This window comes from Niallia tiangongensis, assembly GCF_044704065.1.
GTDB classification, from domain to species: Bacteria; Bacillota; Bacilli; order Bacillales; family Cytobacillaceae; genus Niallia; species Niallia tiangongensis.
On the sequence record NZ_CP162613.1, the window covers coordinates 803,528 to 861,198 of the forward strand.

The 57,671-nt window shown below is 35.4% G+C and carries 43 protein-coding genes, 3 pseudogenes and 1 riboswitch (2 of these 47 running past the window's edge); of the genes and pseudogenes, 37 read left to right on the forward strand and 9 right to left on the reverse strand.

The window, feature by feature from the left end:
- Positions 1–481, reverse strand: partial view of an ABC-F family ATP-binding cassette domain-containing protein gene (locus AB3U99_RS04020; RefSeq protein WP_400245654.1) — the 5' end (the start) only. The gene continues 1,073 nt to the left of window position 1, outside the view; only the first 481 of its 1,554 coding nucleotides appear in the window; it begins with the start codon at positions 479–481; its stop codon lies off the left edge, out of view.
- 1,598 nt (positions 482–2,079) lie between these two features.
- On the opposite strand from AB3U99_RS04020, the gene AB3U99_RS04025 reads away from it, so the two are divergent.
- From AB3U99_RS04025 to AB3U99_RS04065, 9 genes and pseudogenes are all read left to right on the forward strand, one after another.
- A complete protein-coding gene (locus tag AB3U99_RS04025; RefSeq protein WP_400245656.1) occupies positions 2,080–7,674 on the forward strand; it encodes a 5'-nucleotidase C-terminal domain-containing protein in 5,595 nt (1,864 codons plus the stop codon).
- A 913-nt stretch (positions 7,675–8,587) separates the two neighbouring features.
- Positions 8,588–8,761 (forward strand): annotated as a pseudogene (locus AB3U99_RS04030) (RNA-guided endonuclease TnpB family protein); the annotation flags it as partial.
- Between the two features lie 394 nt (positions 8,762–9,155).
- Positions 9,156–10,415, forward strand: a complete 1,260-nt coding sequence (locus tag AB3U99_RS04035) for an ATP-binding protein (protein WP_400245657.1) — start codon at positions 9,156–9,158, stop codon at positions 10,413–10,415.
- 965 nt (positions 10,416–11,380) lie between these two features.
- Entirely contained in the window at positions 11,381–11,896 is a 516-nt protein-coding gene (locus AB3U99_RS04040) for a hypothetical protein (protein ID WP_400245659.1), read from the forward strand.
- Positions 11,897–12,102: 206 nt separating this feature from the next.
- A complete protein-coding gene (locus AB3U99_RS04045) occupies positions 12,103–12,609 on the forward strand; it encodes a CBO0543 family protein (protein ID WP_400245660.1) in 507 nt (168 codons plus the stop codon).
- 232 nt (positions 12,610–12,841) lie between these two features.
- Positions 12,842–13,906 carry a diguanylate cyclase domain-containing protein gene (locus AB3U99_RS04050; protein ID WP_400245662.1) on the forward strand — a complete coding sequence of 355 codons (1,065 nt, stop codon included), beginning with the start codon at positions 12,842–12,844 and terminating at the stop codon, positions 13,904–13,906.
- A 124-nt stretch (positions 13,907–14,030) separates the two neighbouring features.
- Positions 14,031–15,257, forward strand: coding sequence for an ATP-binding protein (locus AB3U99_RS04055; protein WP_400245664.1), 1,227 nt, complete (start codon positions 14,031–14,033; stop codon positions 15,255–15,257).
- Between the two features lie 88 nt (positions 15,258–15,345).
- Positions 15,346–15,840, forward strand: coding sequence for a DUF1456 family protein (locus tag AB3U99_RS04060; RefSeq protein ID WP_400245666.1), 495 nt, complete (start codon positions 15,346–15,348; stop codon positions 15,838–15,840).
- Between the two features lie 29 nt (positions 15,841–15,869).
- Positions 15,870–16,577: a M48 family metallopeptidase gene (locus AB3U99_RS04065; protein ID WP_400245668.1), complete on the forward strand. Its 708-nt coding sequence runs from the start codon at positions 15,870–15,872 to the stop codon at positions 16,575–16,577.
- A 487-nt stretch (positions 16,578–17,064) separates the two neighbouring features.
- On the opposite strand, the gene AB3U99_RS04070 is transcribed toward AB3U99_RS04065, so the two are convergent.
- Both AB3U99_RS04070 and AB3U99_RS04075 read right to left on the reverse strand, forming a co-directional pair.
- Positions 17,065–18,678 (reverse strand): ABC transporter permease, encoded by a 1,614-nt coding sequence (locus tag AB3U99_RS04070; RefSeq protein WP_400245670.1) that lies wholly within the window; start codon positions 18,676–18,678, stop codon positions 17,065–17,067.
- Positions 18,679–18,708: 30 nt separating this feature from the next.
- The gene (locus AB3U99_RS04075) at positions 18,709–19,584 is read right to left on the reverse strand and encodes an ATP-binding cassette domain-containing protein (RefSeq protein ID WP_400245672.1); all 876 of its coding nucleotides are present in this window, start codon (positions 19,582–19,584) and stop codon (positions 18,709–18,711) included.
- Between the two features lie 299 nt (positions 19,585–19,883).
- Between AB3U99_RS04075 and AB3U99_RS04080 the strand changes: the two genes are divergently transcribed.
- The gene (locus AB3U99_RS04080; protein WP_400245674.1) at positions 19,884–20,480 is read left to right on the forward strand and encodes a TetR/AcrR family transcriptional regulator; all 597 of its coding nucleotides are present in this window, start codon (positions 19,884–19,886) and stop codon (positions 20,478–20,480) included.
- 128 nt (positions 20,481–20,608) lie between these two features.
- Here AB3U99_RS04080 and AB3U99_RS04085 read toward each other — a convergent pair whose 3' ends face one another.
- Together AB3U99_RS04085 and AB3U99_RS04090 are read right to left on the reverse strand one after the other, a co-directional pair.
- Positions 20,609–21,184, reverse strand: a complete 576-nt coding sequence (locus AB3U99_RS04085; protein ID WP_400245676.1) for a DUF6944 family repetitive protein — start codon at positions 21,182–21,184, stop codon at positions 20,609–20,611.
- Positions 21,185–21,920: 736 nt separating this feature from the next.
- On the reverse strand, positions 21,921–22,160 hold the full coding sequence (locus AB3U99_RS04090; RefSeq protein WP_400245678.1) for a hypothetical protein: 240 nt from the start codon (positions 22,158–22,160) through the stop codon (positions 21,921–21,923).
- 268 nt (positions 22,161–22,428) lie between these two features.
- On the opposite strand from AB3U99_RS04090, the gene AB3U99_RS04095 reads away from it, so the two are divergent.
- The 21 genes and pseudogenes from AB3U99_RS04095 (at position 22,429) to AB3U99_RS04195 (ending at position 47,386) form a co-directional block, all read left to right on the forward strand.
- Positions 22,429–23,379 (forward strand): ABC transporter ATP-binding protein, encoded by a 951-nt coding sequence (locus AB3U99_RS04095; RefSeq protein ID WP_400245680.1) that lies wholly within the window; start codon positions 22,429–22,431, stop codon positions 23,377–23,379.
- A gap of 3 nt (positions 23,380–23,382) precedes the next feature.
- Positions 23,383–24,897: an osmoprotectant update ABC transporter permease/substrate-binding subunit OpuFB gene (gene opuFB, locus AB3U99_RS04100; protein WP_400245682.1), complete on the forward strand. Its 1,515-nt coding sequence runs from the start codon at positions 23,383–23,385 to the stop codon at positions 24,895–24,897.
- Positions 24,898–24,960: 63 nt separating this feature from the next.
- Positions 24,961–25,092, forward strand: coding sequence for a DUF1572 family protein (locus AB3U99_RS04105; RefSeq protein WP_400245684.1), 132 nt, complete (start codon positions 24,961–24,963; stop codon positions 25,090–25,092).
- A 408-nt stretch (positions 25,093–25,500) separates the two neighbouring features.
- Complete coding sequence (locus AB3U99_RS04110; protein WP_400245686.1) at positions 25,501–26,334, forward strand: phosphate ABC transporter substrate-binding protein; 834 nt, start codon at positions 25,501–25,503, stop codon at positions 26,332–26,334.
- Between the two features lie 37 nt (positions 26,335–26,371).
- Positions 26,372–27,286, forward strand: coding sequence for a phosphate ABC transporter permease subunit PstC (pstC, locus tag AB3U99_RS04115; protein WP_400245688.1), 915 nt, complete (start codon positions 26,372–26,374; stop codon positions 27,284–27,286).
- 1 nt (position 27,287) lies between these two features.
- The gene (gene pstA / locus AB3U99_RS04120) at positions 27,288–28,112 is read left to right on the forward strand and encodes a phosphate ABC transporter permease PstA (RefSeq protein WP_400245690.1); all 825 of its coding nucleotides are present in this window, start codon (positions 27,288–27,290) and stop codon (positions 28,110–28,112) included.
- 18 nt (positions 28,113–28,130) lie between these two features.
- Positions 28,131–28,964 carry a phosphate ABC transporter ATP-binding protein PstB gene (gene pstB / locus AB3U99_RS04125; protein ID WP_400245691.1) on the forward strand — a complete coding sequence of 278 codons (834 nt, stop codon included), beginning with the start codon at positions 28,131–28,133 and terminating at the stop codon, positions 28,962–28,964.
- 12 nt (positions 28,965–28,976) lie between these two features.
- Positions 28,977–29,636: a phosphate signaling complex protein PhoU gene (gene phoU / locus AB3U99_RS04130; protein ID WP_400245693.1), complete on the forward strand. Its 660-nt coding sequence runs from the start codon at positions 28,977–28,979 to the stop codon at positions 29,634–29,636.
- 578 nt (positions 29,637–30,214) lie between these two features.
- Positions 30,215–31,345 (forward strand): M20 family metallopeptidase, encoded by a 1,131-nt coding sequence (locus tag AB3U99_RS04135; protein ID WP_400245695.1) that lies wholly within the window; start codon positions 30,215–30,217, stop codon positions 31,343–31,345.
- A 102-nt stretch (positions 31,346–31,447) separates the two neighbouring features.
- Positions 31,448–31,866 (forward strand): annotated as a pseudogene (locus AB3U99_RS04140) (VOC family protein).
- 401 nt (positions 31,867–32,267) lie between these two features.
- A complete protein-coding gene (locus AB3U99_RS04145; protein WP_400245697.1) occupies positions 32,268–33,308 on the forward strand; it encodes a substrate-binding domain-containing protein in 1,041 nt (346 codons plus the stop codon).
- On the forward strand, positions 33,309–35,069 hold the full coding sequence (locus AB3U99_RS04150) for a sensor histidine kinase (RefSeq protein WP_400245699.1): 1,761 nt from the start codon (positions 33,309–33,311) through the stop codon (positions 35,067–35,069).
- Positions 35,070–35,080: 11 nt separating this feature from the next.
- Entirely contained in the window at positions 35,081–36,703 is a 1,623-nt protein-coding gene (locus AB3U99_RS04155; RefSeq protein WP_400245701.1) for a response regulator, read from the forward strand.
- A gap of 356 nt (positions 36,704–37,059) precedes the next feature.
- Positions 37,060–38,157 carry a D-xylose ABC transporter substrate-binding protein gene (gene xylF / locus AB3U99_RS04160; RefSeq protein ID WP_400245703.1) on the forward strand — a complete coding sequence of 366 codons (1,098 nt, stop codon included), beginning with the start codon at positions 37,060–37,062 and terminating at the stop codon, positions 38,155–38,157.
- Between the two features lie 75 nt (positions 38,158–38,232).
- Positions 38,233–39,774 (forward strand): xylose ABC transporter ATP-binding protein, encoded by a 1,542-nt coding sequence (locus AB3U99_RS04165; protein ID WP_400245705.1) that lies wholly within the window; start codon positions 38,233–38,235, stop codon positions 39,772–39,774.
- The gene (locus tag AB3U99_RS04170) at positions 39,749–40,909 is read left to right on the forward strand and encodes a sugar ABC transporter permease (RefSeq protein ID WP_400245707.1); all 1,161 of its coding nucleotides are present in this window, start codon (positions 39,749–39,751) and stop codon (positions 40,907–40,909) included. The genes AB3U99_RS04165 and AB3U99_RS04170 overlap by 26 nt, the downstream gene beginning before the upstream one ends.
- Before the next feature lie 226 nt (positions 40,910–41,135).
- Positions 41,136–42,119: a ketoacyl-ACP synthase III gene (locus AB3U99_RS04175; protein ID WP_400245709.1), complete on the forward strand. Its 984-nt coding sequence runs from the start codon at positions 41,136–41,138 to the stop codon at positions 42,117–42,119.
- A 153-nt stretch (positions 42,120–42,272) separates the two neighbouring features.
- Positions 42,273–42,358: riboswitch (cyclic di-GMP riboswitch) on the forward strand.
- A 159-nt stretch (positions 42,359–42,517) separates the two neighbouring features.
- Positions 42,518–42,715, forward strand: a complete 198-nt coding sequence (locus tag AB3U99_RS04180) for a hypothetical protein (RefSeq protein WP_400245711.1) — start codon at positions 42,518–42,520, stop codon at positions 42,713–42,715.
- Positions 42,690–43,775: a cache domain-containing protein gene (locus AB3U99_RS04185; protein WP_400245713.1), complete on the forward strand. Its 1,086-nt coding sequence runs from the start codon at positions 42,690–42,692 to the stop codon at positions 43,773–43,775. Before AB3U99_RS04180 ends, AB3U99_RS04185 begins: the two co-directional genes overlap by 26 nt.
- 1,217 nt (positions 43,776–44,992) lie before the next feature.
- A complete protein-coding gene (locus tag AB3U99_RS04190; RefSeq protein WP_400245715.1) occupies positions 44,993–46,213 on the forward strand; it encodes an MFS transporter in 1,221 nt (406 codons plus the stop codon).
- 129 nt (positions 46,214–46,342) lie between these two features.
- The gene (locus AB3U99_RS04195) at positions 46,343–47,386 is read left to right on the forward strand and encodes an ArsR/SmtB family transcription factor (protein ID WP_400245717.1); all 1,044 of its coding nucleotides are present in this window, start codon (positions 46,343–46,345) and stop codon (positions 47,384–47,386) included.
- Between the two features lie 277 nt (positions 47,387–47,663).
- Here the strand turns inward: AB3U99_RS04195 and fabF are convergent.
- Positions 47,664–48,897 (reverse strand): annotated as a pseudogene (gene fabF / locus AB3U99_RS04200) (beta-ketoacyl-ACP synthase II).
- A gap of 106 nt (positions 48,898–49,003) precedes the next feature.
- Between fabF and AB3U99_RS04205 the strand changes: the two are divergent.
- The 5 genes from AB3U99_RS04205 to AB3U99_RS04225 all read left to right on the forward strand — a co-directional run bounded on the left by AB3U99_RS04205 (position 49,004) and on the right by AB3U99_RS04225 (position 54,362).
- Positions 49,004–49,837, forward strand: a complete 834-nt coding sequence (locus AB3U99_RS04205; protein WP_400245719.1) for a helix-turn-helix transcriptional regulator — start codon at positions 49,004–49,006, stop codon at positions 49,835–49,837.
- 168 nt (positions 49,838–50,005) lie between these two features.
- Complete coding sequence (locus AB3U99_RS04210; RefSeq protein ID WP_400245721.1) at positions 50,006–52,138, forward strand: BglG family transcription antiterminator; 2,133 nt, start codon at positions 50,006–50,008, stop codon at positions 52,136–52,138.
- A 16-nt stretch (positions 52,139–52,154) separates the two neighbouring features.
- Positions 52,155–52,442, forward strand: coding sequence for a PTS sugar transporter subunit IIB (locus AB3U99_RS04215; protein ID WP_031536059.1), 288 nt, complete (start codon positions 52,155–52,157; stop codon positions 52,440–52,442).
- 14 nt (positions 52,443–52,456) lie between these two features.
- Complete coding sequence (locus AB3U99_RS04220; protein WP_400245723.1) at positions 52,457–52,912, forward strand: PTS sugar transporter subunit IIA; 456 nt, start codon at positions 52,457–52,459, stop codon at positions 52,910–52,912.
- Positions 52,913–52,991: 79 nt separating this feature from the next.
- Complete coding sequence (locus AB3U99_RS04225; protein ID WP_400245725.1) at positions 52,992–54,362, forward strand: PTS galactitol transporter subunit IIC; 1,371 nt, start codon at positions 52,992–52,994, stop codon at positions 54,360–54,362.
- A 499-nt stretch (positions 54,363–54,861) separates the two neighbouring features.
- Here the strand turns inward: AB3U99_RS04225 and AB3U99_RS04230 are convergent, their stop codons facing one another.
- Complete coding sequence (locus AB3U99_RS04230) at positions 54,862–55,725, reverse strand: SDR family oxidoreductase (RefSeq protein ID WP_400245727.1); 864 nt, start codon at positions 55,723–55,725, stop codon at positions 54,862–54,864.
- A gap of 173 nt (positions 55,726–55,898) precedes the next feature.
- Between AB3U99_RS04230 and AB3U99_RS04235 the strand changes: the two genes are divergently transcribed.
- Entirely contained in the window at positions 55,899–56,246 is a 348-nt protein-coding gene (locus AB3U99_RS04235; protein WP_400245729.1) for a winged helix-turn-helix transcriptional regulator, read from the forward strand.
- 29 nt (positions 56,247–56,275) lie between these two features.
- Here AB3U99_RS04235 and AB3U99_RS04240 read toward each other — a convergent pair whose 3' ends face one another.
- Together AB3U99_RS04240 and AB3U99_RS04245 are read right to left on the reverse strand one after the other, a co-directional pair.
- Positions 56,276–57,004 carry an amino acid ABC transporter ATP-binding protein gene (locus tag AB3U99_RS04240; RefSeq protein WP_400245731.1) on the reverse strand — a complete coding sequence of 243 codons (729 nt, stop codon included), beginning with the start codon at positions 57,002–57,004 and terminating at the stop codon, positions 56,276–56,278.
- Positions 56,991–57,671, reverse strand: partial view of an amino acid ABC transporter substrate-binding protein/permease gene (locus AB3U99_RS04245; RefSeq protein ID WP_400245733.1) — the 3' end only. Its footprint extends 768 nt past the window's final position; the window shows 681 of its 1,449 coding nt (coding positions 769–1,449); its start codon lies beyond the right edge, outside the window — the gene reads right to left on this strand; it ends in the stop codon at positions 56,991–56,993. The genes AB3U99_RS04240 and AB3U99_RS04245 overlap by 14 nt, the downstream gene beginning before the upstream one ends.

Genomic DNA, 57,671 nt, shown 5'->3' on the forward strand with positions numbered 1-57,671 from the left:
CAGCTACATCTCGATCGAGTCCAACATCGTCTAATCCTAGACCACGAGCAACTTCCTCTACTTTTGAATTAATTTGATAGAAGTCATTACTATCTAACGTTTCTTGTAGCTCACCAACTTCTGCAAGTAATGCATCGATATCAGCATTTTCATCACCCATTTTTGCATAAAGTTCATTAATCTCTGATTCAGCATCAAAAAGATATTGAAAAGCAGTACTCAAAGCTTCACGCATGGTTGTCCCTTTTTGAAGTACAGCGTGCTGATCTAAATAACCAACACGAACTTTTCGTGACCACTCCACTTTCCCCTCGTCGGGTTGCAGCTTTCCGGTAACAATATTCATGAAAGTAGACTTACCCTCACCATTTGCTCCAACTAATCCAACGTGTTCCCCTTTTAAAAGTCGAAAAGACACATCATTAAAAATCGCACGATCACCAAAACCGTGACTTAAGTTTTGTACGTTTAATACGCTCATTATTTTAACCCCTTCTTTTATATCACATGTGGATATCATACTAAATTTAGTCTAGATTTTCTAACTTGAATTTTATTATTTGTGCAAAATGCAATTTAATTTTGGGGCTAACTTGAAGTTTGCCCCTTCTTAATTAAATGAGATTATTGAATGATATTTATTTGGGCGTCTCACTATAGGATAAAAGTCTATTATACAATATGATAGGCGGTTTTCCCATATGGGAATAGTTGAATAAAAAATGAAATAATTGGTTGGTTTTTAAATCGAACTTTTAGTGTGTAAAGTCTATAGGCAGCTCATTTTTAGTTGAAGAATAGGATAAGAATTAACGATTAAAATAAATTAGATCAACCACGGTAGTTACTTCTACTATGGAGCATATGGTGCTGATGCTTTTGTGGTCAATGATATTACTAGTAATGTTCATACCATCTATAATTCTCTTGATACATCAAGTGAAATGCACTTTAGAGAATATAAGGATGATAAACATATAAAGAAATATTTTAGAACATTAAACTATGTTCAAGGTCAAAATGCGAACATAAATATCTTTATTGTCAATAACCTTGATGCTAAAAATACCGCGGAGAAAATGATTGTAGATTTGACCTAGCTTCGACAGTTATTTTATTTGCTTAATTAGAGGAGTTGTAAATATATCTCTAAGGGCTATATCTATACCTCTAGTTGTTTATTGGAAGGCTGTATTATTATTCGTTGTTAATTTTCTTGTAGATAGGAGGATTCATAGGCGGAGAATTTCCGGTTAATGTATATAGAGGGAGCTTAAGTAGCAGATATAAGCAGAGATATTCCGATTAACTGCTCTAAATAAGACAAAAACCAAGGATTTGGATACTATAGACGGAAAAACCGCCTTTATTTTTAAGGAAATAGGAGTATTTTGCCATTTAATCAGAATTATACTATTTATTTTTTAGACACAATAAAATCAACATTCCGTTATAACAGAGCCTTTTCAAAAAAAAGCTCACCTTCTGATAAAAATTAGTTATCGCACAATATATATTGGAAGAAGGGTCTTTATGACTAGAAAATTATACTATGAATCAATTAATTTTAAGTACGGAAAGAGTTTTGAATTATACCAAACCTATCCATATTATGACAAAATGTATTGAAATTATTAAATTTTTTGTAAATTCTTAATTTTATTGTAAATGTGCTTGTTAACAGATTTATATCATTATACAATGATTCCGGGTAGGTTTGTTATATTTTGATAGTAAAAATACAAACTAGTATATCCGTTTCAAATGTATAGGTGTATAGTCCTATAACTGTTTTTGTGCTACAACAATATTGTCTTACAAAGGATGTGACAAAGAAAATAGCTAATTTTGTAGATTTACAGTGGATTGTGTAAAAGTCATGTGTGGGAAGCTACATATATAAAACCTACTAATCTATTAGGATAATTTCTAACAGAAAAATTCCTTAGTGGTTGTCATCTCATTATGGAATATAAGCGTTTTTTTTTCAGCACTGGTGTATGTTAGTATCAAACAAGATATTATCATTTCGAGATGTCCGAAACATGAAGCTAATCTAATAATAAGAGGAGAAAAAACATGAAAAGAAGAAATAAGAGGAATCTTAGTATTATCACGATAATTGCTATACTTTTTAGTTTATTCTCACCAGTAGCTAATCTGAATGTAAAGGCCGAAACGGTTGTTGCTGCTGATTTGATTATCTCTGAATATATAGAGGGATCGAGTTTTAATAAGGCTATTGAGTTATATAATGGAACAGGATCTGACCTTGATTTAAGTCAGTATAGTCTAGGTATTCATACAAATGGGGCAGAGGGAGTTTCACAAAAACTTACTCTATCTGGCACATTAAAAAATGGTGAAACTTATGTACTCTATCATGGTCAAGCCGATGAAAAAATAAAAGAAAAAGGCAATCTTGCAAATTCATCAGTAATTAACTTTAATGGTAATGATCCTCTTGTTCTATTAAAAGGAGATACGATCATTGATTCAATTGGTCAAGTTGGCTCATCAGCTGATTTTGCCAAAGATGTCACTCTTATTAGAAATAGCGATGTTCTAACAGGAGACAAAAATATTACAGATACTTTTGATAGAAATATAGAATGGACTAGCAAAGGGATTAATTTCTTTGATGATCTGGGAACGCACACTGTAGGCACAGTCGTTCCTGAAGAGCCTACAGAACCAGTTACTGCAATTTCTATCGCAGATGCTCGTCAGCTTGGTGCGGGTAATACGGTTACTATAGAAGGAGTTGCGACAACGAATTCAGGACTTTGGGGAAGCGAAACTTTCTATTTGCAAGATACAACTGCTGGGATGTTTGTATATGCTAGCCCTAAATCCGTTAAGCCAGGAGAGAAAGTAAAAATTACTGGCGTATTGAAAACATATAAAAACGAACTGGAAATTGAACCAGCAAGCCTTGACATCGTTTCCTCAGAGAATGAACTACCTGTGGCACAGTCTGTTACTGAAGTAACTGCATCCACACAAGGCGAATTACTTAAATTACAAAATGTTACAATCTCTGAAATGACGAAAGATAGCTATGGAACAGCTACATTCCAAGCTGTATTTGAAAGTGGAGAAAAGGTGCGAGTTATTCACGATAATCGTACAGGCTCTACTTACGATGAATTAATTAAGCATTACAAAGAAGGAGATAAAGTTCATCTTACAGGAATCGGATCTGTTGATGAAACTGGATTCCATCTGAAAACTACTGGTCTTGATAGCTATGATTTAGTGAACAAGCCAGCCGTTTATACAACACAAACACAAGGTGGTGTAGTGCCAGCTGGTACAAAGGTCGAATTAAAATCAGGTCTTGAGAATGCGGATATCTATTACACAATAGATGGCTCCGCGCCAACTGAAACAAGCACAAAATATACTCAAGCAATCGCTTTAGAAACAGGAGAAACTACTATTAAAGCAATTGCTATTGCTAATGGTACTGTAAGTGATGTATTTAGCTTTACCTTTAAAATTCTAAATACTGAAAATATTCGAATCCACGATATTCAAGGAAAAGGACATATATCCGAATATAATGGAGCTTCCGTTACTAACATTACTGGTGTTGTAACCTACGTAATTGGTACAAGCAGTTTTGTTATGCAGGATGTTGATGGTGAAGATACAGATAAGGCAACATCCGAAGCAATCGAAGTATACAAATCATCTCATGGTGTTTCTGTTGGTGATAAAGTATCTGTTAATGGAACAGTTACAGAATATGGGGGTGGAGCTAACCTTTCCAAAACACAAATTACTGGAACGACAGTTACCAAAAATGGTACAGCTGAACTACCTGATCCACTAGTTATTGGGAAAGATATTTTCCCGCCAAATAAAGTAATTGACAATGATGAAATGAAATCTTTTGATTCAGAAGAAGATGGAATCGACTTTTGGGAATCTGTTGAATATATGCGCGTTTCATTCCCAGATGCTCTTGTAGTTGGACCACCATATTCTAATGATGTGCCAATTATTGTGGAAAGCACGACAAATAATACATTAAATAATCAGGGTGGACTAAATATCGCAAAAGACGATTATAACCCTGAAAAAATCTTTTTGGATAATGTAGGCAGTAACTTCCAACCGGGTGATAAGTTTAATGGCGATGTAGTAGGTGTCGTTACTTATTCAAGTAATGGCTATCAACTATCAGTCAATAAGAACGAATTACCTACTTTAACAAAATCAAACTTAACACAAGAAGTTACTCATATTGTGCCAGCAGAAGATAGATTAACTGTTGCTTCTTACAATGTTGAAAACTTCTCAAATAACAAATCAAACACTCCAGATGCCAAAGTAGCAAAAATTGCAAAGTCATTTGTAGACAATATGAAGTCTCCTGATATCATTACTTTAATAGAGGTTCAAGATAATGATGGAGAAACTAATTCTGGAAATACAGATGCATCAGAAAGCTATCAACGTTTAATAAATGCAATCGTTGCTGCAGGTGGTCCAACATATAAATGGACAGACGTAGCTCCTATAAATAATGCAAACGGTGGAGCTCCTGGCGGAAATATCCGTGTTGGCTATCTTTACAACCCTGAACGTGTGACGTTGGTTGAAGGAACGAAGGGGACAGCAACTGATGCAAATGGATGGACGGAAACGGGTAACCTGACATTGAACCCAGGTGTTGTTAACCCTGAAGTATTTAATAACACACGTAAACCACTTGCTGCAGAATTTGAATTCAAGGGTCAACGTGTTGTCGTGATTGGAAATCACTTGAATTCTAAAGGTGGAGATCAATCCTTATGGGGAGCTAATCAGCCACCAATATTGTCTTCGGAAGCGGAGCGCCTAAAACTGGCACAAGAAGTAAATAACTTCATTAAGGCGGGTCTTGCAAAAAATCCTGACTTGAATGTGGTTGTAACTGGAGACATGAATGATTTCGAATTCACACCAGTTCTTGAAACACTAAAAGGTGATATCTTAACAAATATGGTGGAAAAGGTTCCTGCTGAAGATCGCTTCTCTTATTTCTTCCAAGGAAACAACCAAGTATTAGACCATATTTTAGTGACCAATAAATTAGCAAATATAACAACAGCTGATATGATTCATATTAACGCAAACTTTACAGAAGCAACTGGACAAGCATCTGACCATGATCCAGTATTGATTCAACTTGATTTACCTAAATTACCAGAAGTACCTGATTTAACACTCATCCATACCAATGACATTCACTCTGCTTTGGATAACATGCCGAAGACTGTTACTGCTGTAAAAGAAATACGAGCAGCAAATCCAAATGCACTTCTCCTTCATGCAGGAGATCAATTTACAGGTACATTATATTTTAATGAATTCCAAGGTAAAGCAGATTTAGCGATGCTGAACTTGCTTGGCGTTGATGCAATGACCTTTGGAAACCATGAATTTGATTTAGGTTCTTCAGCAGAAGGCCATCAAGCGTTGGTTGATTTTATTAAGGGAGCAGACTTCCCGTTTGTAAGTGCAAATGTTGATTTCTCGAATGATGCTAAATTTGATGGACTTCAGAACGAATCGATCGAATCGAATGTTGAAAATGGTAAGATTTACAATGGAATTGTGAAAGAAGTAAACGGGGAGAAAGTTGGTATCTTCGGTTTAACGACTGAAGAAACAACTGATATTTCTAGCCCAGGATCCATTGCATTCGAAAACTATCTGAAAGAAGCTGAAAAAGCAGTAGAAGCTTTTGAAGAAGCAGGTGTCAACCGAATTGTCGCATTGACTCATATCGGATATGACGATAACGCAGCAATTGATAATGATCAAATCCTTGCTGAAAAAGTCGAAGGGATTGACGTGATTGTTGGCGGACATAGCCATACAACATTAGACAAACCAGTTATTGTGGAAAAGGATTCAACACCTACTATAATTGTTCAAACTGGTAACTCTAATGGAAATCTTGGCGTTTTAAATGTAAACTTTGATGAAAATGGTGTAGTTGAGACTTATGATGGTCACTTAGTAGCTATTGGTGCTCAAACAGAGGATGAAGAAGCATTAGCAGTATTAGCACCATTTAAAGCACAGGTTAATGAAGTGGCTCAAACAGAAATTGGCGTGTCTACACCGATTGCATTGGAAAGCCCACGTACGAACGGTGATGATACAAATCCTAGTGTCCGTAAAAATGAAACAATATTAGGTAACTTGATTACAGATGGAATGCTTGAGAAGTCAAGAACATTCACTGGTAAAAATGTTATCATGTCATTGCAAAATGGTGGTGGTATCCGTGCATCAATCGGAGAAGGACCAATCACAGTTGGAGAAATAATCACTGTACTACCGTTTAACAACACCTTAGCAACCATGGATGTAACGGGTGCGGAGCTAAAAGAAGCATTTGAAATTTCTCTAGGTCAATACCCAACAGAAAATGGTGGCTTCTTACATGTATCAGGTGGGAAAGTAGTATATGATCGTACAAAACCAGCTGGAGAGCGAATTGTATCTGTTTCGTATTTAAATGAAAATAGTAAATATGTAGAAGTTCAAGATGATGTGATGTATACAGTTGCAACAAACGCTTTTACTGCTAAAGGTGGCGACGGCTATGGCGTTTTTGCCGATGCATATGCAGAAGGCCGTGTAACTGACCTAGGACTATCTGATTGGGAAAACTTCCGTGATCATTTAGTAAGCCTTGGGAACGAAGGCATTCCTACTGAAATTGAAGGAAGAATTATTGATGTGAGTCAAATTCCAGAAGAAGAACCAGGAGAAGAACCAGGTCAAGAACCAGGAGAAGAACCAGGAGAAGAACCAGGTCAAGAACCAGGAGAAGAACCAGGAGAAGAACCAGGTCAAGAACCAGGAGAAGAACCAGGAGAAGAACCAGGAGAAGAACCAGGAGAAGAACCAGGAGAAGAACCAGGAGAAGAACCAGGAGAAGAACCAGGTCAAGAACCAGGAGAAAATCCAGGAGAAAACCCTGGTAATTCAAATCAAGTAATAGAAATTAAACCTAACGTAATTAAGGATGGTAACAAATATAAAATTAGTGATTCTGCACTTGCAAATCTTGCAGATAATGGTGTAGTTGTTATCAATGTTGATAACAACATCAATGCAACATTTACACTAACTAAAGATCAAATCCAAGCTTTACAAGATGCAGGTGCATCAATCGTGATAAGTAACGGAAATGTAGAGATACAATTCCCAGCTTCAATTCTGCCTTTATCTGAAAATGTGGATATAAAAGTGAAGAAAATGGAAGCGAAAGGTTCACTTTTAGCTTATGACTTCACAATTGAGGCTGATGGGAAAACATACCATGAATTCGATGAAAAAGTTAAACTTACATTCAAAGTTGATTCAAAACAAGTCAAAAATCCTAAAAATGTAAAAGTTTATTATTGGAATGAAAAGGGAGAAATTTGGGAATTAGTTGGTGGAGAATACAAGAATGGTGCAGTGTCAGTTTATACAGATCACTTCAGTACGTATGGTGTATTTGAAGCTAAACCAGATTCTTCTAAGGCTCCAACTCAAGCTAATGAGCTTCCTAATACGGCGACAAACAGCTTTAACATTTTACTTGCAGGAGTTATGTTAATAGTAGTTGGAATTGGTTTATACTTTGTTAAGAGAAGAAATGCTAAACAAATTATTAAGTAATTAATAGAGAGTTTTTGATATTCCTAACATTAACCTATATAGTATAAGAGTTAAAAAGTCAAAAAACACTCTATCCTGAGTAAATGAAAAAACACGTGCAAATAGTCTATTCCAGTGAATAACTAAAAGCCCTTAAAAATTGCTTATGAATAGCATTTTTAAGGGTTTTTTTAGGCTTTAATTAAGAAATAGTGGTTCTATACTAATGGTGGGGTAAGCTTCAATTTAAAGAAAAAAAATACACGTAACCTCCAAATATCTTATACTTAAGTTACCTAGACAAAAGACAAGATAGGAGTTACGTATATATGCATCGGTTGGCAGCGAATCAAGCTTCACTCACTGAAGAAACTTATTATATTCTACAAAGAATCAATGAATCTTTCCGTTCAGATTTTAACGCTCTAGTCCTTGTTGAGTATGCTAAGATGAAATCCGAAAATAATGATATAAGTATTGGCCTGTTATTATCAAAGGGAACAAAGGCTCCGCTGTCCCACGTATTCGATATCTATCTGTCACATAGCTCATTCGACAAGGACGAAATTGCTGGTATTGTTACTTTGTTGGAAAACGTTGGGTATAGTAAATCGAGAAACTGCTGCGACCATTAGGAGAAGATTACAAAACTCTAGGACCTTGTATTATCCATGAATGTACGTCTGTTACCATGGATGCCTTGGAAACTGGGCTATTTCGATGGACTAAAAAAAGCAAATCGTATTTCCCCCAATACAACGTGTATCGGTTCTTGGGAGAAGATATAAAGGACAAGAATATCTAGATCTATATGACTAGATCTATATGATTACATAGATAGTAAGTGAGAATCAAAACGATTTGAAGAAGAACAATCAGGAGTTCTAATGATTGCTTAAAGAAACAAGTACAAACACTCCTAGATGTTGGAAAAACTTGCGGTTTGTATCGTAGTAAAACTGGACAATGTATTCACGCAGATATTAATGGCGCGTTGAATACTTTGCGAAAATCAGAAGTGGTGAAAAGGGACGAAAATATCAAAATTAAGGTGCCAATTACATTAGAAGTACAAAAACGTAAGGCTGTTGCTTCACGCATAGCTTAGTAGGTGTGTCAACCATCCATGTGTACTCGGCTTGTCGGGGCTTGTAGTACACGCCAGTGCAATTCTTGAGTGGTAGCGTCTTCTGCAAGGAAGAACTGCACTTTTTCAAAAGGGTGGTGCAAGTGGAAAAGCAATCATTCGTTGCTAGTACCAACCAAAAATCTACTTGGGGTGTCAACAAAGGGTGCATGGATTCTAGAGCGTCAAACTGCCTAGAAATATTGCAAAAAGACCTAGAGTTCAAACTCATGCCCCTACTGAAACGAGTCATCTCAGTGGGGGGAGTTGACTAATATAAAGGTATGTACGAAACAGAATGAAACATAGTGAACAGGACTATACTAGATTAGTCCTTATATTGTTGCAGTAAAAGTGAATAGGAAAGGGAAAGATTATGAGTATAATAAAGGATTTTTTGCTACAACTATCGCTTATGGTAGTACCCATATTTATTAACTTTACATTTGTTTTGGAAAAGGTGAAGAGTCATAAAAATAGAAACATTCTCATGTCTATCTTATGGGGAATATCCATATTATTTTGCATGTCATTTCCAGTGAGTCTTGGTCAAAATGTACGGCTAGATTTAAGAATTGTTCCTCTGATATTGGGGAGCTTATACGGAGGATTTTGGTCTTCTATTTTTCTTTCAGCACTTATAATTGCTTATCGCCTTTATTCCGGTTTTGGAATAGGATTTTATAATACTGTTCTTGTTTTATTATTATCCATACCTGTTATATTGATTTTTCAAAAATATTTTGCAAGGTCGGAAAAACGTAAAAGAGTAAAAATTGCGGTTGGTCTTTGCCTTTACTACTGTTTTATTGGATTTATTATCTTTATTATTCTAAGAGGATTTTCTATAGATTATACAAAAGTACAGATTTTTCAACTTATCTTTGGTGCAATAGCTACTTGGTTCTTCATAGTGTTATATGAAACAATTATTGAGATTAATCAGATTCGAACAGAGTTGCAAAATGCGGAGAAGCTAAAAGTGATAAGTGAATTAACAAGTGTATTTGCGCATGAAATTAGAAATCCGATGCAAGTTGCACGGGGGTTTCTACAACTTCTAAACGATCCTGATTTGCCTAAAGGAAAAAAGGAATATATACAAATATCATTAGAAGAATTAGATCGTGCTAATGAAATTATTAATGATTTTTTAGCATTTGGAAAGCCTGTCAACAACATTAGTGAAAGAATCGATGTTGGTTATCAATTACACCGTGTTGTAAAAATTATACAAGGTTATAGTCTGAATCATAATGTTCAGATTAAAACAGAAATTCTTGAAGATGGTTGGATACACGCTAATGCTCAAAAATTAAATCAGTCTTTGATTAATATCGTGAAAAATGCGATAGAGTCTATGCCGAATGGTGGAATGGTTTGGATTTCCTCTACTTCTACGGATGATGGATTTATAAGGATTAGCATTAAGGATCAAGGAATTGGGATGACAAAAGAGCAAATGGACAGGCTTGGATATCCATTTTATTCATTAAAGGAAAGTGGGACAGGATTAGGGATGATGGTAAGCTATCAAATTATTCGATCTTTCAAAGGGAAAATACAAGTGAAAAGTGAAAAAGATATAGGGACAGAATTTATTATTTTTTTACCCAAAATAAATGGAAGCAGCTAATGATTAGATGGATTGAAGAAGATGGTTTTACACGCTTCATAGGTATTTAAGGAGACAAAATTAATTATTAGTTGTTCGCTTATGTAGATTTTAAAATGAGATAAGGGGTAGTAGAGTGCCAAATCTCAGACGAAACACACCGATAAATCAGCTATTGGGTGGCTAAATAAGTAACTAGCGTTAACAATGAATAATCATCAAAGTTAGGTAGTAAGAAAGGGCGAATTATAAATACCCAGGATAAGGTTGTGGTTATCACGATAAAAATTAAAATGTCATAAAAACCCGATCAGAGGTGGGTAACATATACATATTCTTAGTAAGTCCAATGGCAATTTCCTGAAAAATAACATAGACAGCCTAACAGCAAGAGTAGTGTAGATGTTTTATTTTGATTTTTTTTTGCTTAGTGTATGCTTTAAGAATAATAGTTACAGCAATGATCTAGCTATTGTAAACATATTATTACTAACAGCTGAGAGTAAAACAGAATGCCCCTCTAAAAAATATAAACTACTATAGTTGGTGTTATTACCCGTAGCCAGGCGCATAGAGTGTTCGTAGCGCAATGGAACGAATTAGTTTTTACACTTGACTATATTTAAAATCCTAAATATTCAGGATGAAAAAGTAGCCTTTATTTAAGAACTAAATTAGAGAGTGTTCGTCTTTACAGCTTGGCTATTTAGTTTTGTCCCAGCCTCTTTGTTCTAGTTCCTTTGTCGGCTAACTACCTTGTTTTTTGGCTTTCGTCCTTACCTGTCGATAAGTAGTGTATTTTCCTTATTTTGTATTTAATTAGATAATGCTATTATACTAACTAATACAAAAGTCTCAATTGGCTAAACGAAAATGATAACACTATTGTAAATACATTTTTTTACAGTGCGCATCCTATAATTAATTATAGGATGCGTACTTTTGGGGGAATAATAGTTTTAATGAATGTTTAAAGGGTGGATAGAATGAAAATAATGAAATATTCAAAGACATTATTGTCTTTGACCATGATAATACCTTGGGTTACTGTGCTATTATTAGGTAAAAAAAAACTTAAACATTATTTTCCAGCAGGTGTATTTATTGCTTTAATGGTGAGGTTAGTCAATGTCATTGCCAAAAAGCGAAAATGGTGGTGGTGGTATGAAACACTTCATCCTAGATTATCGGGAGTAATTCCTTTTATGCTTGGTCCATTTTTTGTTGGTTCGATATGGATATTAAAATGGACATATGGCAAGTTCTTTAGATATTTTGCATTGAATATGCTATTTGATGGAATGTTTACATATGGTGCAGTACCTATCTTAACAAAATTCGGTGTAGCGTCTTTAATACGAATGAAAAAAAATCAATTAATGTATGTTTTTATGTTTTTAACTTTAATCTTATATGCTTTTCAGTTTTTATATGAAAATATCCATCTTAATAAATGGAGTCTTATAAAAAGGAGAAAAAAATTATTTGATATGCATGACTAAGAATGAAGGGAAGGAATGAACGGAATGAACGGGAGAAATCTCTAATTCGTTTTTTCCTATTTTTAATTCTATAGTGCTGTATAGTAAATAAGGGTTTGTGAATATATGTGAATCGGACAAAATAATAAACAAAAAGGATATTAATACAGATACAGGAAAAAATAGGAAGAGAATATTTATATATGGACGCTTAAGGAGAAGCCAATATGCATTTACTTGTGAACATTGTTATCCTCTTGCTTAATTGGAAGTATCGAACTGTCCATAAATGGCGAGAATATCACACTACCATGTTATTTATTAGTTTATGCGACCTCCTATATCATTGTATTTGCAGTGATTTCAAATTGTGGAATTATCAACCGGATTGGCCGTTATTTTCACAACTAATAACTAATTTAACATTTTCACTAATATTTTTACCTGCAACAGCATTGTTATTTTTGTCTAAATATCCAATCGAAAAATCAATTTTAGCAAAATTTTTTTTTATTTTAAAGTGGATTGTCGTTTATATGATAGGTGAATATATATTTGTTTTAACACACAATATGACACATTCCAATGGTTGGACATTGTGGTGGTCCTTACTATTTTATTTTCTGATGTTTCCAATGCTTCTTTTGCATCATACTAAACCCAAGCTTACGTATGTAGTAAGTGCTGCTGTGATTATTTTTTTTATTTTTATATTTAAGATACCGATAGAGTAGGTTTGGAAGGGGGGCAGGAACAAGCTTAGATGCAGTAGTTAAATCACTATTTTTCCTGCATATATATTAAGTTTTACTTATCCTGTTTTTGGTAAAACAATGGATAGAACCAATCTTCTGTTTCAGAAGAAGATTGGAGATTCTACTAATAGAAATTTTTGATATCTTTCGCTTTCCTTTACTAAGGTCTCTAGTATAAGCTTGAACAAGGTCTACTTTTAGGAGAATAAATATGAATTTTTTTGTAAAAAAAATAAAAGGACTTTTTTTTATATTAGTAGCTTTAGCAATTATGGAAATGATTGTTGGATTTACTGCTTCAAAAGAAACTTGGGAAATGATTGTCACTATTGCAGTTCAAATTCTCCAATTTCTTTTGTTCATCTTACTTATGGTCCTTCTTAGAAAGATCATTCGTCAGTCAGCAGACAAAGAAAAGCAGTATCGAAAATTACTGGATCTTTCACCTGAAGCTATTTACGTTCATCGAAAAGGAATCCTTGTCTATTCAAACGATGCAGGTGCAAAATTGTTTGGATTTAAGGAACCTTTTGAATTGATAAACTTGCCTTGGAAAGAAATTTTGAATGCTAAATCTTATGAAAGCTTAAAATCATCAAGTGATAAATACGAGGTGGATCAGCAATTTAAAATCCATCATTTTAATTTATATGAGGAAGATGAAAATGTCCGCTACATTGAAGCGAAATCAACCTATATCCTGTTCGATGGGGAACCGGCGAGAGAAGTTATCGCAAGAGATGTAACGGTTCAGGAAAAAGATAGCCAACGGTTAAAGGAATTATCCTATTTAGATACTTTAACCCAGCTCCCAAATCGCAGAAGTCTGCTTGAGGAGCTTGATCAAGTAATCAAAGTATCGGAACAAATGAATAAGAGTTTTGGGATTATGTTTGTTGATTTAGATGGTTTTAAACAAATCAACGATTCTTATGGACATGCTAAGGGAGATTTCTTATTAAAGCAAGTTAGTGAATACCTTAAACTTTGTATAAGGGAAGAAGATGTAGTTGGAAGGTTTGGAGGAGATGAATTTATCATAATCCTCCCCAATGCTGTACAAACAGACTGTATAGTAATAGCCCAAAAAATAATTGACAATATGCCTTTATTTATTTCGGACTTTCAAGATCAAGTGACATTAAGCATTGGAATTTCTCTTTATCCTCAAAATGGAAATGATCTTGATACCATAATGTTGCTAGCAGATAAAGCGATGTATAAAGCAAAGAAACACGGTAAAAATAATTTTCAGTTTTTTGATATCGGCACTTAAATGCTAATGTAAAACCAAGACAACCTATCAAGATGGTGAAAAAATAGTTATATTTACCCCTTTGATTTCAAAAAAATGATATATTTTAAAGTGTGTATAAAGATTAAGAGATTAAGGGGTATCCATGAAGGAGATTAAAAATAACTTTAATATAAAAATTTACTATATTGTCGTTTGGGCTATTATAGCTATTATCATAGGGGGGTTGTTTATTGATAACCCACGATTAAGCGATTGTGGATGGGGGTTTATATTTCAACTTATCTGGGCGTTCAGTTTGTCTATTTGTTTATTACTTTATCCCAAAAAAGAAACAGATATTTTTAGAATAAGTATCATCGTATTAGCATCAATTTACTTCTATTCCCTTTTTCTTTTTTACCCAGATACTGGGTCTAACTTTATTTTACTATGTTTTATACCAGCCCTATCAATCTTATTTTTTAATTCAAAGCTTTTTTATTTTACCTTGTTCTTAAATGGGGGATTAATTTTATTTTTATTTGGTTACATTATGTTTACGAATCAAGAGCCTCAATATAGTTATTTAGAACAGGATTTAATCGGAAATGTTTTAAACTTTATTGCGAGCCAAATTATCATCTATTTTATTTTTTATTTAACGAATGGGCGAATGAAAAAGCAGCAATTATATTATGAACAAATTCAGCAGTCTGAGCGTCTAAAGACATCTGGGCAACTTGCAGCTGCTGTGGCCCATGAGATTCGAAATCCTCTAACCGTTGTGAAAGGATTCTTGCAGTTATATGAAAAGGATAATTCATTTTCCTCTGATCAAAAACGTCATTTTACTCTAATGGTTGATGAATTAAATATGGCTGAACAGGTAATTTCACAATTCTTAACGATGGCAAAGCCAGAGCAAGAACAAGCTGCAGAGATAGTAGATGTTAAGGATATTCTCCAGAGTGTTACAGATTTGCTCCATTCCTATGGACTATTACATGATAATCGGATTGAATTAAAGGTAACAGATGATTGTACAATTTCTGCTAACATCATAGAATTAAAACAATTACTCATAAATATCATAAAAAATGCGATTGAGGCTTCTAATTATGGTGATTTAGTAATGGTAACGGCTGAAAAGGAAAAGAATTTTGTTGTAATAAAAGTAATCGATCATGGAAAAGGAATGTCGGAGGAAGAAGTGGCATCACTTGGTACCCCTTTTTATTCTTTAAAAAGCAAAGGAACAGGTTTAGGCTTGATGATTTGCTTTAATATCGTCGAAAAATATAATGGCAAGATCGAATTTGCAAGCTCAAAAAATCAAGGAACAGCTACTACAATTCGCTTTCCGTATTATGATAAAAACAAAGCTATTTAGATAAAGTAAATGTCCTAGAGTGTTGTCTTTGCAATAAGAAAAAAGTTAAACTGAAAAATATGTAGTTTTGTAAATTGGAGGTCAAACAATGGAAAATAATGATATATTAATTCGTTTAAGATACGCATTAGAAATAAAAAATAGTGAAATGGCAGAAATATTTAAGCTTGGTGGGAAAGAGATATCCGTACCTGAGGTAGTAAAAATACTTAAAAAGTCAGATGAAGAAGCAGAGAATGATGATCAAATGAAATTGACGAATAGTATGTTAGATTCATTTTTAAATGGCTTTATTATTTATAAAAGAGGAAAGCAAGAGCTGAAACCAGGCCAACCAACTATACCTGAATCGTCAATAAAAAACAATACGAGTGTAAATAATATCCTCTTAAAGAAAGTCAAAATCGCGCTGGCACTAACGACAGAGGATATGATAGATATATTCAAAAAAGCGGGATTAAATGTATCAAAAGGGGAACTAGGTGCATTTTTACGAAAAGAAGGGCATAAAAATTATAAAGTATGCTTAGATAATTTCGCTAGAAACTTCTTAAAAGGATTAGCGATTAAATATAGGGGATAAGAGCAGTAAAGGATTTGTCAGGTGATGATATGATACATACCTATTTAGGGGAAACCATACGTTTTGATGTAAAGTATAAAAATCGTACCTCCATTGGGATTACGATAGATGGCTATGGAAATATAGAAATTTTAGCACCAAAAAAGACGCCTGATGAACGGATAATTCAAGTGTTAGAGGGAAACTGGGATTCCATCCATAGTAAAGTACAAGAAATGAAGAAAAGAATGGATGGGCCACAGGAAAAGGTATATGAGAATAATGAAAGATTTCTTTATTTAGGTAATTCCTATCCTATTCAAATTATCCAGGATATCACTATTACGCAAGAGAGAGTTGCGTTTTTAGAAGAAATCCTGCATATCTATGTAAAGCAACTTGATAGGGAAAAAATAAAACAATTATTGAAAAGATATTATTATCAGCGGACTAAGGCTTTAGTAGAAGAGAGAATTTCCTTCTATCAAAGTAACTTTAAAACAAAGCCTCGATCGATACGTATTACAGATAGCAAAACCAATTGGGGAACCTGTGATTCCAATTTCCAATTAACCTTCAATTGGAGGTTAGCAATGGCTCCTCTTGAGGTAATTGATTATGTCGTTGTTCATGAAATGTGTCACATGGTTCACCTTAATCATGACCGCTCCTTTTGGCGGCTTGTTGGAAAACTGATGCCTGATTATAAAGAGAAAGAGAATTGGCTGGCTTTGTCTAGTTGGAAGATGACGGTTTAAAGCAAATTAGTAGTTGCAGGTAAAAATATTCTTTTATATTAAATGAGTTCTCAGTACACTTAAAGAAGTGGCGTCCAGTAGACCTGAATCGGCTATTGGACGCCATTCTTATATGTTGAAACAAAGAAGTATCATTTTTGATACAGATTAGATCTTTATAAAAATGATACCTCAGCCTATTTACTTGAAATCATTGGAAAAGGGCAAAGGGAACCTTCCGATGGTTAGTTGAACTTTTCGGATCTTAACGGGCAGTTATCCCACACCTAGCTTCTTCGATTTTCAGCAGTTTGAGGTGGGGGTCTAACTGCCCGTTAAGAGTGGGATAAACGGATAAACCTTCCTTATTTTTAAGGGAATATGGACATTTCCCAATTTAAACGGAAGTATACCGTTTATTTTTCAAACACAGTAAAATCAATATTCAGTTATAACAGAGCCTAATGATAAATATAATACAATTCATATTTGCGATAAAGCCTGTAAGTTATGCTCCTTCTATCATATCTCGTCTCTTATAACCAACGTAACCAATTATCAGTAATGCTATACTAATCACAGTTATCGTAATGAATATTGGTGCTTCAAAGTCCTCCATTGGCATTTGTGGAAACCAGCTTTGAATCGCTGTTTTGGAAAAACCGTCTGATAAGTCCAAGATACCTCCAAAGTAATTTAGGATAAAAGAGTAACCAAGATACGCATAAACAACTTTTCCTAGTTTCGGTGCCCAACCGAGCGCTAACGCGGCAAGGCCTGTAATGAATAACACCGATGGAAATAAGTTGAGGCCTGCGGCAAGAAAATCACCGAAATCCATTGTTGTACTTTCTCCCATTGCTGAGATAGCTGTGCCACCAAGACCACCAGCCGCTAGTAAGGTTCCGATAAAACCAGCAAAAATCGCTAAACCAACACTGGTCCAATACAATTGGCCACGAGTCACTTTAGTAGCGTGAAGTTGACTTAAGTGTAAGCGGCTTTCCTCAGCGAATAGTTTATTGACAATCGCAATCGGTAAAATAGAAACCAAACCAATCATTACAAACATAATCGTACCGGTAAAGGATTCTTCAAGAGAAAATCCAGATTGTGTAAACATTTGCTTTACCATATCGCTACCTTCAAGAAAGGATTGCATGTCTCCATAAATGGATCCATATGCTGCTCCCATAATTATAAAAGCAAGTAGCCAGCTAATCATACTCCCTTTGTTAATCTTAATGAATAATCCTGGGACGGATAATAAGGATTTTTTTGCGTTTTCCCTCCCTGCTCTTTCAGGCAGGTAGCCAGCTCCCATGTCACGACCGCCTTCAAGAACAAAGGCTATAACTGTCACGATAAAACTAAAAATCAAGGCAAAGATAATAGGTATCCAGTTATTTTCCGTAAATGGATACGTTAAATAGGTCCATCCCATTGGGTTAATCATTGATAAATCAACATTGGACACATCTGTACCGGAACGAATAATATAAAGTATTCCTATAATACCCAGTGATGCCCCTGTTGCACTTGAGGAGGTTGGCATAATTTGCGCCATAACGAGTGCAATCCCAGCGCCGATGATACCAGCCATTCCAATGGATGCTCCAAATAAGAACGAACCTTCAGTTGTAATCGTATCAGCACCAAAGCTCGCCATGACCCCGCCAATTATAAGTGCAAGTAATACATTAATGACAACTGTTTCTATCATAGCGGCAAGAGAGTTTGCTTGACGTCCGATTTGAAAGGAGCGGACTAGCTCCATTAGACCGAGATCTTCTTCCTTACGTGTATGGCCTACTACATGTAAAGCAGAAATAATCATCGCAAACAATCCGCAAAATAATAACATATTATGCGTATATACTGCTCCGATTGTATAATCCTCTCCTGTTTCAATCGGAGTTGGTCCAATCATGGATGTCATTGCAGGACTTTGTAATGTTTCATACATTCCAATCAAGCTTTGCCCTTTGTAAAGCTCCTCAAAAGCTGGAACAAATCCTGCCGAAAACAAGCCAATCCCAATAATCCAAAAAAATATTTTCTTCCAATCACGTTTTAGAAATTGTAAAAACAGGGTATCCCAACGTGCAAATTTTTCCTTCATCGTTCTTTCACCTCCATATCATAGCTAGCCTTAATAGTGACGCATGAATAAATCTTCAAGTGTTGGCGGAACTGCTTCAAATTTAATAACGCCTAATTTAGTTGCTTCCATTAAAATATCTTGGATGTGCTGATTATCCGCAGAGAACGTTGCTTGATTACCTTTTTGTGTAAAATCATGTACACCATTTACAGAGGCTATTTTTGCCACATCATCTTGAGTTGCTAGGGATATCGTAGAACGTGTCAAGTGGCGTAATTCATTAAGCGTACCTGATTCTACGATTTTTCCTTGACGGATGATTACAACTTTATCAGCCAAGCGTTCCACTTCACTTAAAATATGGGAGGATAGAAGGATAGCTTTTCCTTGGTTTTTGATTTTTTCCACTTCTTCTTGGAATACCGCTTCCATTAATGGATCCAGACCAGAAGTAGGCTCATCAAAAATATATAGATCAGAATCGACAGATAAAGCTGCAATCAAACCCACTTTTTGACGATTCCCTTTTGAATATCCTTTTGCTTTCTTTCTTGTATCCAATTCAAAGCGTTTAACTAAATAATCCCGTTTTTGCTTGTCTCCGCCGCCATGTAACTTAAGGAATAAATCAATAATTTCCCCACCTGTTAGACTGCCCCAAAGTGCGACATCTCCAGGAACATACGAAATACGTTTATGAATTTCTAGGCTGTCTTTCCAAACATCTTTCCCAAAGATTCTGGCAATACCGGCATCACGCTTAATAATTCCCAATAATGTACGAATCGTAGTCGATTTACCAGCACCATTCGGACCAATAAAGCCGACCACTTCTCCAGCATTTACCGTAAAGGTCACATCACTTAATGCTTGAAACTTACCGAATTTTTTTTGTAAACCTTGTAATTTCACAATCTCTGTCATAACGATGACACTCCTTCTGTAAAAATTTTGTTATCATGTCATAACGTGCTTTCCGGTCTAAGAAGAAGTTTAAAACCATATGTTTATTTTTGGTTTAAAATTCATTTGTTACAAACCTCTTTTTAAACTAAAGTTCATTTATAAGTTCAATATTATTGGTTTTATAAAATATAGTCAATAGTAAAATACTATTTTGAATTTGATAGTTCATATTTTTTTATATATAATATATTAGGAAGGAAGATGCTAATCTTGAGTAAAAATTTTTGAATAAATAGGATAGAAAGTAGGCATTAGAATTGAATGGTTTTCAAAAAAGGACTGAGGAAAAGAAAGTACAAATTTTAGAAGCGGCTTTTGAGCTGATGAATACAGGTAGAGGAAATGTAACAATGGAGGAGATTGCCAAACATGCTAATGTTGGGAAAGCCACTATTTTTAAGTATTTTGGCAATAAAGAGAACCTCATTCATGAAGTTTTCAAGTACAATTTAGATACAATGAAAGAAGCAGCAATGCTAATTATGGCTGAAAATAAAAGTTTTGAAGAAACGCTGATTACCTTGAGCAAAAATAAAATTGCCTTATTAGAGAAAATTAATAAGGATTTTTATCTGAATATGATGAGGTATATCACGGAAAAAAAGGATGATGGATTATCCTTACTGATGAAGCAGTATACCCAAGAAACGTTTAGTATGATGTTAGATTTATTCCATCGTGGTCGCAAGGAAGGGAAGGTTGATCTAAAATATTCGGATGAATTTCTATTACTTTATTTCCAAGTCGTTGTTGAAGGTATTTCAAGTCCGGTAGTTTATGAAAAAATCGCACCTTATACAGAAGAATGGACGGAAATGCTGATAAAAGGGATTGCTCCAAATAAAAGGGAATAGCTATTTTGTCAACGGGATATTTATGGTTGATATATTGACTACATTTTAATAAAACATTTTGAGTTGAATTTTTAGAAAAGAGGAAGATTTTTTCTTTTTCTACTTACAAAGGCGAATCCAAGGCTTCACTATTCATTTATATTTAATGCAATCTCTTCTAATTCTTCTTTTACTTGGCCGATAAGTGAAATGGCAGCTCCGGTCGCTTGAATCCAACTGCCGATTGACCCGAGATTTTGCTGGTTACTTATGCCTTTTAATTGTTCTGTTCTGTTAATTGCTTGCAAAGAATTCCCAATCCCTTGTAACAAACCGCCAATTATATTTTCAATTCTTCCGTCTGCTGTGCTATCAAAAAATTCATCTGTAAGTCCAGTAAAACTTCCTAGAGCTTGCAGCCAGCTACCTGTAATAATTAATTTTTGCTCGGCTGGGGTATTACTTATTTTATAAAGCACTAAGCCGGTTATAACTGTTGAATTTCCGATAGCTTGAATTTCATCTCCCAGTTTTTCTAATGAAATAGTCCCTTGTCCGTCAGCTGATAATGCGCTCCCTGTTCCTTGTAATACATTACCAATTAAAAGAAGCTGATAATTCGTTTCTTTAGACAAATGGAAGAAGGGGGTACTTCCAATCGCTGCTTGGATAGTACCGATCGTATTGATAGCAGATCCGAATATTTCTTTAAAATGTCCATTCATCCATTATCGACCGCCCATTCATTTTACACTAAATAACATATTCAAAAATGATCTGAATGGGATAAAAAAGACAATCTATGAAGATAGTTTATATTTTATCCACTCTTTAACTTCAGTAAGACTCTTACCTCTTGCTTAGGAGAAATCGAGGAAGATAGGTGGGAAATCAACTGTCCGTAAAGGTCCGGGTGGTTCAATTAACCATCAGTGGGGGATGAAGGAAAAACACGACTGATGGAAGTTTCACTTGATAAGCAGAAAAGAGGATGGGACAAAACAAAATAGCCAACCTGTAAAGACGAACAATCTTTAATTTAGCTCTTAAAAAAAGGCTACTTTTTCATGCTAGTTATTTATAATTTTAAATATAGTCAGTGTAAAAACTAATTCATTTTTAAAGATTGTTTTTCTATAAACTATTATGGGACTAGAAACAATTAATTAATTGGAAAAACGGAGCAGCCTGAATACACGTAGACTATGGGAGCTGCAAGAAAATCCGAGACCCTGCAGGAACGTGAGCTGTGAAGCGGCTCGGCGCTCGCCCCATGGAAAGCGAAGTGTATTCAGGCTGTGGATAATAACACCATCTTTACTGAAACAGCCTTTTATAAACCAATATAAACCCGACCAATCATATGGAACTATCGTATGGTTGTTCGGGTTTATCTATGGCTGGAATACTTATGTCCCAGCCTCTTTTTGCGAGCGCTAATTTAAAGGAAAGACAACATTCTTATTTACTGCCGAAACTCCCAGAAAACTGCTTGACAATTGCTTGGATTTCCTCTAGTTTTTCTGGTTTAATGAGACTAATTATTTTAGGAAGAAATTCTGCAATATCACTTTGAGAAAAAGTGCCTTCATCTTGTTTTCGGAAGTTTTCGGTCAATATGGCTTTCGCTTCTTCCTCCTTTCCTTCTTGTACTCTTTGTAAAATAAAAGCTAAGAATTTTTCCTGTCCCTGCTTGTCCATTTTTTTCCTCCTAATAGTATGGATAATCTTTGATTTTTATAATCATAAGAGGTGTTCTCTAAAATAGTATTTTTATTTTGTAGGGATAGCATTCCATCCAAGCTATTCTTTTTTTTGAAAAGCTATGCCATGTTATGATTAATTTTAAATATGGGCAGACATGGTTATAGAATAAGATTCATATCTTCTAGTTAAGGAAATGTTAGGAGAGGTGCTTGACTCGAAACATGAAGAGTCCTATCAATTTAAATAAGGAGAACCAAATGCAATGATTAAATTTGAAAATGTATCAAAAAGATACAGCGATGGAACAGCTGCGGTTAATTCCATTGAATTTGAAATTATGGAAGGGGAGTTTTTTGTAATTATCGGACCAAGTGGCTGTGGGAAAACAACGACTTTAAAAATGATCAATCGTTTAATTCCTCTTTCAGATGGAACGATTTTTATTAACGGGAAAAAAATAAGCGAGTATGACATTCATGAATTACGTTGGAATATTGGCTATGTACTGCAACAAATTGCCTTGTTCCCACATATGACGATTGAGGAAAATATTGCGATAGTGCCCGAATTAAAACAGTGGGAAAGAACAAAAATCAAACAGCGAACCAATGAGCTTTTAGATTTGGTTGGTCTAGATCACAAAACATATGCTAATCGAAAGCCAAATGAGCTATCAGGAGGACAGCAACAAAGAGTAGGGGTTATTCGTGCCCTTGCCGCTGATCCGGAGATTATTTTAATGGATGAACCATTTAGTGCTTTGGATCCGATTAGCCGCGAAAAGTTACAAGACGATATGCTGGACTTAAAGAAAAATCTCAAAAAAACTACGGTATTTGTCACACATGACATACGAGAGGCTTTAAAACTAGCGGATCGAATTTGCATTATGGAAGAAGGGAAGGTTGTTCAGATTGGAACACCCCATGAGCTTATTACTAATCCAGTCAATGACTTTGTAAAAGATTTTGTCGGAAATAGATATGATAGTTGGAGTAATGATTTTCAGTTGGAGGACCTACTAGAACCAATTGTTGAAATAGAAGACCAACAAGTAAAGGCGTCTATGACCATATCGATGCAAGAACTAGTAGATATGCTAGTGGAGCATGAACAAGTAATGATTGAACGAGATGGAACACCAATTGGTTATATTAATCGTAGGTCGATGATGAAATATGTATCTTCTACGCTACTTCAGAAAGGGGTGTAAGGAATGAAGGAGCTAACACAAGTATTTCAGGACAGAAAGGCTGAATTAGCCAGTGCGTTGTTGGAGCATATTCAATTATCCTTTATCGCCCTTTTCTTTGCAGTAATTATTGCTATTCCGCTAGGTATTTATATTACTAGACATAAAAAGGTTGCAGAAGGGATAGTCGGTATCACATCGGTTATTCAAACGATCCCTTCTTTGGCGCTACTGGGTATGTTGATTCCCTTATTCGGGATTGGCAGAGTGCCAGCAATCATTGCTTTAGTAGCTTATGCACTGCTGCCAATTTTAAGAAATACATATACTGGAATTAAAGAAGTGGATTCGTCTTTAATAGAAGCAGCTCGAGCAATGGGGATGAATACACGAAGAAGACTATTCAAAATAGAAATCCCCCTTGCAATGCCAATTATCATGGCAGGAATTCGGACAGCCATGGTCTTAATTGTAGGGACAGCAACACTTGCAGCTTTAATTGGAGCAGGAGGACTGGGTGATATTATTTTACTAGGAATAGATCGCAATAATACAAATCTTATTCTCCTAGGAGCAATTCCAGCAGCATTGCTTGCCCTTCTGTTTGATTATTTATTGAAAAAATTTGAACAGCTATCCTATAAAAAAGCTTTTATTTCTGTTGGAGTAATTGCAATACTTTCGCTTCTCATCATCATAATGCCATTAATAGGGCAAAAGGATGAAAAAATTATTATTGCCGGAAAACTAGGCTCTGAGCCAGAAATCCTAATTAATATGTACAAAATTCTGATTGAAGATGAAACAGACCTTCAAGTAGAACTGAAGCCAGGTTTAGGAAAAACTTCCTTTGTATTTCAAGCACTTCAAACAGGAAGCATTGATCTTTATCCAGAATTTACAGGAACAGCTATTTCAGAGTTCTTAAAAGAAACGGCTACGAGCACAAATCGGGAAGAAGTCTATCAACAAGCAAGAGATGGAATGCTACAAAAATATCAAATGGCTATGCTGGAGCCGATGCAGTATAACAATACTTATGCACTAGCAGTTTCTAAGGATTTTGCAGACCAATTTAAGCTAGAATCTATCTCGGATTTGAAAGGGATAGAAGAGCAAATACATGCAGGCTTTACATTGGAATTTTCAGATCGGGAAGATGGCTATCAAGGTATTCAACAGCTTTACGATCTTATATTACCTAATCTTGTAACGATGGAGCCTAAATTACGGTATGTGGCAGTTGAATCAGGGGAAATCAATCTAGTGGATGCATACTCCACAGATAGTGAGCTACAGCAATACCAACTAAAGGTGCTAGAAGATGACCGAAATCTATTCCCGCCATACCAAGGCGCTCCTTTACTGAAAGAAGAAACAGCAAAAGCACATCCCGAGATGGTGGTAGCATTAAATCAATTAGCAGGAAAAATAAGCGATGATGATATGAGAAAAATGAATTATCAAGTAAATGTAGAAGGAAAAAGTCCTCGCGAGGTTGCGGAAGCGTATTTGAAGAAAGCGGGGATTGGTGAATAGGTAAGCAGTGTTTTCGTATAGATAAGGGTGTAAAAAAATTAGACACCCTCTTACTATTATCATGTGGGACAAATGGTGTATATCGGTAAGCAGCTAAAAGATAAGGAATGGAAGAGTCTCAATATTCCAAGAGGAAAATCGGAGGAGTACTTGAAACAAATCCATGCTAAGTACAAAGGAAGAGGTATGAATTAATAGGATTGGAGAGAAGGAAATTGTTCATTGTAAACGTTGAGGGTGCGATACGAAAAGAGAATAAGTGGCTAATAGTGGAAAGAAGTTTCCTATATGCTATGAAAATAAGAATACCAAAAGCAATAATAGTAAGTTATACCAGTTTAGATAAATAGAATATAGTGAAAAAAGATAGCGAGTGCATTTTGCTATCTTTTTTTGTGAACAATACAAATCATAGCTTTTAATTACACACCATTTCCTTTGCCTCTAAGGACAAATTTTACAAAAAATAACACAATATATATTGTTTTTAACGTAATTTACAAAACCTTTACATATAGACATTAGAATATTTACATTAGAGATTTATCATACTATTAGACAAGATATGACATAGAAAAGTTGCTATTCTTTTGGAGGTAAATCATGGTCATTATAAAAAAACTTAAAATGATATTCCTGTTACTGTCTATACTCGCTTTATTATCAGCATGTGCAAGTAAATCAGAAACAGAACAATCGACAAATGACGGTAAGCCAATATCGATTTCAGGATCTACTTCCGTTGGCCCCCTTGCTGAGAAATTAGCAGCAAAATATCATGAACACGATAATACAAAAATTGAAATAAATCAAATTGGATCTTCCGCTGGTATTACAAATGCAATAAGTGGTGTCTCAGAGATTGGGATGTCTTCTCGGGATTTAAAGGAAGATGAAAAGCAAAAATTAAAAGAAGTTGTAATTGCTTATGATGGAATTGTAGTAGTCACTCATCCGAGCAATAAAGTGAAAGATTTAACTTTAGAACAAGTAAAGCAAATTTTTACTGGTGAAGTGACGAACTGGAGTCAACTTGGTGGAGACGATATGGAGATTGTCGTTGTTTCTCGTGAGGATGGATCTGGTTCACGTGATGCCTTCCAAGAGATTGTAGGTTATAGCTCAGGCGAATTAATTAGAAACGCTATTATCGCAAGCGGGAATGGAAATATTAAAACAACGGTTGCAAATAATAAACATGCAGTTGGCTTTATTTCCTTTGAATATATTGATGATGCTATCTCGACAATCGATATTGATGGTGTAGAAGCTACGGCTGAAAATGTGTTAGCAAAAAAATATAGTTTATCACGACCGTTTTTGTTTGTTTATAAAGAAGGAGATTTAACTGCGAATGGACAGAAATTCATCGATTATATTCTAAGTGATGAAGGACAAAAGATTGCAGCAGAAGCAGGGGTAATCCCAATAAAGTAAAACAAAATCTTTAGAAGTAATCTTGGAGGAAAACAAAGTGTCTATTCAAACGACTGATAAGCAAGCCTCAGAGATGGGCAAGGCAAATAAGAGGAAATATATGTTTGAGAAGGTGTCAGCAAGAGTATTCTTGCTTTGTGCCCTTCTTTCCGTAATTAGCTTGTTATTAATTATTGGATTTGTATTTTATAAAGGGGCTCATCCTTTTATCGCTGAAGGATTTAGTTTTTTCGACTTTCTTTTTGGAGTAGACTGGGTGCCAAGTGAAGGGAAATTTGGGATTTGGCCAATGATTGTTGCATCCCTTTATGCGACAATTGGAGCACTAGTTATTGGCGTTCCAATTGGCTTGTTTACGGCAATCTTTCTCGCTGAAATAGCTTCAAAGCGGATAGCTAAAATTGTTTCACCAGCCATTCAGCTTTTAGCAGGTATTCCTTCCGTTTTATATGGTGTTTTTGGTCTAGCAATTATTGTTCCGTTTTTACAAAATACATTAGGCTTAGTAAAAGGTCAAAGCTTATTAGCTGTTATTTTAGTGTTAGCAATCATGATGCTGCCAACGATTGTTACAGTAGCAGAGACGGCGATTCGAGCTGTACCAAGAACATACCGCGAAGGATCTCTTGCTCTTGGTGTATCGGAAATCGGCACTATTTTTAAAGTCGTTGTTCCAGCAGCTAAATCCGGTATTATGACAGCTATTGTATTAGGATTAGGTCGAGCAATCGGAGAAACAATGGCGGTAATTCTAGTTGCTGGTAATAGTTTGATTGTCCCAACAAGCTTAACAGATAGTATTCGTCCATTAACAACAAACATTGCCCTTGAAATGGGCTATGCAGCAGGTACACATCAAGAAATGCTATTTGCAACCGGGATTGTATTATTCTCATTTATTCTAATCTTAAATTTTGTTTTAGCAAAAATTAGTACGAAGGGTGGCAAATAAGATGAGACAAATGAAAGATAACTTGTTACGTGGACTTCTTTGGTTTTCTGCCTTCTTATCCGTTGCCGTCCTCGTCATGATTGTTGGATATATTTTTTATAAAGGTGCGCACTTAATTAGCTTCGAGTTTATTTTTGGCGATTATTCCCCAACAGGTGGTGGCGGAATTTGGCCAATGATTGTAACAACTATCTATACGATCGTCATTTCTTTAATTATTGCAACACCGATTGGAATATTAGCAGCTGTTTATTTACAAGAGTATGCGAAGCAAGGACGATTGGTAAAAGTAATTCGATTTGCAACAGAAAGTTTAACAGGGATTCCCTCGATTATTTACGGTTTATTCGGGGCAGTATTCTTTGTAACAACCTTAAAATTAGGAATGTCTATTTTAGCGGCTTCCTTAACATTAACGATTATTGTCTTACCTGTTATCATTCGAACAACAGAGGAATCCTTAAAGACCGTTCCTCCAACCTATCGAGAAGGATCATTAGCCCTTGGGACAACAAGATTACAAACATTATATAAAGTTATTTTACCTAGTGCGATGCCAGGAATCTTATCAGGAATTATCCTTTCCATCGGTAGAATTGTTGGGGAGTCTGCCGCTATTTTCTTAACTGCAGGAACAGTTGCTGCAATGCCAGAGGGCTTGCTGTCATCTGCTCGTACTTTAACGGTTCATTCTTTTTTAGTGACACAAGAGTCTGGAGATATTGAACTCGCTGCTGCAGTAGGTATTGTTTTAATCGTAATAATCCTTGCTATCAACCTTATCGCCACATATATATCCAAAAAGTTGAACAAAGCAGACTACTAATTAATAAGGGGTATGTTTATGACTACAACAGTAACGGAAAAAAGTCAAAAGAAAACAGGAAAAGCATTTTTACAGGTAGGTCAAGAGGATACTACACCTGGAACATCAAAAATTAGTGTGAGGGATTTAAATTTATTTTACGGAGAAAAACAAGCATTGTTTGGAGTATCTCTTGATATTGAGGAAAAAAAGGTAACAGCTTTAATTGGACCTTCAGGCTGTGGGAAATCAACCTTCTTAAGAACATTGAATCGAATGAACGATTTAATTGACGGCGTAAAAATTGCTGGAGATATTGTCATTGATGGGGATAATATCTATTCTTCAAATGATGTAATTAAGCTCCGTACAAGAGTGGGCATGGTTTTTCAAAAGCCTAATTTATTCCCGATGAGTATTTTTGACAATGTAGCATATGGACCAAGAATGCAAGGTATTAAAAATAAGAAAGAATTAAATAAAATTGTCGAAGAGAGCTTGCGTGGTGCAGCGATTTGGGATGAAGTCAAAGACCGTTTGAAAACTTCTGCACTTGGTTTATCTGGTGGACAACAGCAGCGTGTATGTATTGCACGTGCGATTGCGATGAAACCAGATGTTATTTTAATGGATGAACCTACTTCTGCCTTAGATCCAATTTCCACATTGAAGGTAGAAGAGCTGATTACAAAAATGAAAAAAGATTATACAATTGTTATTGTGACACACAATATGCAACAAGCAGCAAGAATTTCAGACAAAACTGCCTTTTTCTTAAATGGTGAAGTAGTAGAGTATGATGAAACGAATAAGATTTTTTCTACACCAAGAGATCAGCGCACAGAAGATTATGTAACAGGTCGCTTTGGATAATAGGAGGAACTAATGGTCATTCGAGAGAATTTTGAGAAGAAGCTAGAAGAGTTAAAGGGTAAAATTAAAGAAATGGGTGAAATGTCGATTGCTTCTTTGGAAGAGGCATTTGATGCTTTAAAAGCGCAAGATGTGGAAATTGCTTTAAAGGTAATGGAAGAGGATAACGACATTGATAATCTAGAATCTGAAATTAATCATTTTGCGATTTGGCTAATGGCGAAAGAACAGCCAGTTGCAAGAGATTTACGTGTCGTAATTGGCGTTATTAAAATTTCCTCTGAAATTGAACGGGTAGCAGACTTTGCAGTAAACATTGCAAAAGCAACAATTAAGATTGGAAAAGCAACATCTCGTTTAGAGTTAACACATCTAGAAAAAATGAAGGAAATATCAGTTGAAATGCTGAAAAAAGCGATCCAATCCTTTATAGAAGAAGATATTGTCCTTGCGAAAGAAATCAGTAAGTTAGAAGATGAAGTAGATGATTATTATTTAGAAACATATAAGAAACTGACAGCATACTTAAGTGAGCATCCAGAAGAAACGAATCAGCTTGTCCAATTATTATTTATCAATCGCTATTTGGAAAGAACTGCTGACCATATTACAAATATGGCGGAAAGCACAGGGTATTTGATTAAAGGAAAAATATATGATTTCAATTCTTAACAAGTAAACGGCAAAAAGAGGCTGGGACAAAACTAAATAGCCAACCTGTAAAGACGAACAATCCTTAATTTAGCTCTTAAAAAAAGGCTACTTTTTCATGCTAGTTATTTATGATTTTAAATATAGTCAGTGTAAAAATTAATTCGTTTTAAAGATTGTTTTTCTATAAACAATTATGGAAATAGAAAAAATTAATGAATTGGAAAGACGGAGCAGCCTGAATACACGTAGACTCCTATGGGAGCTGCGAGAAAGTCCGAGACCCTGCAGGAACTTAAGTGACGAAGCGGCTCGGCGCTCGCCCCATGGAAAGCGAAGTGTATTCAGGCTGCGGATAATAACACCATCTTTACTGAAACATCCTTTTATAAACCGATATAAACCCGAACAATCATATGGAACTATCGTATGGTTGTTCGGGTTTATCTATGGCTGGAATACTTATGTCCCAGCATCCTTTTGTCGTTTTAATTGGTAATAACGATCGCTTTTTGCATTTTGAATTTTTAGATATTTCTGATAAAGTAAGAGGTGTATATAAGATTATTTATAAGTAGCAGATAAAGGGAGGTAGAGGAATGCAGGGGTATTTTGAAAAAGAAAAGGAAAATATGCTTCACTTGCTTGAGAGAATAGTAAATATAGATAGTGGTTCCTATCAGAAAACAGGAGTGGATAAAGTAGGAAACATTTTAATCAAAGAATTTGCACAGCTTGGATTTATTGCGGACGTGCACGAGGTTCCTGATAAAGGGAATAATATCGTATTAAAGCATGAAGAGGCAACGAATCCAAGCATTTTATTAATTGGGCATATTGATACAGTTTTTCCCGCTGGCACAGTTGCAAAACGCCCATTTAAAGTAGAAGGGGATCATGCTAAAGGTCCAGGCGTTTTTGATATGAAGGCAAGTCATGTAATGACACTGTATGCTTTAAAATGCTTAATTTCTCAAAATAATGATGCATATAAAAATGTCTATATTATTATTAATACAGATGAAGAAATAGGTTCTATTGTATCGCGGGAATTGATAGAAGCTACTGCAAAGAAAGTGGAGCATGTGTTCATTATGGAGCCTGCCGATCTAGATGGAAATGTGGTGACTGGCCGTAAAGGTGGCGGCAAATTCTTTTTGAAAATATACGGAAAATCAGCACATTCCGGTGTTGCACCAGAGAAAGGAGCAAGTGCTATTCAAGAGCTTGCATTAAAAATTGTTCAATTACATGAATTAACGAAATGGAAAGGTATTCATGTAAATGTAGGTTTAGTGAGCGGTGGTCAATCTGTTAATACAATTGCCCCCTTTGCAGAAGCTGGAATTGACTTGCGTTTTGAAACACAGGAACAGGGAGAATTTGCTCAAGCAAAAATTTTAGAAATTTGTAGCTTTACGGAAACTCCAAATACTCGTATGGAAATCAGCGGAGGGATTACTCGACCCGCTTGGAAAACGGATGAAAGTCAGCATGAATTACTTTTATTAATGAAAGATGCTGCTTCTGAATTAAATATAGATTTAGGAACTACCTATAGTGGTGGTGGTTCAGATGGCAACTTCACAGGAAATATGGGGGTTCCTACAATAGATGGTTTAGGACCAAGGGGGGGAAATGCACACCAAGACGATGAGTTTATGGTTATTTCTTCACTAAGTGAACGTGGGCAATTATTAGTAAAAGTGTTGGAAAAATTAAACAAATAGAAATAGCAAGATAGTATAGAACAGAAAAAGGTTGCCTTGAAAGAAATTTGGCAAGAATAATTGGAAGCAGATACATATAAAAAATTTGAAGAGGTGTTCTTAATGATATTAGGAGTTCATGCTTATTTAAGAATGAATGGAAATAGCAAAGGAAGCAGTGAAATTTTATGAAAATGCATTAGAGGCAGAAAACCTTGGAGTTCAAACGTATAGAGACTTGCCCGAAAATCCTGAATTTCCACTTTCGGAGGAAGCAAAAGATCGTGTTGTACATGCGCAATTAAGAATAGGTAATACATTTCTTATGTTATCCGACAATACCATACCAAGTTGGTTCACAAGTGGATGTAGCAGTTCTCTTAAATAATCCAGAAAAAACAAAAGAAGTATATGATAAACTTTTAGATGGTGGAGAAGTAGTAATGCCTCTTCAAGAAACACCTTGGAGTCCATCTTACGGACAAGTTAAAGATAAATTTGGCATTGCGTGGCAGATTTCCACAATTGTAGAAGGACAATAAATATATTGTGGCAAGTCCTATAAAGAGGAAAGACGTAAAAAAAGAATATGGAAAAGACCTTCATCTTTTGCCAGTTAGGGGTCTTATCCTTTTAAAGTCACCAATTCAGATGAAATGGTGACTTTAATATTGACAAAAGTAATGAAAAAAATAGAAAATATTGTTAACAGATATGTTATTTCATCGTATTATTGGAATGAGCTAATTCTAAAAAAACCTTCAAATGAAATCATCCTGATCCAATCCAAAGCTGTTTCTTTGATTTTTACTAATGATTATTTTGGTAGCGATTTCATTTTTTCTTCACTTAAGATTTATCACAACGATTTGAATATCCTTTCTGTATTGTTTTTTTCGATTAAAAGCTAGACAAATTTACAATTAGGTTAGGAGAAGAAAGCATGAGAAATAAAGGCTATATGCTGTTAATCATTTTGCTTATATTCGTTAGTGCATGTGAAAATAGACACTCTAATAGTATTCGTATATCCAAAAATAATCCACAAGGAAACCTAGTCTATAAAGAGTCATTACCTAATCAGGATAAGGAAAAGATTATTTCCTTTGTGACAAAATCACTTGATAACCCTGTTTTCATAGAAGCAAAGGAAGAAGCGGAACGAGTAAGCTTACAGTTAGGGATAAAGATGGAATGGTTAGCCCCAATGACAGTTGATAGCAAAGAACAAGAAAATATAGTAGAGAGCTTAATCGAAAGAAAAGTAGATGGCATTGTTATTAGTGTATTAGATACAAAGAAAATGACTCCACTCATCAATAAAGCTGTATCAGAAGGGATTAAAGTGGCAACTTTTGATTCAGATGCTCCTAAAAGCAATCGGGCATTTTATGTAGGTACCGATAATTATGAACTTGGAAAGGTTAGCGGCAAATCATTGGTGAAAATAGTAAATGAAAATAATAAAAATAAACGGCCATTGAAGGTATTGATTATGACTGGGGTCAAAGAAAGTGTCAATATGCAAGAGAGAATCGAAGGCTTTAAAAAGGCAACAGAAGAATTAGATTTAGAGATTGTTGATATAGTAGAATCCTTCGATGACATTAATCGTGCTTCTGAGTTACTTGAGAATTATGTAAAAGAAAATCCTGATTTTGATTTGTTTTTCAGTGCTGGAGCATGGCCTCTATTTTCTCCTCCAGAAGGAATGATATCGTATAAAAAATGGAAAGAAAATGGCGGAATAGCTGTTATTGTGGATACTTTCTATCCGATTGTATTCGCTGCTAATAAAGGATTAGCAGATGCGTTAGTCGGGCAAAACTTTAAAGAGATGGGACGCCTTAGTGTTGAAAATATGTATAAATTAATTAACGGGGAAGAAGTAAAAGAGACCATGATATACACGGGGTTAGAGTTTGGCAATCCTAATAATTACGAAGAGTTGCTAAAAAGAAAAAAGCCATGGGAGATTAAATAGATGGAAAAATGGCTGAAATGGATTGATTTTTATAGCATCCGAACAAAAATGATTGTCTGTTTTTTAGCGCTGAGCCTTATTCCATTATTAATTCTTGGATATCTTTCTTATCAATATTACATAAATGATCTCCAAAATAGTGTCAATGTCTATACAAACGAGGTAATAGAACGCGTGGATAAAAATATAGAGACCTACATTTTGGATATCGAGAATATTCTAGAAATCTATGATGACTATTATACGATTCAGTATTTAAGGTTAAATGAGGCAGGAGACATCGATGGGATACAGAAATATACGGTTCGATTATGGGAAACGATTCAACTAATCAAAAACATGAAATCTGATTTAGTGGATATAAGAATTATCTCATATAAAGGAGAGACAATCAGCGCTCAAGGTGTATATTGGAGTGATGTGAATGACCCTTTTTTTGCGAATATGAGAAATGCTGATGAGGGGGAATTTGTAGTGAAATCACCTTATAACGACATGTTTAATCGTAATGTATTTTCCATCGGCAAGAAAATTCTATCTCCTAGTTTAAGTGAACCAGCTTATTTATGTATCGATATTGATGTGAGTTTATTGAATCGAATTGTAAACGATATCAAACTCGGAGAAAAAGGATATGTCTACTTTACGGATAGATCGGGAGAGGTTAGTTTTTTTCCAGTAGATACAAGTCATCCTAAGTTTATAAAGGAATTAATTACGAATGATAGATTGCTAATGTCAGAGAAAGGATCCTTTGAAGAAACGGTAAAGGGTAATCATTATTTAGTTAACTTTAAGCAATCAGAAATTACTGGCTGGAATATTATAGGGGTTACCTATGCAGATGATGTGAATGCTGATATTAATAAAATTCGCCAGTTAACCCTTGTCATTGCTGTTGGTAGTCTTATTGTTGTTGTGTTAATCAGCGTTTATTTAACGAATATCTTAACCAATCCTATCCGCGATTTGCGGAGAACAATTAAACAATTTGCAGATGATAATTTAGACATGCGGGCACAAGTAAAAACCAAAGATGAAATAGGGCAATTAGCTAGCAGTTTCAATGAGTTAATGAATCGGATTCAATGGCTAGTTCAGAAAACAAGGGATGATCAAGTGAAAATTCGCAAAATAGAGATGAAGGCACTGCAAGAATTAATAAAACCCCATTTTGTCTATAATACATTAGATTCGATTATCGGATTATTAGAGGAAGATCGAATTGAAGAGGCTTTGGATTTAATAGAAGCACTAGGGATGTTTTTTCGAACATCGCTAAGTCATGGAAAGGATGTCATTCTTATAGGGGCTGAAGTAGAACATATTAGAAACTATTTTTCCATACAGAAATTTCGTTTTTTTAATAAATTTGATACAAGGGTGGAAATAGACGAAGCTATCTTGAATTATGAAACAGTCAAACTGATTTTACAGCCATTGGTGGAGAATGCGATTTATCATGGTGTGCGGTTGATGAAGAAGAAAGGGTTAATTGAAATTAAAGGGAAGAAAAAGGACGGTGTGGTTATTCTGGAAGTAGTCGATAATGGGCTTGGCATGACTGCTGAAAAGGTAAAACATATTAATAATGTATTAACAGGAATAGAGAAGATTGAGGATGAAAATGAATATTTTGGTATTAGAAATGTAAATGAGCGAATAAAGCTAACCTATGGAAATGAGTACGGAATTTATTTTGAAAGTAAACAAAACGAAGGAACATCTGTAACAGTTATTTTACCGATTGTAGAAATATGAGGGGGAATACTATGTTTAATTTATTGGTTGTAGAAGATGAAGATATGATTCGTCATAAAATAATCAATAATACGGATTGGTTGAGCCATGGTTTCCAACAAGTATTTGAAGCGGAAAATGGTTCGGAAGCAGTCGAAATATTAGCAAAGTCCCAAATTGATATTCTTATTACCGATATTAAAATGCCTATAATGGATGGCATCCAATTAACGAAACATGTAAAAGAGTTTTATCCGCAAATAAAGGTGATCATTATTTCAGGGCATGCTGATTTCGACTTTGCAAGAAAGTCTATCACCTTAAAGGTTTGTGAGTATATGCTCAAACCCTTTCAATCGAAGAATCTATTAAAACTCGTTTTAAGTGTGAAGAAAGAACTAGTTCGTGATAAGGGGGAACAAGAGAATGTTGAAGAAATGCGAAAACAATTGAGAGAAAACAGACGCTCTTTAAGAGAGAAGCTAATTCAGAATTTACTTACCAATTGCTTTGTAGGAAATCTAGAGAATGACTTGAAATATGTAGAAATGGATCATCTTAAGAATACCCCTTTTTTTGTTGCTGTAATAAATTTGGAACAGTTTCAAGAATGTAAAAGTGCTAAAGAGGAGGAAGAAAAGTATCTTTATAATTTATCCATATATAAACGGCTTTCTTATATGATGGATACGGAATGGGCACTAACTGCAAAAGATGATCGGATTGAAAAGGGGTATATCCTGAATTATAAAATAGATCAAATTGTGTTAATTATATTCCAAGATATTCTGCACGTTAGTCGCCAATTAGAAAAGGTTATTTCAAATGAGGGGAAGGAAAAAGGATTCTTCTTAACAATAGGTATAGGAAATAGTTATAATCAATTGTTAGATTTACACTTATCTTACGAAGAAGCATGTTCAGCAGCTGCATTAAGTAGAATTCATGGACCAGGTGGAGTGTATTTCTTTTATGATATTAGTATGGATCATGCTCATTACAGCAAGCAATTACAAAAGATAGTGGATCATAAAATTTACAGTGACTTAAAATCAGGTGACTTTGAAGAAGTAAAAAAGGATGTAGCTGAACTGCTTGCAGAGCTAAAGAACTCGGGTATTCCTTATGAAGCAGTATCTACAGCCATTAATAATATTTTATTGATGTCCTGTAAAACAATTAATGAATTAGGATATGATGTGAATGAGATATTTGGAGAAGCGGGACTTTCTTTCTATTTCAAACGAGACAATAATTTTACATATAAAGAATTAGAGAATCGCTTATATTCTTTCTATTCGACGATTCATACGTTTATTGAATCGAAACGTGGTAATCGTACAGAAAGGCTAATCGTTGAAATGAAGCATTATATGAATGAAAATTATGCAGATAATATTTCATTAACAAGCCTATCTCGCGAATTTAATATTAGTCCAAGTTATTTAAGTATATTGTTTCGAGAAATCACCTCCGAACATTTCAGTGATTATTTAACGAACTTACGCATACAAAAGGGGAAAGAGCTATTAAAGAATACGGATTTACGGATTAAGGAAATCGCCTCTCAGATTGGATATAGAGATGCATATTATTTTAGCTCGGTATTTAAAAAAGTTACGGGTGTAAATCCAACACAATATCGGGAGGAATGAAAATTTGAATAAAGATTATCATTCTTTCAAATAAAGAAATCGCTCCAATTCAGCTACTATGTTTTGGGTGATTTTTTTGTTTTTAAAAAGATTTATAAGAAAGGTGAATTTCGTAAAATATTAAAGGATTATAAAATATATTCCATTTTCAATGTGTATGAAAAAATATATCCTTTTTATGAAAGCGTTTTTATAATTGGTTTAAAGGAGGGAATGGGAGCAAGTAATGTGCATTCATCAACGCGTTTAAATCAACTTTATGTCGATTTCATACTGGGCAATCAATCTATCTTAACTGAACATGCATTAGGATTTATATCTTATCAATTATTAAATAAATAGGGGGAATTTTTTTTATGAAGAAATGTAAAGGTTTTCTTTCGTTCTTACTTGTTTTATCGCTAATGTTTATTATGGCTGCATGTGGTCAGGATGCAAATGGTACTGCAGCAAATGATAAAGGAAATAAGGATCAAGGGGAAGCAGAGAAAGAACAGATTACCATTGGTCTTTCCGTCTCTGATTTAACACTCGAGCGTTGGCAGCATGACCGTGATTTTTTTGTTGATAAAGCAGAAGAGTTGGGAGCAGATGTTTTAGTACAATCCGCAAATGGTGATGAAGCAAAACAATTATCTCAAATACAAAATATGCTTTCACAAGGTGTTGATGTACTAGTGATTATCGCTATTAATTCAGATGCCTTGTCAACAGTAGTCGATCAAGCAAAGGCGGAAGGTATTCCTGTTTTAGCATATGACCGATTAATTAATGGAACCGATATTGATGCCTACGTTTCCTTCGATAATGTGCGTGTTGGGGAAATGCAAGCAGAATATCTTGTAGAAAAAGCACCTTCTGGAAATTACTTCCTTATGGGAGGGTCGCCAACGGATAATAATGCCAAGATGTTTAGAGAAGGGCAAATGAATATTATTCAACCACTTGTTGATAAAGGGGATATTGAAATCGTTGGCGATCAGTGGGCAAAAGATTGGGATGCGAACGAAGCTTTGAAAATTATGGAAAATGCTTTAACCGCAAATAAAAACGATATCGATGCAGTAGTAGCCTCTAATGACAGTACTGCTGGTGGAGCGATTCAGGCCTTAGAAGCACAGGATCTTGCTGGAAAAGTAGTTATCTCAGGGCAGGATGCTGACTTAGCAGGGGTTCAGCGTATTGCAGAGGGTGTTCAAACAATGACTGTGTATAAACCAATTCAGGCAATTGCAACTAAGAGTGCTGAAGTAGCTGTTCAGTTAGGAAAGGGAGAGAAAGTGTCATCAGACTCCACTGTTAATAATGGAAAAATAGATGTGCCATTTATTAAATTGGACCCAATTAAAGTAGGGAAAGAGAATATTGTGGAAACAGTAATAAAGGATGGATTCCACTCTTATGATGACGTTTATAAAAATGTTCCAGAAAATGAACGTCCAGATCGTCCGTAAAATCTTTAGCTATTTCAATCCAAAAAAGGGAGAGCAGCTCTGCTTTCCCCTGACTAATAGGTGGTGAAACCAATAATGGACACATACGCACTTCAAATGAAAGGGATTATCAAAGAATTCCCAGGTGTTAAGGCATTAGATAACGTGAGTTTCTCCGTTCGAAAGGGAGAAATTCATGCACTTTGCGGAGAAAACGGCGCGGGTAAATCAACATTAATGAAAATTTTAAGTGGGGTTTATCCACATGGAACATACGACGGTCAAATCATCATTAATGGGCAAAATGTACAATTTAAATCCATTAAAGAATCCCAAGAGGCTGGGATTGGCATCATTTATCAAGAGCTTGCTCTCGTTGGCGAAATGTCTGTGGCAGAGAATCTGTTCCTTGGTCATGAGCTCATGAGAAAAAAGGTGATCAATTGGAACGTAATATTTGTGGAGGCACAAAAATGGCTAGATCATATCGGATTGAATATTGACCCACAAATGAAGGTTTCTGATTTAACGGTTGGTAAACAACAATTAGTAGAAATTGCTAAAGCTTTAACGAAAAAGACAAATATACTGATTTTGGATGAACCAACTGCTGCATTAACAGAAAGTGATGTTGAAATTTTAATAAACCTGTTGCAGGACTTACGTTCACAAGGAGTTACGTGCATCTATATTTCTCATAAACTAGGAGAAGTTATGTCACTCGCGGATTCCGTGACAATCTTAAGGGATGGCCAGACAATTAGTACGAATTCAATAGAAGAGTTATCAGAGGATAAAATCGTAACAAAGATGGTGGGGAGAGAATTAACAGAACTGTTTCCATACGAGGAACATGCCATTAGTAAAGAAAGTATTTTAGAAGTTAAAGATTATTCCGCATATGATGAGCAAGGAAATAAACTAATTGATCAAGTGTCCTTTTCGCTTAAAAAAGGAGAAATTTTAGGCTTTTCAGGTTTAATGGGAGCAGGCAGATCGGAATTATTTATTAGTCTCTTTGGCGGGTTTAAGGGCAGAAAAGAAGGAACGGTCATCATTGATGGAAAAGAAACAAACATCCAAAAACCTGCTGATGCGATCAAAGAAGGCTTAGCATATGTTTCAGAGGACCGGAAACGCTACGGACTTGTTTTAGGGATGGACATAACGAAGAATACGACCCTTGCTGCTTTAAATAAAGTTATTAAGTTAAATATTATTGATCAGGCATTAGAAGTAAAAAGGGCGACAGATATAACAGAAAAAATGAAGCTAAAAGCCCCAAGCCTAGAAGCGAAGGTTGGACAACTAAGTGGTGGAAATCAACAAAAAGTAGTTTTAAGTAAATGGCTATTAAATAATCCGAAAATATTAGTTCTTGATGAACCAACAAGAGGAATTGATGTTGGAGCAAAATACGAAATCTATAAGATTATTAATGAGCTTGTCCAACAAGGGGTAGGCATTATTATTATTTCCTCTGAATTACCCGAAGTATTAGGCATGTCGGATAGAGTGCTTGTTATGGCAGAAGGACGGATTTCCGGCGAGTTTTTACGAGGAGAAGCTACACAAGAAAAAATTATGACATGTGCAACAGGAGGGAAGAAAAATGAATATTCAGCATCAAACAGTTGAAGAAAGCAAGAAAAGAGAGCTAAGCTTTAAATTTGATATGCAATCTTACACCCTCATCATTGCCTTAGTATTAATTGCCCTAATATTTGGCTTTTTCACTGGTGGTGAATTTCTCTCTTCCAGAAATATCTCTAACTTATTTACCCAAATGTCTGTTATTTCTGTTCTTGCTATTGGGATGACATTAATTATTGTAGCAGGTCATATTGATTTATCGGTTGGAGCATTAGTAGGATTAACGGGAGGAATCGCTGCTATTCTACAAGTCTGGTATGATTGGAACACCTTGTTAGTGGTGCTTAGTGCTGTGATTGTAGGAGCCCTTTTTGGATTGTGGCAAGGATGGTGGGTTGCTTATCGCGCTGTTCCAGCCTTTATTGTTACATTAGGAGGAATGCTGATTTTTCGGGGGATTTTAATTGGTTTAAGTAAGGGGCAAACTGTTGCTCCAATGAGTGATAGCTTTAAAAAAATTGGAACCAGCTATTTCCCATATATACCGGGATATATTCTTGCATTAGTAAGCATAGCTCTATTAGTCTTTTGGACGATTCAAAACCGTGCGAAGAGAAAAAGTATGGGATTGATGATTCCTACTGCAAAGGTTGATTACGGCAAGGTTGCTATCTATTCTTTCTTTATTCTATTAGCAACCTATATGTTAAATCGTTATTTAGGTATCCCAATTCCGATATTAATTGTTTTAGCATTAGCAGCTATTTTCATCTTTATATCAAATAAAACGCCATTTGGCCGTTATGTCTATGCCATTGGTGGAAATCAAGAGGCAGCTGCACTGTCTGGAATTAATATTAAACGAAATACGCTGTGGGTTTTTATTACCATGGGTGGTCTTGCTGGTGTTGCGGGTGTTCTTTTGACAAGTAGATTAAATGCAGCAACGGTAAGTGCAGGTAATATGTATGAGCTTGATGCAATTGCGGCCTGCGTTATCGGCGGTACTAGTCTTATTGGCGGGAAAGGGAAAATTGTAGGGGCGCTCATTGGTGCTTTAATTATGGCAAGTATTGATAATGGAATGAGTATGATGAATATCCAAACTTTTTGGCAGTATATAGTAAAAGGGCTAATTTTAATTGTTGCCGTTTGGCTTGATATTTCAAGTAAGAAATAAAAGACAATATATTGGTCATAATAGGAATAGAAGGAATCCTCATCTTATTAAAAGGGTGAGGATTTTTTTTATGATGAAATAGGTAAACCAAATGAAGTAGAAAAACATATTCTAAAGGGAGATGAACGAAATCTTTTAAACAAAGGGAATAGTTTGAGTATAAATTAGTACCAGGTAATAGTAATTGGTGTTAATATATAAGAAAATGAATGATGAGGTGATGTGAATGTCAACTTCCAAAGCACGTATTACAGCAATAGGTTCATACGTTCCAGAACGTATTTTAACAAATAATGATTTAGAAAAAATGGTTGATACGAACGATGAATGGATTGTAAAACGAACCGGTATCAAGGAAAGAAGAATAGCTAATGATAAGGAGTTTACCAGTGATCTTAGCTATAAAGCAGTACTCGATTTAATGGAACGATATGATAAAACGGTTGATGATGTAGATTTAATTATTGTTTGCACCATGACTCCTGATTATAAAACGCCAAGTGTTGCTTCCAGTCTGCAAGCTAAGCTAGGGATAAAAAATACGGGAGCAATTGATTTAAATGCTGCCTGTGCAGGATTTGCATATGGTCTGCATGTTGCAAATGGAATGATTACATCAGGATTAAATAGAAAAATCCTTGTTGTAGGAGCAGAAACATTATCAAAAATTACAGATTTCACAGATCGTACGACTTGTATTCTTTTTGGCGATGGAGCAGGGGCATTACTTGTAGAATATGATGAGGATCAACCAAGCTTTATCTCTTCCCATATAGGATCTGAAGGAGAAGGTGGTCAACATTTATATTGTACAAATCTGGCTATTCAAATGAATAGCATTGACTTACTGGGGAATGGCTGTATTGTCCAAAATGGCAGAGAAGTCTATAAATGGGCTATTAAAACAGTTACTAATGGCATGAAAACTGTTGTAGAAAGAGGAAACCTTAACCTAGATGCGGTAGATTGGTTTGTTCCTCATAGTGCAAATTTAAGAATGTTAGAATCGATTTGTGAGAAGAGTAATTTTCCTATCGAACAAACCCTATATAGCTTAGTTCATTATGGGAATACTTCCTCTGGTACTATTCCATTGTCATTGGATATAGGTGTGAAAGAGGGGAAATTAAAATCCGGTGACCATGTATTATTATATGGTTTTGGCGGTGGTCTAGCACATGCAGGATTATTGATTAAATGGACAGTTTAAAAAACAGGATAAAATTAGTAATAGCATAGGGGGATGATAAAGTAGTATAATTACTTCTGCGTATATCATCTATCCTATCAAGGAAGGAGTTCAGCAGATGGACTCTCTTTTTTTCTATGTTTTTTTATGAAACAGAGGATATGAATAAAGTTTCTACGAAAATGGCAAACCTATTGAAAGCTAGGGACGCAAAGTCACAGACCTAAGGCAGCATAAGCTAAGGTGGCTGGATTATCGAAAAGATGGTTCATCCACCTTTTTAAGGTGGATTTTTTTTATTAGGAAAAATTGTAATCAGAAGGAAAAGGACTGTTATTTTCTATTTTATAAGTATAGTTTTAGAAAAAAATTTTGTGTTGTGAGAATGATTAGTATCAAAATAAGAGGGAGTGGCTCAATTGAAGTTAGTGTTAAAAAATACATTGGTTTTTAGCTTGCTTATTGCTATTTCTATGATAAGCATATCAGCTTTTGGCTATATGAAAGCAAAGGCAATTCTTTATGATCGCTTTCAAGATCAAGCTTATAGTCAATTGGAATCGGTAAAAGCTAATATAGATATTAGATACAATGACATATATGGCAGAAGCCGATGAGCTAAAATCTGGTGATGTAGAAAAAGTAGGAGCTTTAGGAACGAGAATTGCAGAAGGAATGGAAAATCCAGATGCGTTTGCATTTATTGATGCAAATGGTTTCTTATACTTAGGCGGGAATAAAATTTCTGTTGGAGAGGCTTCCCATTATAAAGGAGCAATGGAGGAACTAACCAAGACGTATGATCCTATTCCGTCCGAAACACCAAACTTAAACGGTGCTCCGATTGTATTATCGTCGGCACCCATATATGGAGATAACGGGAAAATTGTTGGAGTTGTCTCAGGTGGAAACCAAATCGAGAGTCTAATGAGTATTATCTCCAATGTAACATTGGGAGAGAGTGGTTATGTTACCATATTTACGAACGACGGAACAATCGTTGCTGGTAAAAATAAGGAAGATACATTAAATAAGACAATAGCCGACTATGAAAACAGTGAGCTTGATCAATTAGTGAAAGACAGTATGAATGGAAAAAGCGGCGATATTACAACGAATTTAGATGGAGAAAACAGCTTAATCTTTTATAGCAAGGCAGATGCTATGGATTGGGGAATTATGATTTCTATCCCAACAAATGAAGCATTTGCAGATGCGAATTCTTTATTAAATTACTTTATTATCATTACCATTGTAGTTATTTTGTTAAGTGTAATTATATGCTATGTAATTAATAATCGATCTTTAAAGCCAATCAAAGAAGTAAATGACAAGATAGAAGAATTGGCAAACAATGAAGGAGATTTAACGCAAAGACTTTCCATTAATCGAAAAGATGAAAGTTTACAAAATGTCTATTATTCCTCAGAGGAGTCTTCGAAGGAAGTAGATAAGATCTTTATCGAAATCGAAAAGCTACTTTCAAAGGTAACAGATGTTGAATCTGTCATTAAGGACCATTTAGAAAAAGCAATGGAATCCTCCAGCTATATTCATGAAGCAGCCGCCTCATCAGAAGAGCAGCTAACTTCTATCCAGGCGATTAATGAATCTATTGAAAAGGCAGCAAAAGTGACGGAAGAATTAAGAGAATTATTGAATCGATTTAAAGTTTAATAGAATAAATGATGAGAAAGAGGCTGGGACATAAGTATTCCAGCTTAAAATAAACCCGAATGATTATACGAATATGCCAATGAAAGGTTCATATAATCATTTGGGCTTTTTTATTCGTTTTAAAAAGGATGTTCCATGAAGTTTGTTGCTATTACCCGCAGCCAGAATACACTTCGCTTTCCGTGGGGCTCGCGCTAAAGCCGCGGTCTGCTTCCGCCTGCAGGGTCTCAGACTGTCTAGCTAATCCCCGTGGCGTCTACGTGTATGCAGGCTGCTCCATTCTTCCAACTAATTTATTTTTTCTTGGGAAAATAATATTTTTTAGGAAATATCCTTTAAAAACGAAGAGGAATGGAGCGGAGGACACTCGACTCCTGTGGGAAGTAGAGGACGCTTTAGACCCCGCAGGCGCGCCGAGAGGAGGCACAGCTTCCTCCCCGGCGCATAGAGTGTCCGTAGCGCAATGGAACGAATTGGTTTTTACACTTGAATATATTTAAAACCATAAATAACTAATATTTTAAAAAGTAGCCTTTATTTAAGAGCTAAATTAAGGATTGTTCGTCTTTACAGATTGGCTATTTAGTTTTGTCCCAGCCTCTTTTTTATATAGTTATGTATGTAATGGTGGTCTTGGGAAACAGGAATTTGTCGCGTCAATTACCGTTGCAGGAGGAGAAAGGTGGAAAAGGTAACAGAGAGAGCGTGTCAGTGACCGATGCACCGAGAAAAAGGTGGAAAGGTAACAGAGAGAGCGTGTCAGTGACCGATGCACCGAGAAAAAAGTGGAAAAGGTAACAGAGAGAGCGTATCAGTGACCGTTGCACCGAGAAAAAAGTGGAAAAGGTAACAGAGAGAGCGTATCAGTGACCGTTGCACCGAGAAAAAAGTGGAAAAGGTAACAGAGGGAGCGTATCAGTGACCGCCACAACAAGAAGCCAGAGCTATGTAACCTTACTATACCAAAAACAGCATAAACAAAATGCGGTGTTCCCGTCGCAGTATAAAAAAATTATAATCCCACTATTCCATTACTTTATTACACCTCAAAAACAAAGCAAGATCTATGTTAAGATAGATGTAAGAAAATTTTGTGATATGCCCCTATCCCCCTGGCTTATCCGTTATAAAGGAGTCTGTACAAAAGTGAATCGTCCAATTTAATAATCGCCCATTAAACTAAATATCTAGTTTTTTAAAATAATGGGGGATAAAGCATGAATGTAAATAAAAACTTTTCATTATTAATGATCGGGCAATCTTTTGCAAATATAGGGGATGTCCTCTATATGGTAAGTGTTATTAGCATTATCTATGACTTAAAGGGATCAGCGACGGCAGCATCATTTGTCCCATTTACAATAACAACTTGTATGTTCATTTCCAGTTTAATAACACCCCTTCTTGTCGGGAAAATAAGGTTAAATGGTTTAATGGCAGGTTCCCAAATAGGGAAGACAATATTGTTAATACTTTTAGGTTTTTCATTAACAGGGATAACTGTATCAACATACTATGTGGTCTTTATCGTCATAGGGATTATTGCATTTCTTGATGGCTGTGCCAATCCAATCAGACAAACTTTGATACCGTATTATGTTAAACCTGAAAAATTAATGAAGGCAAATGGAATCGCGGAAACCGTTACCCAATTGATTCAAGCAGCGATGTGGTTTGTCGGTAGTATGTTTCTCCTAATTTTAAGTCCACAGCAACTCATTTGGTTTGTTGGCTCCTTATTTATTATTTCGAGTTTCTTGCTATGTCTTTTAGAAACTGTCTATGCAAAAACACTGGAATCAGTACGGAAGATAGAACAAATCCAAGAGGGATGGAAGACGTTATTTCATACCCCAGTATTAAGAAAAATTGGGTTGATGTATCTCCTAGAAAGTCTTGCAGGCACAGTATGGATTGCGGCTGTTTTATACGTATTTGTTAGCGATGCTTTAGAAGTAGAACAAACATGGTGGGGATTCATTAATGGAGTTTTCTTTTTAGGATTAATTTTAGGAAGTCTTTATTGTATTAAATATGCTTCCTATGTTGAAAGTAAATTAGGGACATTTCTTTTTGCAGGAGCGTTTTTCAATTTTCTTCTTACGATAGTATTTAGCTTAAATAGTATTCCTATTTTTGCGTTAGTTCTATCGTTTTGCGTCGGCATTTTTACTCAAATAAAAAGTATTCCTCAACAAACGGTCATTCAAACAAGTGTTCCGAAAGAGCAGTTATCAACGGTGTATACTTCTTTGGGAGCAATTGGTACAGGAATCTTTGGCGTTGGCTCCTTGCTAATGGGAATACTAACTGATTTATTAGGAGTAAGGGTGGTCTTTGTGCTATCAGGCTTTCTCCTTGCGTTTGTGAGTATGATTATCTATAAAAATAAGTCTTTGTTTGAAAGTAATAGTTATTTAGGCAAAGGACGAAGCTGATCTTTCGAAAACTCGACCTGTATAAAAAAAGGTCGAGTTTTTTTTGAATAATCGTTCGGAAATTATTGAATATATAATTCTAATAATTTAGAATGTTATTAACCGAAAATAAAATGGAGGTGTTTCTGAATGGAAGTTTTTAGTACAACGGGTCGGAAAAGAGAGACGTATCAAGTTGAAATAAAGTATTCACTACTATGGGAGTGTGCACTTGGAATAGCCGCTATCACGAATAGCCGTCTACTCAATTCGTTAGAAAAGCCAACGAGTTATTGGAAAGATGTAAGAACGAGTCTTTCTGTAGATTTACAAGCACAATTAGACTATGTAGAAAAAAATAATACGTGGAAAGCATTACTTCAATTGCTCCACCAAAAGGATTTTTCCAGCCTAGAAGCATTTATCGAATATATAAATAATCTCACTGATAGAGAATTAATCTACCAATGCATTCCGTTTATAGCGGAAACCTATCAGCCGATTAGAGAGCAAGCCGCAGATAAAAACCTGGAAGCGATTGAACAGTTAAGAGAAGCAACAAAAGACAATCCTTTTTTCCCAAGCTATATTTCTTTCATTTGCACGATTGAACCACAACAGCTGAAACAGCATCTGATTATAGTCATGAGTGGTTGGTATAAAGCAGCCGTAGAACCTGAGTTGGAAAACTTGAAATCTGTCCTACAAACAGATGCTCACACAAAGGAAAGTATGAAAGAGAAAATGGAACCAGAAGAATTTGTAGAATGGGCTACGGGAGGAATAAAGTATTTACCAGAACCAAGCGTGTATAAAGTATTACTCATTCCGCAGTACATATATCGACCATGGAATATCACTGCAGATTTAGAAGGAACAAAAGTATACTATTATCCAGTCTCAAATGAAAGCATTACCCCTAGCGATAAATATATGCCAAGCAATCTTCTTGTTTTGAAACATAAAGCATTAGGGGATGAAGTTCGGTTGAGAATGGTGAAATTATTGTTTGAACAAAGTCGAACCCTTCAAGAAATGACGAAAAAATTAGCGTTGGGAAAATCCACGATTCACCATCATTTAAAAATATTGAGATCAGCCCAGTTAGTAGGAATAGAAGAGGGGAAATATGTATTAAAGAAGCAATCTATCAGGTCATTAGCAAAAGAATTTGAGCAATACTTTCAGCAATAAGGAAGTTAGAACCTAACTATTAAAGTAAAAATGGGAATTTAGGATATATGATCCAAATTTTGCGTATATGATCCAAACTTGAGATATATGATCCAAATTTTGCGTATATGATCCAAACTTGAGATATATGATCCAAATTTTGCGTATATGATCCAAACTTGAGATATATGATCCGAATTTTGCGTATATGGATAAATTAAAAACAGATGAAAAGCCGGCTTCCTAATTTCCGATAAAAAAAGACTAGGTAAACATTGGGTTCCCTAGTCTTTCTCTCTTAATACTTTTTCAACAAAATCGCAGAATTATGACCGCCAAAACCAAAGGAATTGGATAAACCAATAGATAATGAAGCTTTTCTTGCTCCTTCTGGGACATAGTCTAAATCACAGTCAGGATCTGGATTATCTAAGTTAATAGTTGGTGGAATAATGCCTTCTCGCAAACTTTTCACTAAGGCGATTGCTTCTGCACCACCAGCTGCACCAAGCATGTGTCCGAGCATAGATTTATTCGCAGTAACTGGTATTTTATATGCTTCATCTTCAAATAATTTCTTAATAGCTAATGTTTCCGAGCGATCGCCTACTGGTGTACTTGTAGCATGGGCACTGATTACATCTACGTCAGAAGGAAGGATATTTGCTTTCGCTAATGCATTTCTCATGGCGAGATATGCGCCTCTTCCTTCTGGATGGGGCGCAACCATATGATGAGCATCGGAACTCGCCCCATATCCAATAATTTCAGCTAATATCGGAGCGTTTCTCTTAAGAGCATGTTCCAAGTCTTCGACTACTAAAATAGCCGCTCCTTCACTCATCACAAATCCATCTCGATTTCTATCAAATGGTCTACTTGCTAGAGTTGGTTCCTCATTTTTAGTAGATAAGGCTTTTGCGTTGCCGAAGCTAGCTAAGGATAAATTCGTAATAACTGCTTCTGGCTCCACCGGCAAACATCACGTCTGCATCACCATTTCGAATCGTATGAAAGGCTTCCCCAATCGAAGTATTCCCAATCGAACAAGCTGTTACAGGAGAGAGGGAAGGACCTTGAGCTCCGAATCTAATACTAATTTGTGCCGCAGCTGCATTCGAAATCATCATCGGTACTAAGTTAGGACTAACGCGATTAGGACCTCTTTGATTTAATGTATTTACATTATCAATAAGGGTGGTCAAACCGCCAATCCCTGACCCTACATAGACACCTAGTCGCTCTTTGTCTACATGATTTAAGTCCAGCTGAGAGTCTGTTAAAGCTTCTTCTGCAGCCGCTAATGCAAACTGGCTAAATCGATCAAGTTTCTTCGCTTCCTTTCTTCCCCATCTTTCATCTGGATGAAAGTCGGTTACAACCCCAGCTATTCTTGTTTTTGAATCAGAGACATCTAAATGGTCGATAGAACGGATTCCTGATTCTCCTTTTAAGAGATTCTGCCAATAATCATCTACATTATTTCCTAACGGTGAAATAATTCCCATTCCAGTGATAACAACTCTTTTCACAAATTTTCCCCCATTCCTTTTTTATTTATTGTATGCTTTTTTTATCCTATTACAAGTTGTAGTTTATACTAGTATAATTAGTGCTAGTTTAAAAAGGAGAGTAAGTATGAATAGAGATATCAGATTAGAAGCTCTATCCGATTTTCTAAAAACAAAACGGTCAAAAATACAACCACAAATGGTCGGACTTCCTGTTGGCAGTAGAAGAAGAACGGCAGGACTTCGCCGTGAGGAAGTAGCACAATTAGCTGGAGTAAGCACTACCTGGTATACCTGGCTAGAGCAAGGCAGGGATATTAAAGTATCTATTTCCGTTTTAGATGCAGTAGCAGATGCTCTGCAATTGAATTTGGATGAGAGAAAATATGTATATGGTTTAGCTTTTGAGGAGGGGAGTTCCTTTTTTCCTAAGGAAGAGGAAGCGGGAATGATTACGCCGTCCTTGGAGAAAATTTTAAAAGAACTTCGCTACTGTCCTTCTATTATTACAGATCGTCGTTCCTTTATCGTAGGATGGAATGAAGCTGCTAAACAAGTATTTTTGGATTTTGAAAAGATTCCACTTGAAAAAAGGAATCTAATTGAACTGGTTTTTTCAAGAAAAGAGCTAAGAGCATTAGCTGTGAATTGGGAGGACTTTGTCAAAGGATTTATCTCGATCTTTCGCACATATTTAGGTCAGTATATGGCAGATGAGTGGTATGGAGAATTTATTGAAGATATGAAAAAGAACTATCCGGATTTTAATAAAATGTGGAATGAAAGTGAAGTGAGTTCAGCTCCTGAAGTGTTAATTGAATTTCGTCACTCCAAGGCTGGTAAAATGATCTATAATTTAACTTCTCTACAAGTTCATGGCGCAAATGATTTAAGATGTAGTATTTATACGCCTGTTGATGGGACTGGTACAGAGGAGAAGATTAAGCATTTGATGAAATAAGAGTTGGTTGTAGAATTGTGGGTCACCACGAAGCTAAGCGTTTTCCTTGTGAATTCGTATTTCGTATTTGCATAATTTTTTCCGAAACAATCGGTCATGGTTTATGTGTTAAGCGTATTCATTTATAGCGTTTTATCGTATATCATGTAAATAGAAAGGAGAACAACAATGAATCTAAATAAAAAATGTATGGCCATACTAAGAGATTTATTAGAGACTCCTGACTACATCAAAATTCAAGAACTAGCTAATAAACTTGATGTAAGTGAAAGAGCAATAAGATATAACATCAATAAATTAGATGAATTTCTTTTTCAAAATGGGTTTAACTGCATTGAAAGACATCATTTAAAAGGAATTAAATTAAATAGAGTAAAAGAAGTAACAACGTTTATAGCAAAGTTTCTAGAAGAGCATTCTCCATATCAGTATATTTTATCGAAGGAAGAGCGTTTTATCTATATTTTGACAAGGTTGTTAGGTGAAACGGAACCGATTTCATACTCTGATTTGCAAGATAAAATAGGCATATCAAAGTCTACCTTGGATTCAGAGCTGCAATTGATTAATGAATATATTGATCCATATGGATTAACTCTAGAGAGAAAAAGAAAGCATGGTGTTCTGATACAGGGAGATGAAAAGCAAAAGAGATCGCTTTTAAACAAGATGATCTTAGGTACCATTAGTGCAAAAGATATCTTTCAATATATCCGCAATCGCCGTGTTCTCTCGAAAATCAATACTATTTATTTTCATGATGTGTTAAGTGAAATCGATATTCAATTTATTGATGATTTAATTTTCTCAGCAGAACAGGAATTGGATAAAGAGTTTGATGATCAGTCCTATATGAATCTGTTAACACACTTAATGGTTGCGGTAAAGAGAACATTTCAGCATCGTGAAGTAGATATATCAGAAGCTATTATTAGTAATATCAGTGATACAAGAGAATATACAGTAGCTAAACATATGATGGAGGAACTGGCTAGGCATTATGCTATTTCTATTCCAGATATGGAGGCTGGTTATATTGCTTTACAATTATTAGGGGCAAAGAGCATCAAGAAGCATCCACTTGATCAACAAGCGTTGAATGGTGATGAGCTATACTTAGCTTCTCTAAAAATGGTCGATGAGTTAGAGTCTATCTATCAATGTAGGTTTGGAGCAGAGAAAGAAAAGATAGTCGAGGGATTACTTCTTCATTTAAAGCCAGCTATCTATCGAATTAAATATCACTTAACGTTAGAAAATCCTATGTTTGATGAGATTATCTTTCATTATCAAGAATTGTTTCAACATACGAAAAAAATAACAAAGTATTTGGAAGAACATCTGGACCAGTCTTTTAACGATCATGAAATATCCTACATTACCTTGCATTTTGCAGCAGCATTAGAAAAAGCACAGGATAATATGGAAGCAAGAAAAAAAGTGTTGTTGGTTTGTGGTGCTGGAATATCGAGTGCCAATATTTTATCCAATCAACTCCAAAAAGCGTTCCATGTAGAGATTGTAAACACAGTTTCGTTTAGAGCGTTACAGTATATGGACTCTAGCAGCTATGATCTAATCATTAGTACAATTGATATTCCAGAGATGAATAATAAGAACTACTTGAAAGTTAATGTTTTTTTAACAGAGTCAGACTATGAGCTTATTAGTCAATTTTTACATTCAAAATTTAGCCAAGGGAATTATTACGAAGTTACCTTAAATAAGGTGAATAAACTATTGGAAGCGGTTCAATCACATGGAACAGTGAAGGATGTTTATAAGCTCCAATATCAATTTATGAAAATATTAATGGATAAAAAAGAAGATTCGACATCCTATGAGAATTTAAGTATTCGAAATATTATTAATGAAAGAACAATAAAACTGAAAGCAAAAGTAGGTTCTTGGGAAGAAGCTATTAAAGAAGGAACTGACTTATTATATGACGATAAATCAGCAACTAGCCCTTATTATGAGACGGTGATCAAACACTTTCATGAATATGGTCCATATATGGTAGTTGCGCCTGGAGTTGTTTTATCACATGCAAGACCAGAAGATGGAGCATTAAAGCTTGCTCTCAGTTTAGTTACTTTTAAAAATGGTATTGATTTTAAAGACGATTTTAAAGAAGATGTCCGACTGGTGGTTACTTTAACAGTTGTGGATAAGACTAGTCACTTAGAAATATTGGGGCAACTGATGAAATTATTAACGAATAAAGATGATGTGGAAAAAATAATTAAAGCGAATTCCAAGGAAGATATCTTCCAAATTTTCAATGATTATTCGCTATAAATAGGAGGAAATTAAAATGAAAAAAATCTTAATCGCTTGTGGTGCAGGTATTGCTACTTCTACTGTTGCTTTAAATAAATTACAGGATGCTTTAAAGGAAAGAGGATTGCTAAATCAAGTAACCCTTCATCAAACAACAGTTGCTGAATTGGCGAGTAAAGCAAATGAGTATGATTTAATCGTAACAACTACAAACTTCACAAAAGAATTAAATATTCCAGTTGTTAAAGGCTTATCATTCATTACAAACGTGGGGAAAGAGAAAACCATTGAGGAGGTTATTACGAAGTTAGGTCTTAAATAAGGGGGATAAGGAAAATGGATTTCGTAATAGATGAAGAACTGATATTCACGGATCGAACATTTACAACCGATAAAGAGGTATTGGAATTTATAGCGGATGAATTATTAAAAAAAGGCTATGTGAAAGATTCCTATAAAGAAGCACTCTTAAAACGTGAGCATGAGTTTCCAACTGGACTTGATTTTGGAAATTACGGAGTAGCAATTCCGCATTCAGATGCAATTCATGTCAATAAATCGACGCTTGGAATTATCGTTCCAGTAAAGCCAATAACTTTTAGTAATATGGATGGTAGTGGAGCGGTAGAAGTGAAATTAATTTGCAATATTGTTTTAAAAGATAAGCAAAATCAAACTGCTATGCTTTCCAGTTTAATGGGCCTTTTTTCTGAGGAAGAGGCTGTTAAAAAGATGATGACTGGTGATATTTCTTCTATTAAGAAATATTTAAATCAACTTGTTACGAACTAAGTTTCTTAGATAAATAAAACTATCAATTGCAACCGTTAGCATACTAGAGGATTGCAATTGGTATTAGGAGGTAAGCCACATGGCTGTTCTAGATTATATCGTTAATTTAGGTGCAAGTGTCATGATGCCAATTATATTCACTATCTTTGCTCTTTTATTAAGAGTAAAGGTAGGCAAGGCAATTAAATCAGGATTACTTGTTGGTGTAGGATTCATTGGGTTAAATATTGTTATCGCTTTATTGACGGATAACCTTGGCCCTGCTGCAGAGCAAATGGTAGAAAATTTCGGTCTGAATTTACATGTATTGGATGTAGGTTGGCCAGCTGCAGCAGCTATCGCGTTTGGTTCAAAAGTAGGGGCACTGATTATTCCAGTTTGTTTAGTAGTGAACATAGTGATGTTACTTACTAGAACGACGCAAACAGTTAATATTGATATTTGGAACTACTGGCATTTTGCTTTTACAGGATCGATTGTTGCCGTTTTAACAGATAGTTTTTTGTGGGGGATTTTTGCAGCTATTATAAATATGATTGTTATTATGGTTATTGCTGACCTGACTGCGAAAAATGTCGAAAAGCATCTTGGATTAGAAGGAGTATCATTACCGCATGGATTTACAGCATCATTTGTACCGATTGCCATCGTTGTGAATAAAATCTTAGATTGGATTCCTGGTATCAATAAAATTAATTTAGATGCAGACGGGTTACAAAGAAGGCTAGGCGTATTTGGTGAACCAATATTCCTTGGAACAATTATTGGTGGTATCCTTGGATTAGTAGCTGGTTATGATGTAAAAGGTATTCTTAACTTAGCGATTACAATGGGAGCAGTATTAGTATTAATTCCGAAAATGGCAGCAGTATTGATGGAAGGATTAATGCCTGTATCGGAAGCAACACAAGATTTAATTGAAAAACGCTTTAAAAATTTTGGAAAACTATTTATTGGTCTTGATTCAGCAGTTGGGATTGGTCATCCAACTACGTTAGTTGTATCTTTATTACTTGTGCCAATATCATTAGTTCTTGCAGCAATACTTCCAGGTAACGGTTTATTACCATTTGCAAGTTTAGCGGGTCTACCATTTGCATTTGTGTTAATTGTCCCAATTACAAAAGGGAATGTATTCCGTACATTCATTGTGGGTCTTGTTATTACAGTATTAGGTTTATGGTTTGCTACAGATTTAGCGCCTATCTTTACAAAAGCAGCTAGCTTAGTAAACTTCGCGATTCCTAATGGTTCGAACCTTGTGTCAAGCATTGATTATGCAGCAAGTCCACTACCATGGTTTATCGTAAAGCTGTTAGATATAAAAGTAATTGGCGCAATTATCATTGCTGTTCTTACCCTTGCTTTAATGCTTTATAACAGAAGAAGAATATTAAAAGAGGCAAAAGAACAAGTGAATAATGTTGAAGAAAATAATGTAGAAGCTTAAAAGCGGATTCATATTAGACAAAACGAGGCTGGGACATAAGTATTCCAGCCAAAGATAAACCCGAACAACTATACGGTAGTTCCATATGATTGTTCGGGTTTGTATTGGTTTATAAAAGGCTGTTTCAGTAAAGATGGTGTTATTATCCGCAGCCTGAATACACTTCGCTTTCCATGGGGCGAGCGCCGAGCCTCCTCGTCACTTAAGTTCCTGCGGGGTCTCGGACTTTCTCGCAGCTCCCATAGGAGTCTACGTGTATTCAGGCTGCTCCGTTTTTCCAATTAATTATTTTTTTCTATTTCCATAATAGTTTATAGAAAAACAATCTTTAAATACGAATTAGTTTTTACACTGACTATATTTAAAATCATAAATAACTAGCATGAAAAAGTAGCCTTTATTTAAGAGCTAAATTAAGGATTGTTCGTCTTTACAGGTTGGCTATTTTGTTTTGTCCCAGCCTCGTTTTATTCTGTTAACTTGTTTAGGAGATATTATTTTATTTATGACCATTGAGAAGATGTCTAATCCCCTCCACTACAGGAGTTTCCGAACGTCCAAGCAATTTCTCAAAATCGTTGCTCTCCATTTCTAATGTACCCTCACGAATATCCTTTTGAATCGCCACAAGCATAGGAACGACAAAATCTGGTACACCAGCTTGTGTCATTATTTCAGCATATGTGTTGTCATTTACTTGTTGAACTGGTATTTCTTTTCCAATCACGGTGCTAACAGCAGCAGCGATTTCTTCCTGAGATAAAGGTTTGCCAGAAAGCTCGTAAATCGTATTCTCGTGTCCTTCTCCTGTTAGAACCTCTGCTGCAGCTTCTGCGTAGTCTTGTTGTAAAGCCCAGCCGACTTTTCCTTCTCCTGCAGAGGTAACCCAAGGTGCTCCAGCTTGAACACCTTGAATAGTGGAAAGTTCATTTTCAAGGTACCAGTTGTTGCGCAAGAACGAATAAGGGATGCCTGTTTGAAGAATAGCTTTTTCTGTTGCTTTATGGACTTCAGCAAGGAAATTCGTGCTTTCTTGTGCATTCGCAATGCTTGTATAGGCGATAAAGGAAACACCAGCTTTTTTAGCAGCTTCCACAGCATTATTGTGTTGGCGAATTCTTGTTTCCGTATTTCCATCTGCTGAAATGATTAATAGGCGATCAATTCCTTTGAAGGCTGTTTCTACTGTTTCTGGCTGATCGAAATCTCCTTGGCGAACATCTACACCTTTGGCACGTAAATCTTCTGCTTTTTCAGGATTACGTACACTGACAGCAAGCTGATCAGCAGAAATTTTTGATAATAGAACATTAACAATTTTAGAGCCTAGTTTACCAGTTGCACCTGTTACTAGTAGTTTCATTTGAAATTTCCTCCCATTCATTTTCTCATTTCATTATAACCAGAAGCTTCTAACAAGATGTGTTGTTGTATATTCAATATAGGTATATAGTATATTCATAGTTAGAAAAATAAAAGTAGTTATTTTTTTATGACATAGTCACATAAATAGTACCATGGGAAGGAGAGAGGAAAATGGCACGTTATTTTGTTCCAGATGAATCAGTCTCTATGGATGAGGAAGGCTTCTGTCCTGTTACTTATACGCAAAATTTAACAGCGGGAAGATGGAAAATTATTATCTTATGGCATTTAAGCCAAGGGACAAAACGGTTTAATGAACTACAAAGATTGTTACCAGGCATTTCAAAAGGGATTTTAACAAGGCAGTTAAGAGAGTTAGAAGCAGATCAAATGGTACACAGAGAAGTTTATAAAGAAGTCCCTCCTAAAGTGGAATACTCATTAACAGAAAAAGGAGTCAGCTTTATTCCCATTCTGAATTTAATGGGAGAGTGGGGGAAGAAGCATTATAAAGACTAGGGGGACAATTAATTGTCCCCCTTAAGCTATTATAATATTTTATTCAAGAAATCCTGAGTACGTTCATTTTGTGGATTTCCAAAAATCTCTTGAGGTGTTCCTTCTTCCACAATATACCCATTATCCATGAAGATAACGCGGTCAGCCACTTCTCTGGCGAAGCCCATTTCATGTGTCACGATAACCATTGTCATACCCTCTTGTGCTAGTTGTTTAATTACATTTAATACTTCTCCGACCATTTCTGGATCCAAAGCACTTGTTGGCTCATCGAACAGCATAATATCAGGGTTCATCGCAAGGGCGCGTGCGATAGCTACCCTTTGCTTTTGACCACCAGATAATTTAGAAGGATTTTCATTAGCTTTATCCTTTAAGCCGACACGGTCTAATAGTTGTGAGGCTTTATCTTTTGCTTGCTGTGGCGTTGCTTTTTTCAAATCAACTGGAGCAAGGGTGATATTTTCCAAAACAGTTAGATGAGGGAAAAGATTGAAATGCTGAAACACCATTCCGATATTTTCTCTGATTTTGTTAATATCACTTTTCTTATCGGTTAAGTTAAAGTCGTTTACAACGACCTCGCCACTTGTTACTTCTTCTAACATATTTAAACAGCGCAGAAGGGTACTTTTACCCGATCCAGAAGGACCGATTAAGCAAACAACTTCGCCCTCTGTTACCTGTAAATCAATTGACTTTAAAACTTCAAGATTACCATATGATTTTTTCAGATTCGTCACTTTAAGCTTGGCCATTTTTAATCCTTCTTTCTAATACATTTGATACTTTTGTTAGAATCATAATAACAATAAAGTACATAATACCGACTATCAACCACATTTGGAATGATTCTAAGTTTCTTGCAATAATAATTTTTCCGCTTTGTGTCAATTCGTTAATACCGATAATGGAAAGAATAGACGTATCTTTTAATGTAATAACAAATTGATTAATAAATGCTGGAATCATTAATTGGATCGCCTGTGGAAGCACAACTTTTCTCATTGCTTTTCCATAAGGAAGTCCTAGACTGCGCGCTGCTTCCATTTGTCCTTTATCAACGGATTGAATTCCTCCGCGGACAATCTCAGCCATGTAAGCACCAGCGTTTAAGCTTAAGGTAATAAGGCCGGCAGCAACAGCTGAAATTCGGAAATCAAGAGCTGCTGGTATTCCAAAGTAAATAAAGAAGGCTTGAACGATTAACGGTGTTCCTCGGAAAATATCGATGTAAATAACAGCGATTGTGCTTAATACTTTATTTTTTGCAATACGTAATAACCCGAAGATAATTCCAAGTATCGTTGCAATTAATAGAGAAACAACAGTTAAGATCAATGTCATTTTTAAACCAGACAGTAAGCTTGGAAAGCTTTCTTTTAATAGACCAAAAAAGCCGTTTCCTTCTTCTACTTCTGAACC

Excerpts from the sequence above, each read along its gene's own strand:
- AB3U99_RS04055 (WP_400245664.1), top strand. The coding sequence starts at position 14,031 with ATGAAGGAGATTAAAAATAACTTTAATATAAAAATTTACTATATTGTC.
- AB3U99_RS04050 (WP_400245662.1), top strand. The coding sequence starts at position 12,842 with ATGAATTTTTTTGTAAAAAAAATAAAAGGACTTTTTTTTATATTAGTA.
- AB3U99_RS04165 (WP_400245705.1), top strand. The coding sequence starts at position 38,233 with ATGGACACATACGCACTTCAAATGAAAGGGATTATCAAAGAATTCCCA.
- AB3U99_RS04195 (WP_400245717.1), top strand. The coding sequence starts at position 46,343 with ATGGAAGTTTTTAGTACAACGGGTCGGAAAAGAGAGACGTATCAAGTT.
- AB3U99_RS04175 (WP_400245709.1), top strand. The coding sequence starts at position 41,136 with ATGTCAACTTCCAAAGCACGTATTACAGCAATAGGTTCATACGTTCCA.
- AB3U99_RS04240 (WP_400245731.1), bottom strand. The coding sequence starts at position 57,004 with ATGGCCAAGCTTAAAGTGACGAATCTGAAAAAATCATATGGTAATCTT.
- pstA (WP_400245690.1), top strand. The coding sequence starts at position 27,288 with ATGAGACAAATGAAAGATAACTTGTTACGTGGACTTCTTTGGTTTTCT.
- AB3U99_RS04045 (WP_400245660.1), top strand. The coding sequence starts at position 12,103 with ATGCATTTACTTGTGAACATTGTTATCCTCTTGCTTAATTGGAAGTAT.
- AB3U99_RS04085 (WP_400245676.1), bottom strand. The coding sequence starts at position 21,184 with ATGAATGGACATTTTAAAGAAATATTCGGATCTGCTATCAATACGATC.
- AB3U99_RS04215 (WP_031536059.1), top strand. The coding sequence starts at position 52,155 with ATGAAAAAAATCTTAATCGCTTGTGGTGCAGGTATTGCTACTTCTACT.
- AB3U99_RS04025 (WP_400245656.1), top strand. The coding sequence starts at position 2,080 with ATGAAAAGAAGAAATAAGAGGAATCTTAGTATTATCACGATAATTGCT.
- opuFB (WP_400245682.1), top strand. The coding sequence starts at position 23,383 with ATGAAGGAGCTAACACAAGTATTTCAGGACAGAAAGGCTGAATTAGCC.
- AB3U99_RS04155 (WP_400245701.1), top strand. The coding sequence starts at position 35,081 with ATGTTTAATTTATTGGTTGTAGAAGATGAAGATATGATTCGTCATAAA.
- AB3U99_RS04095 (WP_400245680.1), top strand. The coding sequence starts at position 22,429 with ATGATTAAATTTGAAAATGTATCAAAAAGATACAGCGATGGAACAGCT.
- AB3U99_RS04075 (WP_400245672.1), bottom strand. The coding sequence starts at position 19,584 with ATGACAGAGATTGTGAAATTACAAGGTTTACAAAAAAAATTCGGTAAG.
- AB3U99_RS04185 (WP_400245713.1), top strand. The coding sequence starts at position 42,690 with ATGACATATATGGCAGAAGCCGATGAGCTAAAATCTGGTGATGTAGAA.
- AB3U99_RS04135 (WP_400245695.1), top strand. The coding sequence starts at position 30,215 with ATGCAGGGGTATTTTGAAAAAGAAAAGGAAAATATGCTTCACTTGCTT.
- pstB (WP_400245691.1), top strand. The coding sequence starts at position 28,131 with ATGACTACAACAGTAACGGAAAAAAGTCAAAAGAAAACAGGAAAAGCA.
- AB3U99_RS04070 (WP_400245670.1), bottom strand. The coding sequence starts at position 18,678 with ATGAAGGAAAAATTTGCACGTTGGGATACCCTGTTTTTACAATTTCTA.
- AB3U99_RS04035 (WP_400245657.1), top strand. The coding sequence starts at position 9,156 with ATGAGTATAATAAAGGATTTTTTGCTACAACTATCGCTTATGGTAGTA.
- AB3U99_RS04235 (WP_400245729.1), top strand. The coding sequence starts at position 55,899 with ATGGCACGTTATTTTGTTCCAGATGAATCAGTCTCTATGGATGAGGAA.
- AB3U99_RS04090 (WP_400245678.1), bottom strand. The coding sequence starts at position 22,160 with ATGGACAAGCAGGGACAGGAAAAATTCTTAGCTTTTATTTTACAAAGA.
- AB3U99_RS04190 (WP_400245715.1), top strand. The coding sequence starts at position 44,993 with ATGAATGTAAATAAAAACTTTTCATTATTAATGATCGGGCAATCTTTT.
- AB3U99_RS04170 (WP_400245707.1), top strand. The coding sequence starts at position 39,749 with ATGAATATTCAGCATCAAACAGTTGAAGAAAGCAAGAAAAGAGAGCTA.
- AB3U99_RS04230 (WP_400245727.1), bottom strand. The coding sequence starts at position 55,725 with ATGAAACTACTAGTAACAGGTGCAACTGGTAAACTAGGCTCTAAAATT.
- AB3U99_RS04060 (WP_400245666.1), top strand. The coding sequence starts at position 15,346 with ATGGAAAATAATGATATATTAATTCGTTTAAGATACGCATTAGAAATA.
- AB3U99_RS04110 (WP_400245686.1), top strand. The coding sequence starts at position 25,501 with ATGGTCATTATAAAAAAACTTAAAATGATATTCCTGTTACTGTCTATA.
- AB3U99_RS04145 (WP_400245697.1), top strand. The coding sequence starts at position 32,268 with ATGAGAAATAAAGGCTATATGCTGTTAATCATTTTGCTTATATTCGTT.
- AB3U99_RS04065 (WP_400245668.1), top strand. The coding sequence starts at position 15,870 with ATGATACATACCTATTTAGGGGAAACCATACGTTTTGATGTAAAGTAT.
- AB3U99_RS04150 (WP_400245699.1), top strand. The coding sequence starts at position 33,309 with ATGGAAAAATGGCTGAAATGGATTGATTTTTATAGCATCCGAACAAAA.
- AB3U99_RS04210 (WP_400245721.1), top strand. The coding sequence starts at position 50,006 with ATGAATCTAAATAAAAAATGTATGGCCATACTAAGAGATTTATTAGAG.
- AB3U99_RS04225 (WP_400245725.1), top strand. The coding sequence starts at position 52,992 with ATGGCTGTTCTAGATTATATCGTTAATTTAGGTGCAAGTGTCATGATG.
- phoU (WP_400245693.1), top strand. The coding sequence starts at position 28,977 with ATGGTCATTCGAGAGAATTTTGAGAAGAAGCTAGAAGAGTTAAAGGGT.
- AB3U99_RS04205 (WP_400245719.1), top strand. The coding sequence starts at position 49,004 with ATGAATAGAGATATCAGATTAGAAGCTCTATCCGATTTTCTAAAAACA.
- AB3U99_RS04040 (WP_400245659.1), top strand. The coding sequence starts at position 11,381 with ATGAAAATAATGAAATATTCAAAGACATTATTGTCTTTGACCATGATA.
- AB3U99_RS04220 (WP_400245723.1), top strand. The coding sequence starts at position 52,457 with ATGGATTTCGTAATAGATGAAGAACTGATATTCACGGATCGAACATTT.
- xylF (WP_400245703.1), top strand. The coding sequence starts at position 37,060 with ATGAAGAAATGTAAAGGTTTTCTTTCGTTCTTACTTGTTTTATCGCTA.